Raw genomic sequence first — 57671 nt, forward strand, 5'->3', positions numbered from 1 at the left:
CACCACCAGGGCCGCGGCGAGATATCCGACCGCGAGAACTCCGAGCACCAGCAGCACCGACGGCGCGTCGACACCGTACGACGCTCGCCACGGAGGGGCCATCATCGACCGATTGTATCCAGGGGCAACGGCATTCGCGGCCCGGTTCGCGCTCGTCAGCCGACCAGTGGAGCAAGGGTGCGCCCGGCGAGTTCGACCGCGCCCGGCTCGTGCCCGTTGAACACCATGTTGATGACGAGCCCGTCGACGCCTCGGTCGAGAACGCGGGTCCGCAGCTGTTCGGCGACCTCGTCCGGCGTCCCGACGAACTGGCGGTCGGCCGGGCTCTGCGCGCGCTCGGACTCCGACAGCGCCGCCAGGTCGATCCCCATGCGGCCGAGGTAATCCCGCTGCTGCTTGCGCACCAGGTCGCCGTCCTCGTCCATCATCACGAAGCACAGGTAGCTGGTCTCCAACGTCTGCGGATCGCGGCCGACCTCGGCGCAACGTTCGCGCAGCGCATCGATCTTGCGCGGCAGCTCGGACGCGTTGCAGATGATGTTGAGGTGGTCGGCGAAGCGCGCGGCCAGGCCGAAGGTCTTCTTCTCGCCGCTGCCGCCGAGCAGGATCGGCAGGTCGTCGCGCAGCCGCGGCTCGTTCATGGCGTTGTCCACCTGGTACCGCTCGCCGTGGAAGGTGGGGCGTTCGCCGCGCAGCATCGGCCGCACGATCTGCAGCGCCTCCCCGAGGCGCTCGAACCGGTCGGTGAAGGTGCCGAACTCGAAGCCGTAGGACTGGTGCTCGAGCTCGAACCAGCCCGCGCCGATCCCGAGCACCGCGCGGCCGCCGCTGACCACGTCGAGCGTCGTGACGGTCTTGGCGAGCAGGGCGGGGTTGCGGTAGGTGTTGCCGGTCACCAAGGCGGACAGCTGGATTCGTTCCGTCGAGGCGGCCAGGCCACCGAGCGCGGTGTACGCCTCGAGCATCGGCTCGTCGGGCGTGCCGATGCCGGGCAGCTGATAGAAGTGGTCCATGACGAAGGCCGTGTCGAAACCGGCTGCTTCGGCCTCTCTGGCCTGCGCGACAACCGTGGGGAACAGCTCGCGCACCGACTTGCCGTAGCTGAAGTTGGGCATCTGATATCCGAGGCGAATTGTCACAGAACCCGACCTTACGCCGCGATCGGAAACGCGCGTGTCAGCCACGATGACGAGTCATCGATGGCCGGTGACCGGACCTCGCTCCCCGTACACGCGGCCGCGCAGGACCACGGCGTACGGCGTGCTGAGCGTCTCCGGATGGATACGCGGGTCCTGCTCATACACAACGAAATCGGCGGGCGCGCCGGGTTCGATGCCGGGCCGCCCGAGCCAGTCGCGAGCGTTCCATGAGGCCGCGCCGAACGCGTCGTGCCGGGACAGGCCCGCGGCGGCGAGGGCGGCGATCTCGTCGGCGATGCGCCCGTGGCGGATGGAGCCGCCCGCGTCGGTGCCCGCGAAGATCGGCACACCCGCCTCGTGCGCGGCGGCGACCGTGCCGCGCACCCGCCGGTGCAGATCACGCATGTGCGCGGCGTAGACCGGGAATTTGCCCGCGCCGTCGGCGATATCGGGGAAGGTGTCGATATTGACCAGGGTGGGCACCAACGCGGTGCCGTGCTCGACCATCATCTCGATGGTTTCGTCGGTGAGGCCGGTGCCGTGCTCCAGGCAGTCGATCCCGGCGTTGATCAGGCCGGGCAGCGCGTCCTCGCCGAAGACGTGGGCGGTGACCCTGGCGCCGTTGGCGTGCGCGGCGTCGATGGCCTCCTTCAGGATCGTGTCGCTCCACAGCGGCCGCAGGTCACCGACGGAACGATCGATCCAGTCGCCGACGATCTTGACCCAGCCGTCGCCGCGACGGGCCTGCTCGGCCACGATCTCCGGCAGGTCGCGTTCGTCGTCGAGCTCGATGCCCAGCTCGCGGATGTAGCGCTTCGGCCGGGCGATGTGGCGGCCCGCGCGGATGATGCGCGGGAGTTCGTCGTGATCGTCGATGAAGCGGGTGTCGATCGGCGAGCCTGCGTCGCGCAGCAGCAGCGCCCCCGCGTCGCGCTCGGTCTCGGCTTGCGCGATGGCGCCCGCACGGTCCTCGTGACCGCCCCCGTACCGGATACCGACGTGGCAGTGCGCGTCCACCAGGCCCGGCACGATCCACCCGGCCTCGCACAGCGTTTCGGTTCCGGGCACGGGCTCGAAGGACACCAGGCCATCCCGCACCCAGAGATCGCGCATCTCGTCTTCGGGAAGAACCACACCTCGCAGATGCACCGCAGCAACCTCCTGGACGTCGTCGGTCGCTTCCAACCTACTGGCCCCGTCCGGAAACGGTCGTCCGTGCGCACTCCGGACCGTTACTCGCGGAGCCGCGCACCTCCGGAAAATGACGAGCGCCGCGCACGAATCGTGTGCGCGGCGCTCGGAGCGTCTATTTCTTCGGGAACTTCAGTTTCGACAGGTCGAAACCGTCCAGACCGGGGGGCAGCTGGTCGAGACCGGCCGGCATGTTCGACAGGTCGGGCATCCCGGCGGGCATCCCCGGCATGCCGCCCATCCCCGGGAAGCCGCCGCGCACCTTCGGCGGCGTCGGGCCGCGACCACCCTTCTTGCCCTTCTTGCCCTTCTTCGCGTTGCCCCGGCGCGAGCCGGGCAGACCCATCTGGCGGCCCATCATCGCCATCATCTTCTTGGCCTCGAAGAACCGGTCGACGAGCTGGTTGACCTCGGAGACCTGCACGCCGGAACCGTTGGCGATGCGCAAGCGGCGGGAGGCGTTGATGATCTTGGGATTCTCCCGTTCGGCCGGGGTCATGCCGCGGATGATCGCCTGCACGCGGTCGAGCTGCTTGTCGTCGACCTGCGCGAGCACGTCCTTCATCTGGCCCGCGCCCGGCAGCATGCCGAGCAGGTTGCCGATCGGGCCCATCTTGCGGATGGCCAGCATCTGGTCGAGGAAGTCCTCGAGGGTGAGCTCGCCGCTGCCGATCTTGCGGGCGGCCTCCTCGGCCTGCTTGGCGTCGTAGACCTGCTCGGCCTGCTCGATCAGGGTGAGCACGTCACCCATGCCGAGAATGCGGCTGGCCATGCGGTCGGGGTGGAAGACGTCGAAGTCCTCGAGCTTCTCACCGGTCGAGGCGTACAGGATCGGGACGCCGGTGACCTCGCGGACGCTCAGCGCCGCGCCACCGCGGGCGTCGCCGTCCAGCTTGGTGAGCGCCACGCCGGTGAAGCCGACGCCGTCGCGGAACGCCTCGGCGGTGTTGACCGCGTCCTGACCGATCATCGCGTCCAGCACGAACAGGGTCTCGTCCGGCTGCACGGCGTCGCGGATGCCCGCGGCCTGCCGCATGAGCTCCTCGTCGATGCCGAGGCGGCCCGCGGTGTCCACGATGACGACGTCGTACTGCTTCTGCCGCGCTTCCTCGACACCGCCGCGCGCCACGTTCACCGGATCGGCGGCCGAGATGCCCAGCGGGTTCTCACCGCCACCGATGGAGGTGCCGGGGTGCGGCGCGTAGACGGGCACGCCCGCGCGCTCGCCGACCACCTGCAGCTGGGTGACGGCGCCGGGGCGCTGCAGGTCGCACGCCACCAGCAGCGGCTGATGGCCCTGCGCCTTCAGCAGTTTGGCGAGCTTGCCCGCGAGGGTGGTCTTACCGGAACCCTGCAGACCGGCCAGCATGACCACCGTCGGCGGGTTCTTGGCCAGGTTCAGCCGCCTGGTCTCGCCGCCGAGGATGCCGACGAGCTCCTCGTTGACGATCTTCACGACCTGCTGGGCCGGGTTCAGCGCCGCGGAGACCTCCGCACCCTTGGCGCGCTCCTTGATCCGGCCGATGAAACCGCGGACCACGGGCAGCGCGACGTCGGCCTCGAGCAGGGCGAGGCGGATCTCCCGACAGGTGGCGTCGATGTCGGCCGGTGACAGACGCCCCTTGCCGCGCAGATCCTTGAGGGCACCGGTAAGCCGGTCGGACAGGGATTCGAACACCGATCGCGCTCCTGATCTCGGGGGACGTCACATTCTCTCCCAGGGTAATGGGATCGCCCGCATGTTCGCGCAGGCGGTGCGTCCTTCAGGGGCGAACGGTGCTTGCTAGTCGAGTACGCGACGGCGTGGTTTGACGGTTTTGCGGTAGTCGTGGTTCTCCGCGGCCACCATGAAGACCGCCTCGTTGGCGGTCAGGCCCAGCACGAGGGCCAGGTCATCGAGCATTTCCCACTCCGCCGTGCTCGGGATGGGCGAGGTGGCGACCATGGACGCGATCGTCATCGCGGTCACCGCCTGCCGCCCGGTCAAGGTGCGACCCGGAAGCCAGGAGACCACCCACCGGTCGCCGCCGACGCAGCGCGCCATGTGACTGGTCTCGTCACTCGTCATCGTGGATGCCGAAACGACTTCAATTGCCACCGACCTGCTCCCCTCGTGCTCGCGATAGCCAGACGCTCTAGATCGTAGGGGCAGGCCACTAGGGCGGCGTTCAGTTGCAGCAAATTCCTCGCAACAGATTGGTCACCGGAGAAATCCGCAGCTAGTTGGCATTTTCCGACTCTTTCCCACCCTCCTCGGGGGGTTTGGGCGCAGTCCTGGGAACCACCGCGAGCACCGCCTTCTCGATCGCTTCCCGGCGCGCGGGACCGTCCTCGGGCCCCAGCTCCAGGCAGAAACTGTCGACCACCGCGGATCCCATCGTGACCACCTTGGCCCAGCGGACGTCGGCTCCGCAGCCGGCCAGTTCGGCGGCCAAGCGGCTGAGCATTCCGATCCGGTCCTCGGCGCGCAACTCCAGGATCACCTGTCCCGGCACCGAGGTGTCCGACCAGAGCACCCTCGGCGCGGCCTGCGCATACCGGCTCCGGCCGATTGTGCTCGCCTCGCGCTCGCGTTTGGCCAGTGCCGCGGACACGTCCAGATCGCCCGCCGTGGCGCGGATCAGTTCCTGGCGCAGCAGACCAGGGTCCGGCGGGTCGCCGAACTTCGGCGCGACGACGAAAGTATCCACCGCGGCGGCGCCTTCGACGCAGAGCGCGGCCGACAGCACCCGCAGCGAATGCAGCGCGAGCACACCGGCGGCGTCGGAGAGCAGGCCCGGGTTGTCCGGCGCGATCACGGTCACCGTGTACGTGTGTTTGCTCTCACCCGGCTTCAGGTCCACGTGCACCCCGCCCGCCCGGGCCTTCTCGACCAGTTCCGGTGCGATCGGTTCCGGGGTCGGCAGCTGGTCACCCGCCATCACCATCCGGCACCGGCGGACCAGCTCCCCGATCAGCGAGGCCTTCCAGTCGCCCCACACGCCGGGGCCGGTGGCCAGCGAATCCGCCTCGGCCAGGGTGTGCAGCAGTTCCAGCAGCTGCGGATCGGCGTCGAGCGCGTCGACGACGTAGCGCACCGTCTCCGGGTCGGACAGATCGCGCCGGGTGGCGGTCTCCGGCAGCAGCAGGTGATGGCGGACGATCGCGCTGAGGGTCCGCACGTCCGAGGGCCACAGACCGAGGCGGCGGCCGATGTGGGTGGCGAGTTCGGCGCCGACGACGCTGTGATCGCCCGCGCGACCCTTGCCGATGTCGTGCAGCAGCGCGCCGAGCGCGAGCAGGTCGGGGCGGGCCACCCGGGTGCTGAGTGCGGAGGCGTAGGCGACCGTCTCCATGAGATGGCGATCGACGGTCCAGGTGTGCAGGACGTCGCGCGGCGGCAGGTCCCGCACGGCTCCCCATTCCGGCAGCAGTCTGCCCCACAGGCCCGTCCGGTCCAGCGCCTCGATCGCGTCGATGGTGCCGCGGCCCGCGCCCAGCAGGATCAGCAAGTCGTTGAGGGCGTCCTTGGGCCACGGCTCGCGTAGCTCCGGCGCGTCCTCGGAGAGCCGGTTCAGCGTGGTGGCCGACATCGGCAGGCCGGTCTGCGCCGACGCCGCGGCCACGCGCAGGATCAGCCCGGGGTCACGCTGTGGCCGGGCGTCCCTGGCCAGCACGACTTCGCCGGCGTGCTCGACCACCCCTTCGTCCAGCGGCCTGCGCACCGGCATCCGGCGCAGGCGGGCCAGTCCCCGCCGCGGCAGCGCGTTGGCCGCGGTGCGCAGCCCGACGTCCACGGAGTAGCTGACCGTGCGCGCCGAATCGCTCAGGGTGCGAGCCAGATCGAACCGGTCGCCGATGCGCAGCGCCGCGCCGATCTCGTCGGCGTCCTGCGCCCGCAACTGGTCGCGGGACCGGCCCGCGACGCGATGCAGTTCGGTGCGCACGTCCAGCAGGCGCCGGTGGGCCTGCTTCAATCCGCCGCCCGGCACGTCCGGCCCGAGTCCGGGCATGGCGTCGGTCAGCTGGGCGATGGCCAGCGCGTCCAGCAGCTGGATGTCGCGCAGGCCGCCGCGCCCGTTCTTCAGATCCGGCTCGGCGCGGTGCGCGATCTCGCCGTTGCGCTCCCACCTGGCCTGGGCCTGGGCGATGAGCTCGTCGAAGCGACCGCGGATTCCGGTGCGCCACTCCCGGCGCACGCCGCCGATCAGCAGATTGCTCAGTTCCTGGTCGCCGACGATGTGCCTTGCCTCGAGCATGCCGAGCGCGGCGATGAGATCGTCCGCGGCCACCCGCAGCGCCTGCGGCACGGTCCGCACGCTGTGGTCGAGTTTGATGTGCGCGTCCCACAGCGGATACCAGAGCTGGTCGGCGACCTCGGCCACCCGGGCCGGGTCGACGTCGTCGTGCAGCAGCACCAGATCCAGATCGGAGAACGGCAGCATCTCGCCGCGGCCGAGACCGCCGACGGCCACCACGGCCAGACCGCTGTCGGGGGCGATGCCGAGTTCGGCGCCCTTGCTGGTCAGCCAGAGTTCATAGAGGTCCACCAGGGCCTGGCGCAGCGACCTGGCGTCCAGCCGGGGATTTCGCGGCAGGCCTCCGTCGAGCAGTTGGGTGCGTGCCCGGACCAGGTCGGCCGCCCCGTTGGACACCTTGCCGTTGCCTTCTTCGGTGCCCTTCGGGTCACCGTCGTTCTGACTAGCCACAACCCACCGCCCATTTCACGCGCGCGGCCCCGCCCCGACCGGGAGCTCCGGTGGGAGCGGGGCCGCCGCTCGACTCGATTTTCCGCTACAGCGCGTCGGTGCCGCGTTCGCCGGTCCGTACCCGGATGATCGACTCCACCGGGGTGACCCAGACCTTGCCGTCGCCGATCTTGCCGGTGCGGGAGGCCTCCACGATCACCTCCACCACCTTCTCGACGGACGCGTCGTCCACGACGACCTCGACGCGGACCTTCGGCACGAAATCGACCGAGTACTCGGCGCCGCGGTACACCTCGGTGTGCCCCTTCTGCCTGCCGTACCCTTGGACTTCGCTGACGGTCATGCCCAACACACCCGCCTGCTCGAGACCGGACTTGACGTCCTCGAGCGTGAACGGTTTGACGATTGCGGTGATCAGTTTCATGTTCGTCATGCCTCCTTGACGGCCGAACGTGCCGTGCTACCCAGAGCGGCGAAGTCGTAGGCGGTTTCCGCGTGCTCGGACTCGTCCAAGCCCACCGACTCTGCTTCCTCGCTCACGCGCAGCCCAATGGTGAACTTCACGATATAGGCAATGATCAGCGTGGCGATGAAGGAGAAGACAAGTACCACACCGGCACCCACCGCTTGCCGCCACAGCTGATCGAATCCACCGCCGTAGAACAGACCGGTCTTGGCCGCACCCGCCTCGGGCGCCGCGACGAAACCGACCAGCAGGGTGCCGACGATGCCGCCGACCAGGTGCACGCCGACCACGTCGAGCGAGTCGTCGAAGCCGAACTTGAACTTCAGGCCCACCGCGAGCGCGCACAGGACCCCGGCGACCGCGCCGATGACCAACGCGCCGAGCACGTTCACCGAGGAACACGACGGGGTGATGGCGACCAGACCGGCCACGATGCCCGAGGCCGCGCCCAGCGAGGTGGGCTTGCCGTCGCGGATCTTCTCCACCAGCAGCCAGGCCAGCATGGCGGCGCAGGTCGCGATGGCGGTGATGATGAAGGTCGAGCCCGCGAGGCCACCGGAGGTCACCGCGGAACCGGCGTTGAAGCCGAACCAGCCGAACCACAGCAGACCGGCGCCGAGCATGACGAACGGCAGGTTGTGCGGGCGGAACGGAGTCGTCGGCCAGCCCTTGCGCTTGCCGAGCACCAGCACCAGGGCCAGACCGGCCGCACCGGCGTTGATGTGCACCGCCGTACCGCCTGCGAAGTCGACCGCGAGCAGCTTGTTGGCGATCCAGCCGCCCTCGTGCACGACGTTGCCGTCGGCGTCCTTGACGTCGAAGTCGAACACCCAGTGCGCGACCGGGAAGTAGACCACCGTGGCCCAGATGCCCGCGAACAGCAGCCATGCGCTGAACTTCATGCGGTCGGCGACCGCGCCCGAGATGAGGGCAACCGTGATGATGGCGAACATCAGCTGGAAGGCGACGAAGACGGTCGCCGGAATCGTGCCCGCGAGCGGGATGTTCACCGCTTCGGTGGTCACGACGCCTGCCGCGTCCTTGACCTCGGCCACCGAGTTGCCACCGATCAGGCCCTTCAAGCCGAAGAACTGCGTCGGGTCACCGATCACGCCGAATTTGTTGTCGCCGAAGGCCGTCGAGTATCCGTACAGCGACCACAGAACGCCGACCAGACCCATGGCGCTGACGCTCATCATGATCATGTTGAGCACGTTCTTCGACCGGACCATGCCACCGTAGAAAAAAGCCAGGCCGGGCGTCATCAGCAACACCAGCGCCGAACTCACCAGCAGCCATGCGGTGTCACCGGTATCCGGTGCACCGGTAAGTGGAAAAGCCACCTTAATGTCCTCCTCATCTCGGGCCCCGCCGATTCCGGCAAATGGACCTGAACAGAAGGGTCCTCACTCGGTGTTTCATCCGTAGAGCTGTCGTGTTTCACCTACGTGAACGGATGGCGCAGCTGTGTTGCCACCACGTTTCGTCACGTACACCGGGGGTTTCCCGGCCCGGTGAGCACGACATTCCGGAAACCGGACATTCGTTACCGCGGAGCCGGAGTCGGCAAACATCTGGGGTGTGATCCCCCTCGCACCGCGACGGGCCCGCGATCATCGACCGCGGGCCCGCCCGCCACGTACCCGAACACCACGGGCGGCAACCGCTTTCGACAGCGCCGCCGAGTGAAAGGACTTCAGCCCAGCAGCGCGTCCACGAACGCGGCGGGCTCGAACGGGGCCAGATCGTCGGCGCCCTCGCCGAGCCCGACCAGCTTCACCGGCACACCCAGTTCGTGCTGGACCTGGAAGACGATGCCGCCCTTGGCCGTCCCGTCCAGCTTGGTCAGCACGACGCCGGTGATATCGACCACTTCGGCGAACACCCTGGCCTGGGTGAGCCCGTTCTGGCCGACGGTCGCGTCCAGCACCAGCAGGACCTCGTCGACGGCCGCCTTCTTCTCCACGACGCGCTTGACCTTGCCCAGCTCGTCCATCAGGCCCGTCTTGGTGTGCAGGCGACCGGCCGTGTCGATGAGCACCGCGTCGACGCCGCGCTCGACGCCCGCGGCCACCGCGTCGAACGCGACCGCGGCGGGGTCGGCGCCCTCGCGGCCGCGGATGGTGTCGGCGCCGACCCGCTCGCCCCAGGTCTGCAATTGGTCGGCGGCGGCGGCACGGAATGTGTCGGCCGCCCCCAGCAGCACCCGGCGGCCATCGGCGACCAGTACCCGGGCGAGCTTGCCGGTGGTGGTGGTCTTTCCGGTGCCGTTCACGCCGACCACCAGCAGGATCGACGGGTGATCCGGATGCGGCAGCGCGCGCACCGAGCGGTCCAGCTCCGGGCGCAACTGCTCGATCAGCACGTCACGCAGCACGGCGCGAGCCTGGTCGGTGGTGCGCACGCTGCGCGCGGCCATCTCGGCGCGCAACCGGGCGACGACGGCCGTGGTGCTCGCGGTGCCGAGGTCGGCGAGGACGAGGGTGTCCTCGACCTCTTCCCACGAGTCGTCGTCCAGGTCACCGCCGCCGAGCAGGCCGAGCAGGCTTTTGCCGACCGCGTTCTGCGAGCGCGACAGCCGTCCGCGCAGGCGGACCAGGCGGCCCTCGGTGGGCTCGATCTCCTCCAGCGCGGCGGGAGCCTCGACGCCTGCGGGCGTGTCGGGAGCGACGACCTCGGTGGGGGTCACGGCGGCACCGGTCTCGTCGGCGACCGGCTCGGCGGTCACGTCCGCGACGCCGGTCTCGTCGGCGGTGACCGGCGCCGTGTCGGCGGCCCGGCTCTCCCGCGATGCCGTCTCGTCGGCGGTGGGCGGTGCCGTCTCAGCCGTCGAGGAGTCCGTCTCGGGTTCGGTGGGTGCGGTGGTGGGCTCGGCGACACCGGAAGCGGGGGGCGCCTCGGCGACGTCCGCCTCCGGCAACGGAACGTTGGTGATGCCGCGCTTGGGCGCGTCGCGCGGGATCGCGGCGTCGTCGCCGACGTGTGGCTGTCCTTCGGTGTCGGTGCGCTCGACCGGTTGCGGTTCGGTCGCCGTGCCGCCCCGGCTGAAGTTGAATCCGCCGGAGGCGGTATAGCCGCCGGAACGGTCGGTCACCTCCTTCTCCTGCGTAGGCGGAGTCAGCGACACGCGGCCGCGCTTGTACCGGACGAAACCGGCGACGAGCACGACGAGCAGCAGCGCGGCGACCGCGGCGATCAGGATCCAGACTTCGGGACTCACGCGAACCATCCTTGCAGACCGACCATCACGGGATGGGCCCCGAGCCGCACCCGGTGCGCGAGTCGCACCGCCGCGCCGACGGCCGGAGCTCGGCGAACACCGTGCGTGCGGCGCCGTGGACGCGCCCGGGCGGGCACCGACACAGCCCTCCAGATTTCTTGTCCTGCGGAACTTCTCGCGAAGGGACAATAGGATCGGCGACGTGACCGATCGAAACGTGCTTGGGGGGCCGCTGGAAGAGTGCGGCACCGATCCTCTCACCGGGTTCTACCGGGACGGCTGCTGCAGTACGGGGCCGGAGGATCTGGGCAGCCACACTGTGTGCACCGTCGTCACGGCAGAGTTCCTGGAGCATCAAGCGTCCATCGGCAACGATCTGAGCACGCCGCGCCCGGAGAACAACTTCCCCGGCCTGCAGCCGGGCGATCGCTGGTGTGTGGTGGCGGTGCGCTGGCTGCACGCGCACGAGGACGGCGTCGCCGCGCCGGTGGTGCTCGCGGCCACGCACGAGAACGCCTTGGAAGTGATCTCGATGGACATCCTGCGCAAGTACGCCGTCGACGTGCCGGACGACGTCAGCGACCTGCTCTGAGCCACCTGTGACCCCCTCTTCGGCCTGCGGCACGCGCCGTCGGGACCACCGGCACGCGCCGTCGGGACCACCGGCTCGCACCGTCGGCCCGCCGGGTATCCGAGCGGCCGTGGCGCAGTAGAGAACGACATGGCGCAAATGCGCCGTTCGGCTAGGAGGCCGCCGCGACCCGCCGACGATGGGCCTTCTGCCGGCATGCCGCCGAGCAATACCTGGCTCGGCGTCCCGTTCCCGAGCGACGCACCGCCGCGTGACAGACGGGGCAGCGCGCGTCTCCGGTTTCGTTACGATCGGCCGATTCGTTACGTTTTCCGGCTTCGGCATCCGGTTTCGTCACTCCCGGATCGCCCGGCCGCGCGCGCAGCGCGTCCAGCACGATCGCCGCGGTGCGGTCCACACTCCCCTGGGACTTCCGGAGCTGTTGAATCGCAACGCATCCGGTGAAGATCGCCAGCACGTCGTCGAGTTCGATGTCGGCTCGGACCGTACCCTCGCGCTGGGCCGCGACCAGCAGGGCTTCCAGCGCGCGGTGGAAACGCGCGCCCGCGCTCCGCAGCAGCGCGCGCGGCCAGCCGTCGTCGGACTGGACCATGTCGCACAGCGCCTTGTTCCCCGGCGTCGTGGCGATCACCGCAGTACAGAAGTCGAAGAACGCGGCACCGGGATCCGGTGCGCCGAGATGATCGGCGGCCAGTTTCGCCAATCGGTCGATGCGCTGCTGCATCACCGCTTCCAGCAGATCGGCTTTCGTCGGAAAGTGGCGATAGACGGTGCCCGCGCCGACGCCCGCCCTGCGGGCGACCTCGGCGAGCGACACCGAGGCGCCCTGCTCGGCGAAGGCGCGCTGCGCGGCGGCCAGCACGAGGGCGCGATTACGCCGGGCGTCGGCGCGGGACAGCCCGTCCGGGGCGATCGAGGTGGTCATTTCGTTACGGCCTTCCGCTGAGCGACCTGGTCAATCGGGTCGGGCCACCCGTATCGTCCGAATCCGGGTTATCCGACCCGATTCTAACGAGCAAGAGAAGGCGGAGCATGTCCCCTCAGCACAACCTCATCCTGGTCACCGGAGCCACCGGCCAGCAGGGCGGCGCGACCGCCCGCAGCCTGTTGGCGGACGGCAGGGCGGTGCGCGCGCTGGTCCGCGACGCGCATGCGCCCGCAGCACAGGAGTTGGCCGCGGCGGGTGCGGAACTCGTCGTCGCCGACTTCGACGCCCCGGAGACCTTGCCCGCGGCGCTGGCCGGGGTCACCGGGTTGTTCCTGGTCCCGCCCGCCGCGTACTCCTCGCAGGGCTGGGATGTCGACCTGGAAGCGGCGCGCGGACAAGCGGTCGTGGACGCGGCGCGCGAGGCCGGCGTGCGGCAGATCGTGTTCACCGGCATCGCCTCGATGGGCGACGACGCCTCGTGGGGCGCGACGGGCAAGAAGCGCATCGAAGACGCCGTCATCGCCAGTGGCACCCGCTACACCCTGCTGCGCCCGGTGCGCTTCATGGAGAACTACCTGCTGCGCACGTCACCGGTCGACGGCATCATCGGCGGGGTACACCGGCATCTGTTCCCGGCCGAAGGGCCGATGAAGGTCATCGCCCTCGCGGACGTCGGCGACATCGCCGCTCTCGTCTTCGCCGACCCGGATCGATTCCACGGCCGCGTCCTCGAACTCGCGGGCGACGTGCTCGTCCCGCCCGCGGCCGCCGCGGCGATCAGCGCGGCGACCGGCCACCCGGTCCGGTATCACGAGGTGAGCGAAGCCGACGCGGACGCGCTCGGCCCGGAGATCGGCAATACTTGGCGCCTGATGCGCCATACCGGCGGCTGGCGCGCGGACGTCGAGCAGATCCGCGAAATCCATCCCGCCCTGCGGACGTTCGACACCTGGCTCGCCGAAAGCGGTGCGGCCCAGATCAAAGCGCTGCTGGACAGCGAAGAAGCGACTGCTGCTCGGTAATTCACCTTCGAGCAGCCTGCTCGTACCGCTGATCCGTGCGTGACCGACCGCCGTCGCACACCGCGGGCAGTGCTCACTGATCAACGCCTTCGCGCTGCTCACAGGGGTATTCCGAGGCCAGGCGTACCGCCGACACGGTGATACGCCTGCGCAGCAGATCCGATCGTGCTCGACGCCCCCCGGTGGGCGCGGAAGTCGACGAGACATTCGGCCCGTCGCGCAAGCACATCCACGAGCGCAAGGATTAGGTGGCGATCGCGAAGGGCGCTCAGCCCGCCGCGCCGACGGGAGCCAAATTCTCCCCGCGCAACCGCTGAGAGATCACCTGGGTGATGCCGTCGCCGCGCATGCTGACGCCGTAGAGCGCGTCGGCGATCTCCATCGTCGGCTTCTGGTGCGTGATGACGATCAGCTGGCTCTTCTCCCGCAGCTGTTCGAACAGGCCGATCAGGCGGCGCAGGTTGGTGTCGTCCAATGCCGCTTCGACCTCGTCCATCACGTAGAACGGCGACGGGCGGGCGCGGAAGATGGCCACCAGCAAGGCAACCGCGGTCAGCGACTTCTCCCCGCCGGACAGCAGCGACAATCGCTTGACCTTCTTGCCCGGTGGGCGGGCCTCCACCTCGATGCCGGTGGTGAGCATGTCCGAGGGGTCGGTGAGCAGCAACCTGCCCTCGCCGCCGGGGAACAGTTTCGCGAACACCTCGACGAACTCGCGCTCGACGTCGGCGTAGGCCTCGGTGAACACCTGCAGGATGCGGGCGTCGACTTCGGCGACCACCTCCAGCAGGTCCTTGCGCGCGCTCTTGACGTCCTCGAGCTGGGTGGCCAGGAAGTTGTAGCGTTCCTCCAGCGCCGCGAACTCCTCCAGCGCGAGGGGATTCACCTTGCCCAGCGTGGCGAGGTCCTTCTCCGCGCGTTTGGCCCTGCGCTCCTGGGTCTGCCGGTCGTAGGACATCGGGGCGGGTTCGCTGACCTGTTCGCCGCGCTCCTTGGCCTGCTCGTACTCCTGCATCTCCAGCGCCGAGGGCGGCAGCGGCACGTCCGGACCGTACTCGGCGATCAGATCGTCCAGCGCGATGCCGAACTGCTCGGCGATGTTCGCCTCCAGCTGTTCGATGCGCAGCGCCGCCTGCGCCTTGGCGACCTCGTCCCGGTGCACCGCGTCGGTGAGCTGGGACAGCTGCGCGGTGAGCGCGCGCACCCGCTCCTTCACCTGCTCGACCTGCGCGGCGCATTCCGAACGTTTGCGCACCAGCTCGTCTCGGCGGGCGCCCGCCTCGGCGACGACCCGCTCCAGCTCGGCGGCGATCTTCGCACCGGATTCGGCGACCGCGGCGGCCACCTCGGCCGCCTTCTTGCGCGCGGCCTGGGCGCGCTCGGCGCGAGCCCGGGTCTCCCGCTCGGCGCGCGCGGCGCGGCGCAGGGAGTCCGCCTTGCCGCGCACCGATTCCGCCCGTTCCTCGGCCGTGCGGACGGCGAGCCGGGCCTCGACCTCCATCGCCCGCGCCTCGGCCAGCGCGGCCGCCGCCTCCTCCCGCGCGCGGCCCGCGGACTCGGTGCCCGCCGCGCCCGCGCCGTCGGCGTCGACCTCGGACTGTTCGAGTTCCGCGTGCCGCAGGCGATCCTCCAGTTCGGCGAGCGAGGCCAGCGCCTCTTCCCGGCTCGCCTCGGCGTCGTCGCGCTGGCCCAGCAGTCGCTCGCTCTCCGCGTGCGCGGAGCGGGCGGTCTGGCCGAGCCTGGCGAGCCGCTCGTAGATCGCCACCAGTGCCTGATCGGATTCGTGCAGGGCGAGCAGCGCCTGGTCGACGGCGTCCTTGCGGTCGGCCTGCTCCTCCAGCGCGCCGGACAGCGCGGCCTCGAGTTCCTCGGCGCGCCGCTGCGCCGCGACCAGCTCCGCCTCGGCGGCGTCGATGTCGGCCTGGATCTCCAGCTGGCTGGGTGCGCGATCGGAACCACCCAGCAGCCAGCCGTTTCCGGCGAGGTCGCCGTCGCGGGTGACCACGCGCAGATCGGGCCGCACCGCGACCAGCGCACGGGCGGCGGGCAAATCGTCGGCCACCGCGATGCCCGCGGTCAGCGCGGCGATCGCGCCGCGCACCGGGTCGGGGCACTCCACCACGTCGACCAGCCAGCGGGCCCCGTCGGGCAACGCGCCCGGCTGCGGCCGCTCGGCGCTCTCGGCGCCGAACACCACAGCGGCGCGGCCACCGTCGGCGTCCTTGAGCGCCTGGATCGCGGCGTGCGCGGACTCGCCGGTGTCGGCGGCGACGGCATCGGCCAGCGGGCCGAGCGCGGCCGCGACCGCCGCCTCGTAGCCGCCGTGCACGCGCAGCAGGCCGGACAGCGGACCGAGCAACCCCTGTTCGCGGTGCTCCACCAACCAGGCCACACCGTCCCGGCGGGCCAGGTTCATTCCGAGCGCCTCGATCCGCGCACCCAGCGACGCGACCCGCTTGCTCGCGTCGCGGTCCTGCTCGCGCAGTTCGGTGACGCGCTGATCGGCCAGTTCGAGGGCCTGCACCGCGTGTTCGTGCTGGATGTCCAGTCCGGCCTCGCCCGCGTCGAGTTCCGCGAGTTCGCCCTGCACCGTGTCGAATTCGGCTTGGGCGGCCTCGCCGCGGTGACGGGCGTCGGCGATGGCGACGGACAGGCGCGCGATCTCCGCGTCCACCGATTGCGCCCTGGCCCGCAGGGTGTCCACCTTGCCGGACAGCCGGGCCACTCCTTCCCGCCGGTCCGCGATCGCCCGCACCGCGGCCAGGTGCGCCTGCTCGGCGGCCTTGGCGGCGTACTCGCGTTCGGCCAGCTGGTCTCTGGCCGCTTCCAGCGTCTCGGCGGCCATCTCGACCGCCTCGCGCAGCTCGGCCTCCTCGGCCTCCACCCGGTCCGCCTCGGCCTCCAACTGCTCGGGGTCGCGACCGGTGCCGACCGGGGCGGCGGCGTCCAGGTGCCGCGCCCGGTCACCCGCGATGCGGATGGTCGCGTTGACCCGCTCGGCCAGCGCGGAGAGCTGGAACCAGATCTGTGCGGCGGCCTCGGCGCTCGGGGTCAACCGGGACAGCTGGAATTCCTGCTGCGCCAGCGCCGCGTTGGCGGCGTCCAGCTCGGAGTGCACGGTGATCTGCTGCTCGCGCGCGTACGCCTCCTTGCTCTGCTGACTGGCCAGCTCCTCGCGGCGCGTGACCAGGTCGTCGGCGGCCAAGCGCAGCCTGGCGTCGCGCAGGTCGGCCTGCACGGTCTGCGCCCTGCGGGCCACCTCGGCCTGCCTGCCCAGCGGTTTGAGCTGGCGGCGCAGTTCGGTGGTGAGGTCGGTCAGGCGGGCCAGGTTGGCCTGCATGGCCTCCAGCTTGCGGACCGCCTTCTCCTTGCGCTTGCGGTGCTTGAGCACACCGGCGGCCTCTTCGACGAACGAACGGCGGTCCTCCGGGCGCGACTCCAGGATGGCCGACAGCTGCCCCTGCCCCACGATGACGTGCATCTCGCGGCCGATGCCGGAGTCGCTGAGCAGTTCCTGCACGTCCATCAGGCGGCAGGAGTTGCCGTTGATCTCGTATTCGCCCGCGCCGTCGCGGAACATGCGCCGGGTGATGGACACCTCGGCGTAGTCGATCGGCAGCGCGCCGTCGGAGTTGTCGATGGTCAGCGTGACCTCGGCGCGGCCGAGCGGGGCGCGGCCCGCGGTGCCCGCGAAGATCACGTCCTGCATCTTGCCGCCACGCAGCGCCTTCGCACCCTGCTCGCCCATCACCCAGGTGAGCGCGTCGACGACGTTCGATTTGCCCGACCCGTTCGGACCGACCACACACGTGATGCCGGGCTCCAACCGCAGCGTCGTCGCGGACGCGAAGGACTTGAAGCCCTTCAGCGTCAGACTCTTCAGGTGCAAGTTCGACGACCTTTCCGTGTTCTGCCCGGTCGGCGTTCTGCGTGGTCCAGCCAGCGCATCCGGCGACCAGTCATGGTATCCGTCGCGTGCGGGGACCTGACCGGGCCCGACGATGCATGCGGCCGAGTAGCGGTTCGGCGATATCCGTAGGTTATCCACTCCTCCCCGGTTCGCGCGCATTTCGATGTGCCCGAGGTTTGCCCGCATCGCCGAGTTCGCTGCGTGCCGCACCGGGCGTGCGCATCGGGAGCGAGCACGGCGGATCGCTCCGTCGTCGCGCAGCCGAGGCCGCGTGCTCGGCCGACCGCGCCCCCTCCTGCCGCCCCTGATCGAGGCGGTCTCGAACTGGCACTGACGCCGCGCCCTCCTGGCACATACGATCCCTCTGATTCGCCAGCGGAACGTTCGGGAGCGCACCACGATGTCTGCCCCCTCACCAGGGACAAGCACGCGGTTCCGCCTTGCCCGCATCACGGGACTGGTCCTCGGCAGCCTGGTGTTCCTGCACGCCTGTGAGCGCAGCAAGAGCACGCTGCTCGGCGATGTGCGGGTGGAGGTGGCTATCGCGGCCGCCCTCGGGGCGGCGGCTCTGGCCGCAGGGTGGTTCGAGGTCAAGCTACGGGCGCAGGAGGAGGACGCCGACCCGTCATGGGACGATTCCGAGCAGGACGAAACCCCCAGTCCTGGGAATTTTCCCGGTCGATCCCTGCGGTCCGCCCACGCGCCCTACCCCGAACGTGAACCAGCCGGGCACACCCGCCCTGCCACGCGACCGGCGCCCACGACGCGCCTGGAGGACGACAACCAGCCCGAACCCGCAGGGCCCTCGGGCCGCGCCGATCTCGTCACGGGGATTGCGCGGACATTGCGGATCACCCGCTCCGGAGCAACGGGCGAACGACCGCAGCTGCCCGCGTTCAGCGCGATGACGAAATGGATGCGCCGGGTCGAGCCCGACGAGGACACCGATCCGGACGAGGTCGACGACGACGAGGTCGAGCAGATCACCCACACCGAGACCGGCGAGCTCGTCATCGAGTCCAGCAGCCGAACGGTGCGCGCCAAGATCGCCCGTTCCGGCGACCTCGTCGTGCACGGCCGCGCGCACGGCGGTCCGCATCCGCGGTCGGAATGGAAGTGGACGTTCCGACCGGAGACCTTCCCCGCCATCCGTGCGGCACTCGGCGGCGGACCGGGCGACCTTCTCGATCTGCTCGAGGACACCATTCCGTGGCTGGACGCCGGCGCCCGCCACGACCCGGGTGCGTGGCTGCGCGCCCACGACATCCCGGCGACCTACCAGGAGAAGGGCGTCAGCGCCACGCAGGTCACTCGCGAACTTCCCGTGCTCCAGCCCGGGCGGCCGCCCCGCGCGGGCATGTCCCACCGGAAGCCGCCTCGCGACGCACCCCGCGCCCGGACCGCACGGACGTCCGCCGAAGCCGGGAACGACCGGGCCCGACCTGCGGCGGGCACACGATCCCAGGAGCCATCCCCCGCGCGCCGTGAGACCCGCTCCGCCCAGCGCAGAGCCGCCGACTCACAGCCGTCGTCCCGGCGCACCGAGGCCGAGCGGCGGACTCGCGGCGACAAGTCCCGGGCCAGCGGACAACCCCGGGCGACCGGACAGCAGAGCCGCTCGTCCGACGACTACGGTCCACCGACGCCGTCACGCCGACGGCACAACGAGCCCGCGCACAGCGATCGGTCTCCCCGCACCGGTACGGAAGATTCCTCCCCATCCGCCCGCCCGACCCCCGGCCGTCCGGATCTGCCGAGACGCAGACACCAGGGCGCCGCCGACCAGCGCGACACGCACCACGGCGCCGGACGGCCGGAGGGCTACGACGACACCCGTCGGTCACGAGCGAGCCGGCAGTCCGGGTGGAACTCCCAGCCGTCCCCGGACTTCGAGCCCGGGACCGCCCGGCGCGAGCGGCCCGATTCCCCGTACCGCGACCGACCGGCGCCGTCCGACCGAGCCGCGGAACGAACCCACGATCAACCTCCGCCCGGCCGCCGCCATCGCGGCGACGAGCGGCCGCGGCGCGATACTCCGTCCGGACAGGAGCACACCTTCCGGCGGGGGTGGTAGGACACGAAAAGGCGCTGCCACCCGGCAACCCGGGCGGCAGCGCCGGTAAACGAGGCTCAGCTCGCGCGGTGGGTGCATCGACCGTTCTCGAAGCCGGCCACCATACGGAACGCGAGGACGGCGCCCCACGGGCCGATCACCCACATCGGCCAGAAGTAGGTGAAGGCGCCGACGCCGATCGAGATCGCGGCCCAGATCACGAGCACCAGCACGCTCACGGCGAGCCAGGTGCTGCCCTCGATGCGCTGCCAGATCGGCATGCGCCGGCGGGTGGACGCGGGTGCGTCCGCCTCTTTGCCGAGCTCGGGCAGATCGGACAGCACCAAGCGCAGGTCGTCGCGGTCGGTGGTGGCGTACACCTGGGCGACGCGCTGGTCGTACTCGGGCAGATCGATCCGCCCGTCTGCCATGTGCCTGCCGAGCAGGCCCACCACGGCGTCGCGTTCGGCGTTCGAGGCGCGGGTGCCGGTGGAGATGTCCATGCCTGGTCCTATCGACGGTTCCACCCTCCATAGTGGAATACAACCCCAGCATAACCCTCCAAAGTGGAATGTCAACCCGGGGATGATTCCCGATCGAAAGCCGCGCCCCGCCGCGCTCCGGCGGTAATGTTCGAATCGTCGGGAACAGCTGTATGGACAGCTGTTCAGAATCGCGGGTCGGCCGCACGGCCGGATCCGCGTCATCAGTGAATGCGCTGAGGAGGCGAAGGTGTCGGAAACCGTCCGCGGGGTCGTGGCCCGCAGCAAGGGCGCACCGGTCGAGATCGTCGACGTGGTGATCCCCGATCCGGGACCGCACGACGTGGTGGTCCGGGTGCAGGCCTGCGGGGTCTGCCACACCGACCTGCACTATCGCGAGGGCGGGATCAACGACGAATTCCCGTTCCTGCTCGGCCACGAAGCCGCGGGTGTGGTGGAGACCGTGGGCGCCGCGGTCACCCACGTGGCGGAGGGCGACTACGTGATCCTCAACTGGCGCGCGGTGTGCGGCGAGTGCCGGGCGTGCAAGCGGGGCCGTCCCTGGTACTGCTTCGACAGTCGCAACGCGAGCCGGAAGATGACGCTCGCCGACGGGACCGAGCTGACACCCGCGCTGGGCATCGGGGCGTTCGTCGACAAGACGTTGGTGCACGAGGGCCAGTGCACCGAGGTCGATCCGGAAGCCGACCCCGCGGTGGCCGGCCTGCTCGGCTGCGGCGTGATGGCGGGCATCGGCGCGGCGATGCACACCGGCAACGTCTCCACCGGCGACGCCGTCGCGGTGATCGGCTGCGGCGGCGTGGGCGACGCGGCGATCGCCGGGGCACGGCTGGCCGGGGCCGCGACCGTCATCGCCGTGGACCGGGACGCCCGGAAACTGCGCTGGGCCACCGACTTCGGCGCCACCCACACGATCGACGCGACCACCGAGGACGTGGTCGAGAAGATCCAGGAGTACACCGGCGGCTGGGGCGCCGACGTCGTCATCGACGCGGTCGGCCGCCCGGAGACCTGGAAGCAGGCGTTCTACGGCCGCGATCTGGCGGGCACGGTGGTCCTCGTCGGCGTGCCGACTCCGGAGATGACCATCGACATGCCGCTGCTCGATCTGTTCTCGCGCGGCGGTGCGCTGAAGTCGTCCTGGTACGGCGACTGTCTGCCGGAACGCGACTTCCCCACGCTGATCGACCTCTTCCGCCAGGGACGGCTGCCGCTGGACCGGTTCGTCACCGAACGCATCGGGCTCGACCAGGTGGAGCAGGCCTTCGCCAAGATGCACACCGGCGACGTGCTGCGCTCGGTGGTGGTCTGGTGACCACCCGCATCGACCGCGTCGTCACCTCCGGCACCTTCGCCCTCGACGGCGGTAGCTGGGCCGTGGACAACAACATCTGGCTGGTCGGCGACGACGACGAGGTGGTCGTCATCGACGCCGCCCACGACGCCGACCCGATCGTCGCCGCCGTCGCCGGACGCGCCGTGCGCGCGATCGTGTGCACCCACGGACACAACGATCACGTGACGGTCGCGCCCGAACTCGCCGAGCGCCTCGGCGCACCGGTCCTCCTGCATCCCGACGACGAGCCGCTGTGGCGCATGACCCACTCGGAAGCCGCCTACCGGCCGCTCGCGGACGACGAGCGAATCGCCGTGGCGGACACCGAGATCCGGGTCCTGCATACGCCCGGCCACTCCCCCGGGTCGGTCGCACTGCACCTGCCCGCGGCCACGGCGGTGTTCACGGGGGACACGTTGTTCGCGGGCGGACCCGGCGCGACGGGCCGCTCGTTCTCCGATTTCGGCACGATCATCGAATCGATCCGCGAGCGTCTGCTGACGCTCCCCGAGGAAACCACCGTGCACACCGGCCACGGTGACTCCACCACCATCGGGGCGGAGAAACCGCACCTCGCCGAGTGGATCGCGCGCGGCCACTGAGCACCGGCACCGCGGGCGATCGGATGCGATCGCCCGCGAGCGGCCGGGGCGAAGACTCAGCCGCGGTACGGGTAGCGCTGATCCAGATCCGAATTCAAGCGCAGGACTTCGACCCGCGGCTCGCCGAGGAATCCCAGGGTTCGGCCGCGGGTGTGCTCGTCGACCAGCGCGCGCACCTGCTCCTCGGTCACGCCGCGCGCCTTCGCGACGCGCGACACCTGAATGGCCGCGTACTCCGGAGAGATATGCGGGTCGAGGCCACTGCCGCTCGCGGTGACGGCATCCGCGGGCACCACCGGGTCGGCGGGAGCGTCACCGCGAATCGGCACGATGCGGCCGACAGAATAGTCCTGCCCGGCTTCGGCGCATTCGACCGGCACGCCGTGATAGGTGGCGAGGAACGGCCGCCCGGGGCACACCTCGTTGACGCTGACGACCTGCACCGGATGTGCGACATCGCCGTCGGCTTCCCGAGGACCGATTACCGAGAGCACGGCGCCCACACCATCTTTCGTGCAGTACGGACGGCTGCCGTCGACCCCTTCACGGTCGCCGACCTCCTTGCTGCGGGCACACACGGTGGTGAGCAGACTCGGCCGTGACGCGGTGTCCACGATGTCCTCCGGTCCGAGATTGCTCGCCGCGGTGGACATCGGGTCGTAACCGTCCCCTGCGGCGGAGGGGCGGCTGTGGAAATACTGCACCAGGGCCGCGCCGTCGGCGTCGGCGAACGATTGCCCGATGAGGCCGGAGCCCACGGTCGTTCCGTCGATGACGACCAGCGAGCCGTCCGCCTTGTCGCGCAGTCCGGGCAGCTGGGCCACCGCGAATACCGCCAGCGGATAGACGATTCCGGTGATCGCCGTGAGCACGAGCAGGGCGCGCAATGCGGCCAGGTGCTGCCGGATCCAGGTTGAAAGGCGCATGTCAGGACATCCCGGGAAGGAATCGGACGACGAGGTCGATGAGTTTGATGCCGAGAAACGGCGCGAGGATGCCGCCGAGACCATAGACGGTCAGGTTGCGGCTCAATAACTTCGACGCGCTGGACGGCCGGTATCGCACGCCGCGCAACGCGAGCGGGATCAGCGCCACGATGACGACTGCGTTGAAGACGACCGCCGAAAGGATGGCCGATTGCGGGCCGGCAAGGCGCATGACGTTGAGCAGGTCCAGGCCCGGAAACAGCGGCACGAACAGGGCGGGAATGATGGCGAAGTACTTCGCGATGTCGTTGGCGATGGAGAACGTGGTCAACGCGCCCCGGGTGATGAGCAACTGCTTGCCGATCTCCACGATCTCGATCAGCTTGGTCGGATCGGAGTCCAGATCGACCATATTGCCCGCCTCTTTGGCCGCCGATGTGCCGGTGTTCATCGCCACGCCCACATCGGCCTGTGCCAGCGCGGGTGCATCGTTGGTGCCGTCACCGGTCATCGCGACCAGCCGCCCGCCCTGCTGTTCCCGCTTGATCAGCGCCAGCTTGTCCTCCGGCGTCGCCTCGGCCAGGAAGTCGTCGACCCCGGCTTCATCGGCGATCGCCTCGGCGGTCAACGGGTTGTCACCGGTGATCATCACCGTCCGGATGCCCATGCTGCGCATCTCATCGAACCGTTCCCGCATGCCCTGCTTCACCACGTCCTTGAGGTGGATCACGCCGAGCACTTCCGCCGATCCGTCGGCCACCCGGCCGACGACCAACGGAGTGCCGCCCACCGCGGAGATCCCGTCCACCGTCGCGCCGAGTTCGCTCGGTACCGAACCTCCGTGGGCGCGCACCCATTCGGTGACCGCGCTCGCCGCGCCCTTGCGCAGCAGGCGGCCATCGATGTCGACGCCGGACATCCGGGTCTGGGCGGTGAACTCGACCCAGCTCGCGTGGGTCAGCTCGCCCGGCGTCCGCTCTCGCAGCCCGTATGCCACTTCGGCGTAGACCACGATGGACCGCCCCTCAGGGGTCTCGTCGGCCAGGCTGGAAAGTTGGGCGGCGTCGGCCAGTTCGTCCTTGCTCACGCCCGGCGCCGGGACGAAGTCCGCGGCCTGCCGATTGCCCAGTGTGATGGTGCCGGTCTTGTCCAGCAGCAGGGTGTTCACGTCCCCGGCGGCCTCTACGGCGCGCCCGGACATGGCGAGCACGTTGCGCTGCACCAGCCGATCCATGCCCGCGATGCCGATGGCCGACAGCAACGCGCCGATGGTCGTCGGAATCAGGCACACCAGCAACGAGACCAGCACGATCCCGGTGACGCCGTGCACGTCCAGAGCCGAGGTGTCCGGCACCCCCGGGTTGTTCGCCTTGCTGAAGATCGCCATCGGCTGCAGCGTGACGACCGCGAAGACGAAGATGATCGTCAGTGCGGCGAGCAGGATGTTCAGCGCGATCTCGTTCGGCGTCTTCTGCCTGCTCGCGCCTTCCACCAGCGCGATCATCTTGTCGATGAAACTCTGGCCCGGCTCCTGGGTCACCCGCACGACGATCCGGTCCGACAGCACGGTGGTGCCGCCGGTCACCGCCGAACGGTCCCCGCCGGATTCCCTGATCACCGGGGCGGATTCGCCCGTGATCGCCGACTCGTCCACCGAGGCGATGCCCTCGACCACGTCGCCGTCACCGGGGACGACCTCCCCGGCTTCGACCACGACGTGATCGCCGCGCCGCAGCTGGGGCGCGGCGACCTTCTCCTCGACGGCCCGCGCGCCCGGCGACCAATCGACCAACCGGCGCGCGACGGTGTCGGTCTTGGCCTTGCGCAGCGTATCGGCCTGCGCTTTCCCCCGGCCTTCGGCGACCGCCTCGGCCAGGTTCGCGAAGATCACGGTGAGCCAGAGCCACACGACGATCGCCCAGGCGAAGAAGGACGGGTCCACCAGCGCGAGAACGGTCGACCACACCGCGCCCAGTTCGACGATCAGCATCACCGGGTTGCGCCACAGCGTGCGCGGATCGAGCTTGCGCACCGCGTCCGGCAACGAGGTGAGCAGCAGCTTCGAATCGAGCACTCCGCTCGTGACTCGTCGTGGCCGCTCGGGCCCGGCCGTCACCGAGACGTTCGCATCGAGTACCGAACCGGTCATGTCAGTGGATTCCTTCGGCGAGCGGCCCGAGCGCGAGCGCGGGCAGGAAGGTGAGCGCGACCAGGATCACCGTCACACCGACGACCATGCCGACGAACTGCGGCCGGTGCGTCGGCAGCGTGCCGATCGACGCGGGAGTGGCGCCCTGCCCGGCCAGCGAACCGGCCAGCGCGAGCACGAAGATGATCGGCAGGAAACGGCCCAGGAGCATGGCGAGACCGAGAGCGGTGTTGTACCACTCGGTATTGCCGGTCAGACCCGCGAACGCGGAGCCGTTGTTGTTGGCCGCCGAGGTGAACGCGTACAGCACTTCCGACAGTCCGTGCGGCCCGGAATTCAGCATGCCCGCGCGTTGGCCGGGCATCGCCAGCGCCGCGGCCGTGCCCACCAGCACGATCAGCGGGCTGATCAAGAAGTACGACGCGGCGAGCTTGACCTCGCGCGGCGTGATCTTCTTGCCGAGGTACTCCGGTGTGCGCCCAACCATGAGGCCCGCGACGAACACCGTGATCACCGCCAGGATCAGCATGCCGTACAGGCCCGACCCCACACCGCCCGGCGCGACCTCGCCCAGTTGCATGTCGAACAACAGCATCAGTCCGCCGAGGCTGGTGTAGGAGTCGTGGAGCGAATCGACCGCACCGGTGGAGGTCAGCGTGGTCGCAGCGGCGAAGGTGGCCGAATTCGATACGCCGAAGCGCTGTTCCACGCCTTCCATCGAAGCGCCTATCGCGGTCGGCACGGTGCCGTGGTGCTGTAGCTGGAACAGGTTGGTCAGCATCACGCTGACCAGCGCGATCGTCCCCATCACCGCGACGATGGCGTAGCCCTGCTCGCGGCCGCCCACCATCCGGCCGAAGGTGCGCGGCAACGAGAAGCTGATCACCGTCAGCAAGAAGATCTCCACCCAGTTGGTCCAGGTGGCCGGGTTCTCGAACGGGTGCGCCGAATTGGCGTTGTAGAAGCCGCCACCGTTGGTGCCGAGTTCTTTGATCACCTCTTGGCTGGCGACCGGGCCGCCGGGAATGATCTGCCGGGTGCCGCCGAGGGTTTGCGCCACTTGGTCGTGCAGGTGGAAGTTCTGGATCACACCGCCCGCCACCAGCACGAGCGCGAAGACGAACGCGATCGGCAGCAGGATGCGCAGCGTGCCGCGCACCAGGTCCACCCAGAAGTTGCCGAGATCGCCGGTGTGCCTGCGGGCGAACCCGCGCACCAGCGCCACCGCCACGGCCATGCCGACGGCCGCCGAGACGAAGTTCTGCACCGCCAGCCCGGCCATCTGCACCAGGTGTCCCTGAGTGGATTCACCGGAGTAGTTCTGCCAATTCGTGTTCGTCACGAAGCTGACCGCGGTGTTCCAGGCCAGCGCAGGCGTCATGGCGGTGCCCGGATCGTGCAGGTGCAGCGGCAATCCACTTTGCAGGAGTTGGAAGAAGAACAGGAAGAGGATGCTCACCGCGGAAAAGGCCAGCACGCTGCGTGCGTACACCGGCCACGATTGCTCGACCTCCGGTCGCGCGCCGATCACGCGGTAGACGACGCGTTCCAGGCGCGAATGCGTTCGCCCGTCGTACACCCGGTACATGTAGTCGCCCAGCGGCACGTGCACCAGAGCGAGCGCCAGGATCAGGGCCACTACGAAAGCGACCCCGGCGGTTGTCGTGCCCACTCAGAACCTCTCGGGGAACAGCAGCGCCGCGACCAGGTAGAGCGCCACGCCGACGGCGAGAACCAGACCGATCAGGTTCGCGGTCACAACTTCTCCACCCCGCGCTGGACCAGCCCCAGCAACGCGAACGCCGCCACGGTGAGCGCGGTGAACACTACGACCGACATGATTCGACAACCTCCATCCGCGCGCCTTACCTCGGCGCGACAGAGCGAGTGAAGCCGCCCATCCGGCCCTGCCGGTCACTTCCTGACGACTTCTTGATGCCCCGATGCTCGGCATTTGCGGTTCGTTGACAGTCGAGGCGACGCCCGCAAGCAACCCGTCAAGGAATGGAGGTGGACCGTCAACACACCGTAAAAATCGAGGTCGGCGCGCGTGACGAAGGTAGAAGTGGAGAGCCGGGCTCAGCGACCGGCATCGTCCGTGCGGAAGAGAGGACCGTCATGTCGGCAATGGCCGTAGTCGCCGGATTCGTCTGCTGCGCGCTGATCCTCCGCGCGCTCGCGGCCCGCGACCGTCGGCCCGTGACTATCCAGGCCGTCCGTGCGCGGCGATGACGGCCGCCCGGCACCACGCGCCGCAGCGATCCGGGCTGCTCGGCCGAGGACGCGCGGCGCGCGATGATGAACAGGTGAAACGCGGTCAGCTGCGTATCTACCTCGGCGCCGCGCCGGGAGTGGGCAAGACCTACGCCATGCTCGGTGAGGCGCACCGGCGGCTGGAGCGCGGCCGCGACGTGGTGGCGGCCGTGGTCGAGACCCACGGCAGGCGCAAGACCACGCAATTGCTGGAGGGCATCGAGCGCATCCCACCGAAGCTGATCGAGTATCGCGGCAGTACGTTCCAGGAACTCGACGTCGAGGCCGTGCTGCGGCGCGCCCCCGCGGTGGTGCTCGTCGACGAGCTGGCGCACACCAACACGCCGGGCAGCAAGCGCGAGAAGCGCTGGCAGGACGTGGCGGAACTGCTCGACGCGGGCATCGACGTGATCTCCACGGTCAACGTGCAGCACTTGGAGAGCCTCAACGACGTCGTGGAACGGATCACCGGCATCCAGCAGCGCGAGACGGTGCCCGACGCGGTGGTGCGCGAAGCCGACCAGGTGGAGCTGGTCGACATCACGCCGGAAGCGCTGCGGCGCAGGCTTTCCCACGGCAACGTGTACGCCGCGGAGCGGATCGACGCCGCACTGCGCAACTACTTCCGGGCCGGAAACCTCACCGCGCTGCGCGAATTGGCGCTGCTGTGGCTGGCCGATCAGGTCGACGCCGCGCTGGCCGCGTACCGGGCCGACCACAAGATCACCGAACCGTGGGAGGCTCGCGAACGGGTCGTGGTGGCGGTGACCGGTGGTCCGGAGTCGGAGACGATCGTGCGCCGGGCCGCCCGGATCGCGACCAAGTCCAGCGCCGATCTCGTGGTCGTGCACGTGGTGCGCGGCGACGGCCTGGCCGGTGTCTCCACCGAGCGGCTGGCCCGGCTGCGTGAGCTGGCGGCCGGCCTGGACGCCTCCCTGCACACCGTCACCGGCGATGACGTGCCCACCGCGCTGCTCGAGTTCGCCCGCGAGGTCAACGCCACCCAGCTCGTGCTCGGCACGTCCCGGCGCTCACGCTGGGCGCGGATCTTCGATGAGGGCATCGGCTCCACGGTGGTGCAGCGCTCCGGCAAGATCGACGTGCACATGGTGACGCACGAGCAGGCCCACCGCGGTTTCCGGCACTCGGCCCTGCGGCCCCGCCGCCCCGTGGCCGCCTGGCTCGCCGCTGTCGTCGTACCGGGCCTGGTCTGCGCGTTCAGCGCCGCTTACTTCGACCACGTGCTGGATCTCGGCGGCATCAGCGCCGTGTTCGTGGTCGGCGTGGTCGCGGTCGCGCTGCTCGGCGGCGTCGTGCCCGCGGCGTTCTCCGCGCTCCTGTCGGGCCTGCTGCTGAACTGGTTCTTCGCCCCGCCCCGCTACAGCCTGACCATCGCCGAGCCGAACAGCTTCCTCACCGTGGTGGTGCTGCTCATCGTCGCCGTCGCGGTCGCGGCGCTGGTCGACTTGGCGGCGAAGCGAACCGGACAGGCGCGCAAGGCTTCCCGGCAGGCCGAGCTGCTGACCACGTTCTCCGGCGCGATCCTGCACGGCGCGGATCTGCCCCGGCTGCTCGAACAGATCAGGGAGGTCTTCGCGCAGCGCGGGGTCGCCCTGGTGGCGGGTGACCAGGTGCTCGCCGAGGTCGGGACCGACCCGCCACGGCGACTGCCGGACGCCGACACCGTGGTCGAGGCGGCCGATGCCGGGCACCGGCTGCTGCTCGCGGGGCGTCCGCTCGCGGCCGCCGACCGTCCGGTGCTGAACGCGGTGACCAATCAGGCGGTGGCGCTGGTGCGGCAGGCGCGGCTGGTCGAGGAAGCCGGCGCCGCCGCCGCCCTGCTGGAGGCCGATCGTCTGCGGCGGGCGCTGCTCTCGGCGGTCAGCCACGATCTGCGCACCCCACTGGCCGGGGCCAAGGCGGCGGTTTCCAGCCTGCGCAGCGATGACATCGAGTTCTCCCCGGAGGACACCACCGAGCTGCTCGAGACGATCGAGGAATCGGTGGATCAGCTCACCGCGCTGGTCGGCAACCTGCTCGATTCCTCCCGGCTCGCGGTCGGCGTGGTCACACCGCAGGTGCGACGGGTCTATCTGGACGAGGCGGTGCACCGCGCGCTGCTCAGCGTCGGGATGGGCGCGCGCGGACTGCGGCGCGCGGCGATGGACCGGGTCCGCGTCGAGGTCGGCGACATCTCGGTGCGCGCCGACAGCGGCCTGTTGGAAAGGGTGCTGGCCAACCTGATCGACAACGCGCTGCGGCACGCGCCACGCGCGGGCACGGTCCGGGTCACCGCGGAACGGACCGGCGAGCGGGTCTCGATCGCTGTGGTGGACACCGGCCCCGGCGTGCCGCACGGCACGGAGGAGCAACTGTTCGAACCGTTCCAGCGTCTCGGCGACCGGGACAACACCAGCGGAGTGGGGCTCGGGCTGTCGGTGGTGCGCGGATTCGTCGACGCGATGGGCGGCGCCGTGCACGCGGAGCCGACCCCCGGGGGAGGATTGACCATGCTGGTCGAGCTGCCCGGCGGGGAGCCGCTGGACGCGGGCGGCGACGTCGCCCACGAGACGACGAGCGCAGGTGAGTGAGGTGTCCGTGACGACGCAGGAGGCGGCGGTGGTGACGAAGACGCCCGAGGCGGTGGCGACGAAGGTGCTCGTGGTCGACGACGAACCGCAGATCGTGCGCGCCCTGCGGATCAATCTGGCGGTCCGCGGCTACGAGGTGATCACCGCCGCGACCGGCGGCGCGGGCCTGCGCGCGGCCGCCGACCGGCATCCGGACGTGGTGATCCTCGACCTCGGCCTGCCCGACATGGATGGCATCGAGGTGCTCGGCGGGCTGCGCGGCTGGACCTCGGCTCCGGTGATCGTGCTGTCGGCGCGGACCGATTCCGCCGACAAAGTCGAAGCGTTGGACGCGGGCGCCGACGACTACGTCACCAAGCCGTTCGGCATGGACGAGCTACTGGCGCGGCTGCGCGCCGCGGTCCGCCGCGGCGCCACCGATCCCGATGCCTCCGCGCCCGTGGTGACGACCGAATCGTTCACCGTCGATCTGGCCGCCAAGAAGGTCACCAAAGGCGGCGAGACCGTGCACCTGACCCCCACCGAGTGGGGCATGCTCGAGATGCTGGTGCGCAATCGCGGCAAGCTGGTCGGGCGGCGCGAGCTGCTGCGCGAAGTCTGGGGCCCTTCCTACGCCACCGAGACGCACTACCTGCGGGTATACCTGGCGCAATTGCGCCGCAAGCTGGAGGACGATCCGTCGCGGCCCAAGCACCTGCTCACCGAAGCGGGGATGGGTTACCGGTTCCAGGAGTAGTAATCCCGGCCACGGACGGCCCGGCGGTCGGAATGGCGCGGCGGGGCACGGTGTTGCCAGCCGCGCGAGCTGATTGCGACGACAATGGCAGGATCGAACCCATGGCTGAACAGACCGTTACCACCGCAGGCGCGGCGCCGATCGCGTCCGAACCCACCACGCTGTGGGTCGAGCGCACCGGGACCAGGGCCTATACCGGCCGCAGTTCTCGCGGCGCCGAGGTGCTGATCGGTTCGCAGGGCGTCCCCGGTGTGTTCACCCCCGGCGAGCTGCTGAAGATCGCGCTCGCCGCGTGCTCGGGCCTGAGCGCGGACTTCCCGCTGTCGCGCAAGCTCGGTGACAACTTCGACGCGACCATCCGCGTCTCGGGCGACGCCGACCGGGAGAACGAGGTCTATCCGCAGCTGGACGAGGTGTTCGAACTCGACCTCAGCGAACTCGACGACGCGGCCAGGGAACGGTTGCTGGTCACCGTGCAGCGTGCGATCGACAAGGTCTGCACGGTGGGGCGGACGCTGAAGGCGGGATCGAAAGTGACGCTGTCGTTCGACATCGAGGCCTGATGGCCGAGGCCGTTCGGTTGAGCGCCTGGGTGCACGGTCTGGTCCAGGGCGTGGGTTTTCGCTGGTGGACCCGGTCGCGGGCGTTGGAACTCGGGCTGGTCGGGCACGCGACCAACGCCAGGGACGGCCGGGTGCACGTGATCGCGGAGGGGCCGCGATCGGCGTGCGAGCGGTTGCTCGCACGCCTGCGTTCCGGGGATACACCTGGTCAGGTGAGGTTGGTTGTGGAAAGCTGGGAGCCCGCGCGGGGTGATTTGACCGGTTTCGAGGAGCGGTAGTGGTGGTTCGGGCGACGAGGGGGGCACAGCGGTGAGCACACGTGATCCGGGCGACGACGAGCGCCGGGGCGAGCCCGAGCGGCCGTCCGGCCCGCGAACCCCGGCCGATGACGAGCAGGCATCCGCCCCGGTCCCGCCCGGGCCCGGCGACGAACAGGACTGGTCGACGCCCGTCTCCGCTGGAACGGACCGGTCTACGCCCGCTTCCGCGCCGAGTGGTCCCGCCGAGCAGCCCGAGATCGACTGGTCGACGCCCACTTCCGCGTCGCCCGGCAACGCGGGCGCCGGGCAACCTCCCGACGCGTCCGCGCCGCGCCCCGGCAGCATCCAGCGCCAGCAACCCGGCGTCACCCAACCCCGCCCGCAGACGGTGGCCGAGGCACGGGCACGAGACAAGGCGCGCAGGCGGGCCGAAGAGGCGCAGCGCGCCGCCGCCGCGGCCGAGGAGGCCAAGAAGCGCACCCGCAAGCGCGTCATGATCGGCGGTGTCGCCATCGTCGGCGTCGCAGCCTTGGTCGGCGGCGGCTATCTGGCCTACCGTGCCCTGACCGCGCCGGACCGGGTCACGGCTCAGTGCGTGAAGGTCGAGAACGGTCAAGAGATCGTGGTCGACGATTCCTACTGCGGCGACGGCCGTCCCGGGTTCGTCAACGACGGCGGAGTCAATCCGGGTCTGATCATCCTCGGTGGCGGCCCGCAGTACCGCTACTACTACGGCGGCACCGGCACGGTCGGCAGACCGCCGACCGGCGGCACCACGATCAAGCCGAAGAACGCCGAGATCAAGACAAAGAGCGGCACCACCATCCAGCGCGGCGGTCTGGGCAGCAAGAGCACCGGCGGAGGGTCGTAGATGCGGCGCGTACGGGATACGCCACGGCCGGGCTGGCAGCAGACCATCGAAAGCCAGGGCCTGGTCTACGGTTCCCCGGGGCGGGACGCGAGCGGTCAACCCCGGCCGTACTGGGACGAGTCGGTGCACTACGAGTTCGAGATGCCGGAGATCCTCGCGCTGGAGGCCGACGTCGAACTGCTGCACTCGATGTGCCTGAACGCGGTGGAGCACATCGTGCTCACCGAGCGGTTCGCCGATTTCGGCCTGCCCGAGTGGTGCTGGGGCCCGATCGCCGAATCCTGGCGGCGCTCCGACCCACACGTGTACGGGCGCTTCGACCTGCGCTACGACGCGCGACGCCCGGCGAAGCTGCTGGAGTACAACGCGGACACGCCGACCTCCTTGCTGGAAGCGGCGATCGTGCAGTGGCACTGGCTGACCGACCGCTACCCGGGCGGCGACCAGTGGAACTCGTTGCACGAGAAGCTCGTCGAGCGCTGGGGCGAGCTGCGCGATGTGCTGCCCGGTTCGCAACTGCACTTCACCTGGTCCGGCGCCGACGCCACCGGCGAGGACAACGTCACCACCGCCTACCTGCAGGAGACCGCGGCCGAGGCCGGATTCGACACGATCGCGCTGCCCATCGAGGAGGTCGGATTCGACTCGGAGCTCGAGCGGTTCGTCGACCTGGCGGAGGCACCGATCGAAGCCGTCTTCAAGCTCTATCCGTGGGAGTGGGTGCTCGACGACGATTTCGGCAAGCGGGTCGTGGACAGCCTGCCGGAAACCATGTGGATCGAACCGCTGTGGAAAGCTCTGCTGAGCAACAAGGCGATCCTGGCGGTGCTGTGGGAGATGTACCCGGGCCACCCGAATCTGTTGCCCGCCTACCTCGACCAGCCCAACGAGCTCACCGAGTACATCCGCAAACCGAAGCTGGGCCGCGAAGGCGCCAACATGACCATCGTCGGCGCCGGCCTGGAGACCGCGACCGGCGGTGTCTACGGCGAGGAAGGCTATGTGTACCAGTTGCTCGACCCGCTGCCGGAATTCGACGATATGCGCCCGGTGCTGGGCGCGTGGATCGTCGGCGACGCCGCGGCGGGGCTCGGCATCCGCGAGACCGCGGGGCTGATCACCGACGACGGGTCCGCGTTCGTCCCGCACCGCATCCTCCCCGACTGAGCATCGTCACCGACAAGCACCAATCCATCTCGGCGCAGGCCAACCCACTTCGGAAGGATCAAGATGACCGCAGTCGCCCTGGAATCGGGGTACTGGAACTCGCTGGGCGAGGGTGTGGGAGCCATCGTCCTCTACGCCCTCGTCGGCTTGGTGCTCATGCTCGTCGGCTTCTACGCCATCGACCTGACCACCCCGGGCAAGCTGCGCAAGCTGGTGGTGGCGGGCAAACCGAACGCCATCATCGTCACCGCCGCAGGCATGATCAGCATGGCGTTCATCGTGGTACTCGCCATCCTGGCCGTGGGCAGCGGCGGCAAGCTCTCCGAAGGCCTGATCGCCGCGTTGGTATTCGGCCTGGTCGGCATTGTCGCCCAGGTCATCTCGGTGCGCGTCATCGAGCGGGCGATCGGCATCGATATCGGCGCCGCGCTGCACGCCGAGACCTACACCACCGAGGTGCTCGTGGTGGCGGCCGCGCATTTCGCGCTCGGGCTGGTCGTCGCCTTCGCGATTCTGTAGCCCGCACGCCGTCGGCGGTCCTGGGGCGGGATGCCGGTACCCGCCCGAGGACGGCTGTGCGGGCTGCGAACCGCTCCGTCAGTGCGTGTCTCGGTGGTCGAGACAATAGGCCGCCGCAGCCAGGTACTGGCGGCATTCCGGACCGTGACCGGCGTGCACGCTGCGGATGAAAAGGGCGCGATCCAAGTCGAGATCCGTCGAGGGCTCCGCGGCACAGTCCCGATACTGTGTCCGCCACAGGTCCTGCATATCCAGCGATGTCTGCATCGTGCACCACCTTCCGTGCTGCGTATCAGTGCGAGAAGGCTTGCCAATATCCCTACGCCGGAGGCATACCCGCTCGCGCCCCTCGGCAACCGGTGTGCGTCACCGGGTCACCAATCGCCAGTCGTCGGGCAGGCGCGCCGCGGTGATCTGCGCGCCCTCGGCCTCCAGGTCGACGGTGGTCGCACCGAGCCGCAGAGCGCGCAGCGAGACCCTACCCCACCGCGCGGGCAGCTGCGGCCGGACGGTGAGCGTCCGGGTCGGCGCGTCGGGGTCGAGGCCGAAGAACGCGCGCACCAGCAACAGCGGCGCCGCGCTCGCCCACGCCTGCGGCGAGCAGGACGTCGGATACGGCACGGGAGAGGCGAAACGCGACCGGGGAAAGCCGCAGAACAACTCCGGCAGGCGCCCGTCGAACATCGCCGCCGCGTCCAGCAGGCCGGTGGCCAGCTGTGTCGCCAGCTCCACCGCACCGGGCAGGTGCCGGTAGCGCAGCAGCCCCGCCACCGCGATCGCCGTGTCGTGCGGCCAGACCGAGCCGCAGTGATAGCTCATCGGGTTGTAGGCGCCCATGTTCGAGGCCAGGGTGCGCAACCCGAACCCGGAGTCCATCTCCGGGCTCGCCATGCGCGCCACCAGTTCGGCGGCGTGCTCGTCCGTGGCGATGCCCGACCAGAGGCAGTGCGCGACATTGCTGGTCAGCGAGTCGACCTGGCGTTTGCCGCCGTCCAGCGCCACGGCATACCAGCCGCGGTCGGGCAGCCAGAACTGCTCGGCGAATTTGACCCGCAGCTCCGCCGCGCGTTCGCGCAGCCGTCCGGCCATCCGCGGGTCGTCGAAAGCGTCCGCCAGTTCGGCCCTGGCCAGCATCGCGGCGTGCACGTAACCCTGCACCTCGCACAGCGCGATCGGGGCCTCGGCGATATGGCCGGTGGCGTCGTTGATTCCGTCGAAGCTGTCCTTCCAGCCCTGATTGATCAGGCCGCGGTCGGTGGCGCGACGGTACTCGACGAATCCGTCGCCGTCCCGGTCGCCGTAGTCGGTGATCCAGTGCAGCGCTGCATCGGCGGCGGGCAGCAGTTGCCGGATCGCCTCGGTGTCCGCGCCCCAGCGATGGCATTCCGCCAGCAGCATCACGAACAGCGGTGTGGCGTCGGCTGTTCCGTAGTAGATGTTGCCGCCGAACACCTGCCCGCCCGCCGGGCCGCGGCGCATCTCGTGCATGATGCGTCCCGGCTCCTCCTCGGTGAGCGGATTCACGTCCTGCCCTTGCAGTTCCGCCAGCTGCTGCAGCGTGCCCAGCGCCAGGTCGACCTCCAGCGGCAGCGCCATCCACGCGGTGAGCAGGCTGTCGCGGCCGAACAGGGTCATGAACCACGGCGCGCCCGCGGCGACGAACGGCCGGGCGTCGCCGGATTCGTCGTGCATCTGCAGGGCGCCCAGGTCGCTTTCGGTGCGTCGCAGTACCCGGGTGAGCGCCGGATCGGACGCGGCGATGTCGGTGGCGGTGTCGCGCCACGCCTCGATCTTGCGGCCCGGCGCGCTGATCCCGTAGTGCTCACCGGGAGAGATCGCCTGGAATCGCTGATTGCCCACCGTAGGCTGGGCGATGATCTCGGTCTGCCAGGATTCGCCCACCGGCACGATCACCCGCCACACCAGCGAACCCGGCATAACCTCCGGCTCCACGGTCGCCGAGATCGAGATCCCCCGGCTGCGGTCGGCGTGGTCGTGCAGCACCAGTTCGCCGTCGGCGACCGTCACGTCGGCCCGGGCGTGTCCGGCGCGGCCTTCCTTCACCGCGAACAGGTCGACGAAGTCGGCGTCCACGTGCAGCTCCAGCAGCACCGCCGTTGGCTCGCGGCCCATGTTCTCCAACGTGATCAACTCGTGCATGCCGTCGGCGACGATCCGTTCGCGCACCACCAGCAGCGTGCTGTCGGCCAAGCCCGCCTGCGGGGGCCTGCGCAACACGAACCTGGCGGCGAACGCCTCCGGACTCAGCACCGAGAGCGGCTCGGCGGGTTTGCCGTTCACCAGCAGTTCCCAGCGCGACAGCACACGCGCGTCCCGGAAGAACAAGCCGTGCGGCTTGCCCGTCTCGACATCGCCGAGCCGATTGGACAGGCAGAACGTGCCGCCTTCGACCAGGGTGACCGAGCCGCACCCCCCGAACCCGGTCGGCTCACCGGAGTTCAGGGGGGCGGGGCTCAACGGTGCGGAACCGGTCACGCCAATCCGCTCGCCGCGATCCTGACCGGCGCGGCGCCGGACGTGCTGTCGACCGGCGCCGTGGCGGGCGCCGCGGTGTCCAGCGGCGCGGCGCCGAACCGCTTCTTGGAGCGCAACAGCCGGCGATACACCTGCTCGTACCCGAAGCCGAGCGTGTCGGACCCGAACTTGGCCTGCACGTGGGAACGGCAGGCGTACGGGTCGATCGCCCTGACCTCTTCGATGGCCGCAGGCAATTCGGCGGGATCGGAACAGATACGGCCGGTCACGCCGTCGACGATCACCTCGGACACTGCCCCGCCGCGCAGCGCGACCACCGGCGTGCCACAGACCATGGATTCGATCATCACCATGCCGAACGGTTCCTCCCAGCGGATTGGGAACAACAGGCAACGCGCATTCGCAAGCAGCTTACGCTTGGCCGCCGCGTCGGCGAGACCGAACAGGTGATCGTTGTCCGTCAACAGCGGCCGCACCTTCTCCTCGAAGTATGCCTGTTCGGGACGTTCGCTGCACTTACCGGCGAGCACCAGTGGGATGCCCGCGGCGTGCGCGGCCTCCAGCGCCAGGTGCGGCGCCTTGCACTCGTTGAACCGGCCGAGGAACAGCGCGTAGTCGTCCTTCTCGACCCGGAACGGCCAGTCGTCGACGTGCAACGCATTGTGCACGCGTCCGGACCAATTCAGGCCCGGTGCGAGTTCACGCTGACGGTCGCTGATCGCCACGAGTGCCACCTCGTCGCCCAGATCCTGGTAGTAGCGGTAGATGTCGTCCTCCACCGGCCCGTGCACGGTCAGCACCGTAGGCAGGCCCATGCTCTGGAAGACGGACGCGTTGAGCGGGCCCGCGAAGGTGTGGTCGTGCACCAGGTCGACACCCGATGTCGCCACGAGCTTCTCGATGGCGCGCCGCACCCGCAGTGCGTGCACGACCTCCGGGAACGGCTCTCCGAGGCGCTCGGGCAGCGCCCGGTCCCACACCGGTACGAACTTGGCCTTGGTCCCCGGCTCCCCCGCGCCCAACAGTGTGACGTCGTGGCCGCGGGCCACCAATGCGTCGACCAGATCGGCCACAACGGCCTCGACACCGCCGTACGCCTTGGGCGGGACGTCGAAGTACGGCGGCACGACCATCGCGATGCGAAACGGGCCGCTGGCATGATCTGTCGACAAGTAGTCGGACGACGGCATTTCCAGATCGGACGATGCCTGCGCGGAAATCGGCACGGAAAGCGCGCTCATGACCCTCCTTCCAGGGACAACCAAGTAGCACTCGCATTCACCCAGCACTCGGAGTACCGGGCGCCGAACTGAACTAAGTGGCCGCCGCGGCGGGGGTGAAGACCTAGCTGCACCGCCGTCCATGGGGCTTGGTTGGCCTGGTCAGGCTTTCGGCATGATCAGGGGGGCCGAGTGGGAGGTACCTCAGGCGGCGTCGTTCAAACCAAACAGTTCGGGAAAAATCGCGCCGCCCAGCGTTCGTTCAGCTACCGATGGGTAGTCCGGTGGCCCCGCCTTGCCGGCCCGGCCGGACGCGCCGCCTCACCCCTCGATGACGACCCGTGGATCGTGGTCCGCCGCCACGGCATTCCCGCCCGCCACGATGAACGACAGCAGAGCCTCCGCCTCCTCGCGCACCGCCGCCTCGTCGGACGCGGACAGCGGGTGCCATGGCACGATCCGCAGCGTGGCGCCGTCGAGCGACCAGCGGCCGTGCACGAAGCCGTCGACCAGGTACATCGGCACGCCCGCGGAGGCCTCCCACGCGGTGCGCTTGCGGTCTTCCTCGCTGATGATCCTGCGGCGATCCTTGTGGCCGAGCAGCGCGTTGTCGAAGGCGGGCAGAAAACGCACGGGCACGGGCAGATCCGGCTCGGCCAGCGGCGCGTCCGGCAGATCGAACAACACGCGGCGCTGATCGTCGGTGAACACTCGCAGCCGGGTGCGCAGGTCGTCGACGACCTCGGCCAGCCGGGTGATGCCCGCCCACGCCTGCATGTCGGCCACCGTGGCCGGACCGAACGCGGCCAGGTAGCGCAGGATCAGCGTCTCGGGCTGGGCCGCCTCCGCCATGGGCGCGCCCGTCCATTCCTCGGCCAACCCGACCGTGACGTATCGGTTGCGCCACCGCCCCCACGCGCCGGTCTCCGAGCCGTGCGCCAACGGGACCAGCAACTCGACGGTTTCGGCGAGTCGGCGCGTGTGCCGATCCGGGAAACGCCGGGCGAGCAGTTCGCCCAGTTCGCGGCGGCGCAACTGCTGTCCGGCCAGCAGTTCGCGTCCCGCCGTCGCGAGTTCGTCCAGGTCGACACCGACGATCTCGTCGCGGTAGTACGGCGCTTTCAGCGCGGCGGCGACCACCGGCTGCACCGTCGGCCGCAACCAGCGGAAGTCGGCGGCGTCGGCCAGGTGCACAGTCCGGCGGATCATGGTGGAGCGCACCAGGCTGCGATCACGCAGCAGCGCCGCCAGGTCGTCGTGCCGGAACCCCGCCAGGCGCGCCCACAGGCCCACATAGGGCCAGTTCGGCTCCTGGCCCTGCACCGCGACCAGATGCCGGACGAGATCGAGCGGGGGCAGCTCCACTCGTTCCACCAGCTTCTGGCGGACCAGCAGCGTCCGATTCAGTTCGCGCAGCGACAGTTCCGTCATGCGTCCATCCTCGCCGAGCCCACCGACATTCCGGCGCTCGCGGCGACGCGGCCCCGCCGTGCCGACGGTCCCGGCAGGTCACTGCTCGGGCAGGCAGCGGTCCGGGTCGGGCAGGTCGGCGCACGGCGCGTTGCCGTGCGCGCGCAGCACCTCTTTCCCGGTCTGATCGGTCAGGAAGTGCAGAAAGCTCGCGGCCAGCGAGTCACCGGGCAATTCGCCGTTGCTGTAGGCGTACTCGACTCCCCAGAAGGGGTAGCTGCGCTGCACGGCGGCGTCACGGCTCGCACCGACGCCGTCGATCACGATGGTCGGCAGACCGGCGTCGATGGCCTCGGAGAACTCCGAATAGCCGATGGCGCCGGGAATCTCGGCGACCGCCTTGCGCATGTCCGCGGTCACCTGGACCTCGCAGTGCGCGAGTGCGGTGATGACCGTGCCCTTCAACGCCGTGCAGCTCACGTGCGGGCGATCCGGCTGTGTTCCGTCGAGCAGCCTGCGCTCGAAGGTGTTGCGCGTACCCGAGCCCGGTATCCGGTTGACCAGCACGACCGGCAGGTCCGGGCCGCCCACCGCACGCCAGTTGCCGATCCTGCCCCCGTACAGATCCCGGACCTGGGCGACGGTGAGCCCGCCGACGCCGACGCCGGGATGCACCATCATGGTGAACAGCGACAATGCGAGCGGACGGTGCACCAGTGCCGGATAACCGTTGCCCTTCGCGCCGTCGGTGATCGCGAGCAACCCCGGATTGCCTTTCCCCTCCTCGGCGAGCCGGTCCAATCCGCGCTCGGTCCCCTCGAAGGCGAAGGCGAAATTGGCGTCGGTGCAACGTTTCCGATACTGCTCGGCGGCTTCCCTGACGACCGGTCCGAACGCCGACGACCCGACCACGGTCAGCTTCCCCGAGGCGCACTCCAGCGGCGTCGGCGACGGCTCCAGCGCGGAAACCACCAGCTGGACGATGATCACCAGTACCAGGAACACGGTGAGCGCGGCCATCATCCCGGAAATACCCGTGTTGCTTCGGGTCTCGATGATCCGGCCGCCCTTGATGCCGCCGCGCAGCACCGGCTGCGGATACTCTCCGTCGCCCTCGGAACGTTGCAGGATGGCCAGGATCTTGTAGTGATCACCCGGTCCGAGCGGCACCTTCGGCAGATCGATCACGCCGACGTGTCCGGTGTCCTCGGGCACCGCGATGCCGGAGTTCGCGTCGAGATTGTCGGCCAAGTCGGGATCGCTGAGTTCGTTCACCGCCATGCCGATCACGCGGCGCTGCGGGAAGCGCAGGTGCAGGCCGACCCGCGCGGCATCCGGAGCTTTGTAGTCATGGGTGTCGATCGTGGTGACGCCGCTGTTCTCGATGCGCACCAGAACGACCGAGATGTCCTTCAGGTCAGGGCTCGCGCCGTCGAGCGAGGGGCGCAACTGCGGAAGCACCCCCGGGAACACCGACTCGATCTCGCCGGTGACCGGCGTGTCCATCTGTATCCGGTAGCCGAGCCGCCTGCGGCCCGCGAAGACGAATTCCCACAGGAACGCGCAGATGGGCACAGCGATACCGATGAGCGCCAGAACGATTTCGAGCGGAAAATCGCCCACCAGTTGATCCCACCCCCAGCAATCCGTGTGGACCCCATTCTCGGCGGCGATCACACTCCGACACAGGGGAAGCCGAACTATTCGGCAACAGTTAACCCTTAGGTCATGCTCCTGCGCGAGTCCAGGCCAGCAGATCCGCCAGCGGCCAGGTGTTGATCACCCGTTCTGCCGCAACACCGTTCGCGAGGGCGCGCTCACACCCGTATCCCTGCCAGTCGAGCTGTCCCGGCGCGTGCGCGTCGGTATCGATCGAGAAGTGACACCCCATCTCGGCGGCCAGGCGCAGCAATCGCGAAGGGGGATCGAGTCTTTCGGGCCTGCTGTTGATCTCCACGGCGGTGCCGTAGACGCGGCACGCCTCGAACACCACCTCGGCGTCGAACGTCGACTCCGGCCTGGTGCCGCGTCCGCCCGCGACCAGGCGGCCGGTGCAGTGACCGAGCACGTCGACGTTGGGATCGGCGACCGCGTGCACCATGCGCTTGGTCATGGTCGCGCTGTCGTCGCGCAGATGCGAATGCACGCTGGCCACGACGATGTCCAGCCGGGCGAGCAGATCCGCCCGCTGGTCGAGGGAGCCGTCGTCGAGGATGTCCACCTCGATACCGGTGAGCACCCGGAACGGCGCCATCCGGTCGTTGAGTTCGGCCACCACGTCCAGCTGCTTGCGCAACCGGTCGGCGGACAGGCCGTTGGCCACGGTCAGGCGCGGCGAATGGTCGGTGAGGGCACAGTATTCGTGCCCCAGCGCGGCCGCGACCCGCATCATCTCCTCGATCGGGCTGCCGCCGTCGGACCAGTTCGAGTGGGTGTGCAGATCACCGCGCAGTCGTTCCCGCAACGGCTTGCCCGGCGCCCCGATGGGCTGCGCGGCAGCGCGCAACTCGGTCAGGTACCGCGGCACCTCGCCCGCGGAGGACTGCTCGATGATCGCCGCGGTCTTGGGCCCGATACCCGCGAGTTCGGTCCAGGTGCCCGCTTTCCGCCGCGCCTCGCGCTCCTCGGCGGACAGACCCGCGACGACGTCGGCCGCGCGCCGGTACGCCTTGACCCGGTGGGTTTCCGCTCGGGAGCGCTCCAACCAGAAGCCGATCTCGCGCAGCGCCGCCTCCGGACCGAGCTCCGTGGCGCGGTCCGGCATCCCGGTCGGCTCCTGGTCGGGCACCGCGCTATCGCACCCGGCTGTATTTCACGAAGGCCACGCCGTCTTCGAACACCGTGCTGGTGATCACCCGGAACTTGGCGGGTTCCGGCAGCCGCGACCCGGTACCGAACAGCGCGCGGCCGCTGCCGAGCACGAGCGGGTAGAGCTTGAGGAAGATCTGGTCGATTTCCGGCAGCAGCACCTGCGCCAGCTCACCGCCGCCGCACAGCCAGATGCCCAGCCCGTTCTCCCGCTTGAGTTCCTTGACCTTCTCGATCGGGTTCTCGGCGATCAGCTCCACGGCCGGATCGGGGCTTTCGGGCAGCGTGGTCGAGACCACGAACTGCCGCAGGTGCGCGTAGGGGCTGGAGGTGCCGGTGCGGACGCCGAAGTCGTGGGTCTTGCGTCCCATCAGCACCGTGTCGAAGTAGCGATTGCGTTCCTCCACGCCGAGCGCCTCGCGCACCTTGGCGGGCAGCGTCTCGGGGTACTGCGCATTGATCGACGGACCGTGATCGCCGCCGACGGGGAAGAAATCGACCGAGCCCTCTTCGGTGGCGATGAATCCATCGATGGTCGACGCGACGTAATAGGTGAGCTTGCGCATGCTTCCTTCCTCACGGTCGGGTGACATTCCGAACCGCCCTGAGGAAACGGTAGCTCGCGCGCGCTAGCGACGGCGAGGCTTCGGCTGGCAGCGCGGGCAGGAGTAGGACGAGCGGTTCATGAACCGCTCCCGGATGATCGGCGCACCACACCGGCGACACGGCTCGTGCTCCCGACCGTATACGGCGAGGGCCCGTTCGAAGTAGCCCGACTGGCCGTTGACGTTCACATATAGCGCGTCGAAGGATGTGCCGCCCGCGGCGAGCGCTTCGCCCATCACGGCGCTCACCTCGGCGAGCAACCCGCGCACGGCAGGTCTGGACAGTCCGGACGCGAGGCGGCCACCGTGGATCCGGGCGCGCCACAGAGCCTCGTCGGCATAGATGTTGCCGATCCCCGACACCACGGCCTGGTCGAGCAGGACGCGCTTGATCTCGCTCTGCTTGCCCCGGATGACCGAGACCACGGATTCGACGTCGAAACGCGGATCCAGCGGGTCCCTGGCGATGTGCGCGACCGGCTCCGGCACCAGGGTGCCGTCCACCTCGACCAGCGGCGCCAGCGCCCAGCCGCCGAAGGTGCGCTGGTCGACGAACCGCAGCTGAGTGCCGTCGCCGAAGGTGGCGCGGATGTGCGCGTGCTTCTCCACCGGCGCGTCGGCGGGCTGGACCAGCATCTGACCGCTCATGCCCAGATGCACCACCAGGGCCGCTTCCGGGTCGTCGAAGGTCAGCCAGAGGAATTTGCCACGCCGCTGGGCCGACTCGACCGTCAGACCGGTCAACCGCGCGGCGAGATCGGCGGCGCCTTCGAGATGGCGGCGCACCGAGCGGGGATGGGTGATCGCCACCGATTCGACGACACGGCCCACCACGTGCTCGGCGAGCCCGCGCCGCACGACCTCGACCTCGGGTAGTTCGGGCACGTCAGGTTTCGGCGGTCAGCGCCTCGTAGGCGGCCCCCGCGGCCTTCTGCTCCGCTTCCTTCTTGGACCGGCCGACGCCCTGCCCGTAGGCCCGGCCGCCGATCACCGTGGTGGCGGTGAATTCCTTGTCGTGGTCCGGCCCGGTCGAGGTGATCTCGTAACTGGGCACGCCGAGACCACGCTCGGCGGTGAGTTCCTGCAGGCTGGTCTTCCAGTCCAGGCCGGCGCCCATCCGCGGGCCGCGCTCGAGCAGCTCGGCGAACAGCCGCAACACCACCGAGCGCGCCACCTCGATGCCGTGCTGTAGATGCACGGCGCCGAGCAACGACTCCATGCCGTCGGCGAGGATGCTCTCCTTGTCCCGGCCGCCGGTGAGTTCCTCACCTTTGCCGAGCAGCAGGTGTACACCGAGGCCGCCCTCGCCGAGCCCACGGGCTACCTCCGCGAGGGCGCGCATGTTCACCACGCTCGCGCGCAGCTTGGCCAGCTCACCCTCGCTCTTCGAGGGATGCTCGTGATACAGCCGCTCGGTGATGCTCAGCCCGAGCACGGAGTCGCCGAGGAACTCGAGACGCTCGTTCGTCGGCAAGCCGCCGTTCTCGTACGCATACGACCGATGGGTCAGCGCGAGACGCAGCAGATCCGGTTGCAGGTCGACGCCCAAGGCTGCGAGCAGGCTCGCGTGTGCACCGGACGAGTCGGGTTCGTCGGTCACGTCGTTACGACAGGTCGAACGATCAGACCGCGGCGGTGACCTGGCGGCCCTTGTAGGTGCCGCAGGAGGGGCAGGCGATGTGCGGCAGGGTCTTCTCGCCGCAGGCGCGGTTCGGGCAGGTGATCAGGGCAGGCGCGACAGCCTTCCACTGGCTGCGCCGCGACCTGGTGTTGGAACGGGACATCCGGCGCTTGGGAACGGCCACGACTACTTCTCCTCTGTCCTAATTGCTTTGCCGGTTCGGCTGATCGGTCTTGCTCAGTGGTCTCGGTCGGCCGCACCCTCGTCGGGGCTGCCTGCGCCGGGCGATCCGGAGGCGAATTTAGCCAGTCCGGCCCAGCGAGGGTCAAGTATCTCATGCCGATGGTCGGATCCCGCAATCGCCATCCGCATGCCGCATTCCGGGCACAATCCCGCGCAATCCGGCGTGCACAGCGGCTGCAGCGGCAGCTCGAGGCCGACCGCGTCGATCACCACGGGCTCCAGGTCGATGAGGTCGTCGACCATGCGGTAGACCTCGTCGTCCTCGGTGGTCTGCTCGGTCGTGCTGTCCGGGTAGGCGAACAGCTCGGTCACCCGCAGCGCGACCTCGCTGGTGAACGACTCCAGGCAGCGCGAGCACTCCCCCTCGATCGGCGCGGACACCGTTCCGGTGACCAGCACACCCTCCGACACCGCCTGCAATTGCAGGTCGAGCTCCACCTGCGCGCCCACGGGAACGGCGATCAGATCCAGGCCGATCCGCTCCTCGGTGGTGACGGTGCGGCGCAGTTCGCGCATGGTCCCCGCCCTGCGGCCGAGGCTGCGGACGTCCAGCACGAAACCCGCGTCCGGCGACCGGTGCTTGGCCGAACGGGGACGCGACGTGGAACCGGAACCGGCGGACATCACGAACTCACTCACGATCGAGGGGATACGGGCAACCACTCAACAATAAGCGATCATGCGGTGCGCACCCAAACGCGCCCGACCGCCCTCGGCGCCGCTACCTGCGGAATTCGGAGGCGTAGTCGGGTGCGCCCGCTCCGCTGCGGAGCTGATGACGCCCCCGACCGACTGTGCGCAGCGTGCTGGCCAGCGTCTCCTCGAAATCGGCCAGCCGGGAGTCGACGTAGTGGTCGCATTCCTCGCGCAGCCGATCCGATTCGGCGTGCGCGGCATCGATCACCCTGGCCGATTCGGCATGGGCGGCGCGCACCACCTCGGTCTGGGTGACCAGCCGCTCCTGCTCGGCGAGGCCTTCGGCGACGGAGCGGTCGTAGGCCGCCTTGCCCGCCTCGATCATCCGCTCCGACTCCACCCGCGCCCGGCCGGTCACCGCCTCGTATTCGGCGTTGCCGTCGGCCACCACGCGATCGGCCTCCTCCTGCGCGGAGGCGACCAGGTGATCGGCGTGCGCACTGGCCTCGGCCACCATCCGGTCGGCGTGCGCCTTGGCGTCGGCCAGGATGCGATCGGCTTCCTCGCGCGCCGCGCCGATGGTGCGCTCGGCCTGTTCGTTCGCGCCGGTCACGGCGGTCTCGGCGGCGTTCCTGGCGTCGGAGACGATCTTGTCCCGGTGGTCGAGCACGTCTTGCGCGTCATCGAGTTCGCCCGGCAACGCGTCTCGCACGTCGTCGAGTAGTTCGAGCACGTCGCCACGCGGCACGATGCAGCTGCGGGTCGGCGGGATGCCGCGGGCCTCTTCGACAATGGCGACCAGTTCGTCGAGCGCTTCGAATACGCGATACATGCTCACTACCCTCCTGCGGACTCACGGCGAAACTCTCCGCCGAAGCCCAGTGTGCCCCTCGTCACCGCTCGTGCCGAGTCACTTTCCGGTGTGTCGTGCGGGTGTCTTGCACGCCACAGAAATCAAGTGGAGACCTCCTCTCCGCTTCGTGTTACATTCTTTCGGAGGGTCCATCACCCGCAGAGGGCTTGCGTTCGATCGGAAAGACGATGACTGTTCTGGAACTACCGCGACCGGCGGGAGTGAGCGCCACCAGCTTCTTCGTACCGTGGGTGAGCCCGTATCCGGTACTGCCGAAGGCACCGGACGCGGCCAGGATCGGACAGCTCACCCGGTATCTGCGCGGCGATCGCGCCTTCGCGCAGCTGATCCGTTTCGCGCTGGTCGGCGGATCCAGCAATATCGCCTACGTCCTGCTGTTCTTCGCCATGCACGGCGTCGGGCCGCTGATCGCCAACGTCGTCGGCTCCGTCGTGAGCACCGTGATCGCCAACGAGCTGCACCGCCGGCTCACCTTCCACGCCGCGGGGCGGGTCGGCTGGTTCACCGCACAGTGGGAAGGCGGCGGGCTCGCGCTGGTCGGGCTCGCCATCACGACCGCGGCGCTGGCCACGCTCGGCCTGTGGGCGCCCGGGCTCGGGGACACCGCCCAGGCCGCCGCGATCCTGGCGATCACCGCCGCGGTCGGCGGCATGCGCTTCCTGGCCCTCCGCGGCCTGGTGTTCTGAGCCGCTTCTCCGGGTATTCAGGCCATACCAGTGGGGTGGGACTTGATTTGAGGTCAGGTCTTGCGTTGGCGGGCGCTGGAGTTCTGGTCGTTCCCGGTGAGTTACCCATGTTCTCGCGAGATCAGTGGTTGCGGGCCGCGGCGTTCCGGTGAGTTACCCGCGTTCTCGCGTGATCGGTGGCTGCGGGGCGCCGGCTCGGTTTCGGATCTCCGCGGCGTTTCGCTGGAGCCGACCGGGGGCGAACAACCCGGTCAGTGTCCAGGATAGGTTTCGCGGCTCTGCCGAGTATGGGCTCGCACCGCGGGGCATCGGTGATCTCGCGGACGGCCGGATGCAATCGGCGGACCGCTTTCGCATGGGCCGGGCCGTCAGCTGTTGCGCTCGGCCAGGCGGTTCAGGAGGCGCTTGTGCACCGACGGGGGCAGCATGTCGCTGACGTCGCCGCCATACGCGGCGACCTCCTTGACCAGGGAGCTGGACAAGAAGCTGAAGGACGGGTTGGTGGCGATGAAGAAGGTGTCCACGCCGGAGAGCTTCTTGTTCATCTGCGCCATCTGCAGTTCGTAGCCGAAGTCGCCCGCATCGCGCAGGCCCTTCACGATCGCGGTGATGCCCTGCTCCCGCGCGAAGTCCACAGTCAGGCCCTGCCACGAGTCCACCCGGACGTTACCCAGGTGGGCGGTCGACTCGCGCAGCATCTCGATGCGCTCCTCGACAGTGAACATGCCCTGCTTCTTCGGATTGATCATGACGGTGATGACGACCTCGTCGAACTGGGCCGCCGCCCGGGTGAAGACGTCGAGGTGTCCGTAGGTCACAGGGTCGAACGATCCGGGGCACAGTGCTCCTGCCATGAGCCGACGCTAGCAGGGCGCCGGTGGCCCGGCACCAGTGGCCGACCCGCGCCTACTCGTCCGGCTCGAACTCCGCGAGATCGATGCGTGTTTCGCCGTACCGGCGCGACTTGGCCGGGACGAAGCCTGCGGGCCAGGCGATTTCGGGCGAGCGCGCCGAGCGCTCCAGCACGATCACCGCTCCGGGACGCAGCCACGCGTGCTCGGTCAGCGCGCGCAGGTCGTCCAGCACTGCGGCGTTGTCCACCGCGTAGGGCGGGTCCGAGAAGACCACGTCGAAGCGACCCGCCCCGCCCAGGCGCAGCACGCCGGCCACTGTCGCGATCCGCAATTCCGCGCCGGGCAGCCCGAGGTCGGCGATGTTGCCGCGCACCACCGCCGCCGCCTTGCGGTCGGACTCGACGAGCAGCGCGTGCTCGGCGCCACGCGAGAGCGCCTCCAGCCCGAGCGCGCCGGAACCCGCGTACAGGTCCAGGACGCGGGCGCCCGCGAAGTCCAGCCGGGCGTCCAACGCGCTGAACAACGCCTCCCGTACCCGGTCGGAGGTCGGCCGGGTGCCCGACGGCGGCACCCGAAGGCGCCGCCCGCCCGCCGTTCCGGCGACGATCCGCGTCATCCCGCGGACGACTCCCGCACCGCCAGCTCGATGAGCAGGTCGCCGCCTTCGACCTGCTGCACGGCGCCGATGGCAACGCGACCGACGGTGCCCGCGCGGGGCGCGGTGATCGCGGCTTCCATCTTCATGGCTTCGATGGTGCCGATGGTGTCGCCCGCCGCGACCGAATCGCCTTCGGACACCGCGAGAGTGACGACACCGGCGAACGGCGCGGCGATGTGGCCGGGGTTGGTCTTGTCGGCTTTCTCGGCGGCCGGGATCTCGCTGGCGATGGACCGGTCGCGGACCGAGACCGGCCGCAACTGGCCGTTGAGGATGCACATCACCGTGCGCATGCCGCGCTCGTCGGGTTCGGAGATCGCCTCCAGGCCGATGAGCAGGGTGACGCCCTTCTCCAGCTGCACCCGGTGTTCCTCGCCGCGGCGCAGGCCGTAGAAGAACTGGTTGGCCGACAGTCCCGAGGTGTCGCCGTACTTCTCGCGATGGGCGAGGAATTCGGCGGTCGGGCCGGGGAACAGCAGCCGGTTCAGTGTTGCCCGGCGCTCCTCGGAGCTGCCGGCCAGCCCCTTCTCGTCCGCGGGCGTCAACGGTGTCTCGGGTTTGGCCGCACCGCGTCCGGCCAACGCTTTGCTGCGGAACGGTTCGGGCCAGCCACCGGCGGGGGTGCCCAGTTCGCCGCGCAGGAACCCGATCACCGAGTCCGGGATGTCGTAGCGGCCCGGGTCGGCGGCGAAGTCCTCGACGTCGACGCCGGTACCGACCAGCGCCAACGCCAGATCACCGACGACCTTCGAGGACGGGGTGACCTTCACCAGGCGGCCGAGCAGCCGATCGGCGGCGGCGTACTTCGCCTCGACCTCTTCGAACCGGTCGCCCAGCCCGAGCGCGATCGCCTGCTGGCGCAGGTTCGACAACTGGCCGCCGGGGATCTCGTGGGTGTAGACGCGACCGGTCGGCGCGGGCAGTCCGGACTCGAACGGCGCGTACACCTTCCGCAGCGCTTCCCAGTACGGTTCCAGGTCGCACACGTTCTGCAGGTTCAACCCGGTGTCGTACTCGCTGTGCGCGGCGGCCGCGACGATCGCCGAGAGCGCGGGCTGGCTGGTGGTGCCTGCCATCGCGGCGCTCGCGCCGTCGACCGCGTCCGCACCGGCCTGCCACGCGGCCAGGTAGGTGGCCAGCTGCCCGCCCGGGGTGTCGTGCGTGTGCACGTGCACCGGCAGGTCGAAATTGCTGCGCAACGCGGTGACCAGCGTGGTCGCGGCCGGGGCGCGCAACAGTCCGGCCATGTCCTTGATCGCCAGCACGTGCGCGCCCGCGTCGACGATCTGCTCGGCCAGCTTCAGGTAGTAGTCCAGGGTGTAGAGCGACTCGTCCGGGTTCGACAGATCGCCGGTGTAGCTGATCGCGACTTCGGCGATCGCGGTGCCGGTCTCGCGGACCGCGTCGATCGCCGGACGCATCTGATCGACGTTGTTGAGCGCGTCGAAGATCCGGAAGATGTCGATGCCGGTGGCGGTCGCCTCGGAGACGAACGCGCGGGTCACCGCCTCCGGATACGGGGTGTAGCCGACGGTGTTGCGGCCGCGCAGCAGCATCTGCAAACAGATGTTCGGGACAGCTTCCCGCAACGCGGCCAACCGCTCCCACGGGTCCTCGTACAGGAACCGCAAGCCCACGTCGTAGGTCGCTCCGCCCCACGCCTCGATCGACAGCAGCTCCGGCGTCAACCGCGCCACATGCCCCGCCACTCCGAGCAGGCCGTTGGTGCGCACCCGGGTGGCCAGCAGCGACTGGTGCGCGTCACGGAACGTGGTGTCGGTGACACCGACCGCCTTCTGCTCACGCAGAGCCCGCGCGAAACCTTCCGGTCCCAGCCGCAGCAGCCGCTGGCGAGAGCCGTCCGGCGGCGGCACGCTCAGATCGATCGCGGGCAGTTTGTCGTGCGGGTACACCGTGGTCGGCCGCTCACCGTGCGGCTTGTTCACGGTGACGTCCGCCAGGTAGTCGAGGATCTTGGTGCCGCGGTCGGCGGATCGGCGCAGGGTCAGCAGCTGCGGGCGCTCGTCGATGAACGAGGTGGTCACCCGGCCCGCCTGGAAGTCGGGGTCGTCCAGCACGGCGAGCAGGAACGGAATGTTCGTGGCCACACCGCGGATGCGGAACTCCGCCAGCGCCCGGCTCGCCCGCGCCACCGCCGCGCCGAAGTCGCGACCACGGCAGGTGAGCTTGACCAGCATCGAGTCGAAATAGGCGCCGATCTCCGCGCCCAGGTTCGCGCCGCCGTCCAGGCGGATGCCCGCGCCGCCCGGTGTGCGGTAGGCGGTGATGCGCCCGGTGTCGGGACGGAACCCGTTGGCCGGGTCCTCGGTGGTGATCCGGCACTGCAGGGCGGCACCACGGATGGTCACCGCGTCCTGGCTCAGGCCCAATTGCTCGAGGGTCTCTCCCGCGGCGATCCGCAGCTGCGACTGCACCAGGTCGACGTCGGTGATCTCCTCGGTCACCGTGTGCTCCACCTGGATGCGCGGGTTCATCTCGATGAACACGTGGTTGCCGCGCTCGTCCAGCAGGAACTCCACGGTGCCCGCGCACGAGTAACCGATCTGCCGGGCGAACGCGACCGCGTCGGCGCAGATCCGTTCCCGCAGCCCGGGATCCAGGTTCGGCGCGGGCGCCAGCTCGATCACCTTCTGATGCCGCCGCTGCACCGAGCAGTCCCGCTCGAACAGGTGCATCACATTGCCGTGCTGATCGGCCAGGATCTGCACCTCGATGTGGCGTGGGTTCACCACCGCCTGCTCCAGGAACACCGTCGGGTCACCGAACGCCGACTCCGCCTCCCGCGAGGCCGCCTCGATCGACTCGCGCAGCTGCTCGGGCGCCGCGACCCGGCGCATACCGCGCCCGCCGCCGCCCGCGACCGCCTTGACGAAGATCGGGTATTCCAGCTGCTGCGACGCGGCCACCAGCTCGTCCACGTCCGACGACGGCGCGCTCGAGCGCAGCACCGGCAGTCCGGCGGCTTTGGCCGCCTCGATGGCGCGCGCTTTGTTACCGGCCAGTTCGAGCACTTCGGCCGACGGGCCGATGAAGGTGATGCCCTCGCGGGCGCACGCCGCCGCCAGATCCGGGTTCTCCGACAAGAACCCGTACCCCGGGTAGATCGCGTCGGCTCCGGCCGACTTGGCCGCCTCGATGATCGCCTCGATCGACAGGTAGGCCCGCACCGGATGGCCGGGTTCGCCGATCTGGTACGACTCCGCCGCCTTCAACCGATGAACCGAATTGCGGTCCTCGTAGGGGAACACGGCGACCGTCCCGATGCCGAGTTCGTACGCCGCGCGGAAGGCTCGGATGGCGATCTCGCCACGGTTGGCAACCAAGACTTTCGAGAACATTGACCTAAGGTACCCGGCCGCGTGAACCGCACCGACACGGAATCCCCCTTCGCAAACCTCTTCACAACGCCGACTAGCACCGTTGCGAAGTTGCGTTCACCGGGCCGATACATGGGCGACGCGGCAGCAACCCGTGTGCTGCCCGGAAGCCGGGGCCTGCGCCGGGCCGGTCGCCCGGGCCCGCCACTGCGCGTCCTATGCTGAACGGGCAGCTGGTTCACCGCGGCACGACGAGATGGAGCCCCGACGTCGTGCGACGGAGCCGAGCCCGCCCGTGCGGCGACGTCACGGCGGGCGAGAGGGAACCCGGTGGGAATCCGGGACTGTCCCGCAGCGGTATGCAGGAACGACCGCCGTCACCAGGCACTGGGTCGACCGAGCCGGAAAGCTCCGCGACCTGGGAAGCGACGGCCAGTAGGTCGGCCATGGGGACCAACCCCGGCTCATGCCGGTCCCCCGGGCCGGTGCCCGCGAGTCCGAAGACCTGCCAGCCGTGCCGGGTACGCCGTACCCGGCGGCCACCGCCTCGTGGATTGGGCGTGCGGATCACCGGATGACGTGTCGGGCTCCTCGGCCGGGAATACCCCCGGCATGTCAAAAGGTTCTCCGCTGCCCGTACGGCGATGGCTTTTCATCCTCAGCAATGGAGAAACATCGTGACTGTTGCACAGCAAAAGCCGTTCACCGCAACGGTTCTCGGGCTACCACGAGTGGGGCCCAGGCGCGAGCTCAAGCGGGCCACCGAATCCTACTGGGCAGGCAAGATCGACGCCGACCGGTTGCACGCCGTGGCGCGCGACCTGCGGCACGCCCAGCTCACCGAGTCGCGGGCCGCGGGTCTGGACTCGATCCCGGTCGGCACGTTTTCCTACTACGACCAGATGCTCGACACCGCCGTCCTGCTCGGCGCGCTGCCGCCGCGGGTCGCCGGGATCACGGACCCGCTGGAGCGGTATTTCGCCGCCGCGCGCGGCACCGACACGGTCGAGCCCTTGGAGATGACCAAGTGGTTCGACACCAACTACCACTACCTGGTCCCGGAAATCGGCCCGGACACCGCCTTCTCGCTGCACCCCGAGAAGCTGCTGGCCGAATTGCGGGAGGCACTCGAACTGGGTGTGCCCGCGCGGCCGGTGGTGATCGGCCCGATCACCTTCCTGAAGCTGGCGAAGGCGAGCGGCGGCGCGCCGCTCGCCCGGCTGATCGAGTTGCTGCCGCTGTATCGGGAGCTGCTGCGCAGGCTGGCCGTCGCCGGGGCCGAGTGGGTGCAGATCGACGAGCCCGTGCTGGTCACCGACCTCACGGCGGAGGAGATCGACCTCGTGCAGGTCACCTACGACGAGCTCGCCGACGCCACCGATCGTCCGGCGATCCTCGTCGCGACCTACTTCGGCCAGCCGGGCGCCGCGCTCGCCGCCCTGGCGCGCACCGGCGTGGAGGGAGTCGCCCTCGATTTCACCTCCGGGGCCGACGTCGCCGCGGTGGCGGCCCTGCCCGCGCTGGCGGGCAAGCTGGTCGTCGCGGGAGTGGTGGACGGGCGCAATGTGTGGCGCACCGATCTCGACCGCGCCATGGCCGCCCTCGGCACATTGCTGGGATCCGCTGCGCACGTGGCGGTTTCGAGCTCCTGCTCGCTGCTGCACGTGCCCTACACCCTGGCCGTGGAGACGCGATTGGATGAGCGGCTGCGGTCCTGGCTGGCGTTCGGCGCGGAGAAGGTGGCCGAGGTCCGCCTGCTCGCGACCGGGCTGAGCGAGGGCACGGAGGCCATCGAGGCGGACTTGGCCGCGGTGCGCGCGGCACTGGCGTCGCGGAGGTCGGACCCGCGGCTGAACGACGCGCGGGTGCGGGCCAGGCTGGCCGAACTCGGGCCGGACGCCGACCGCCGCGCCCCCGCCGACCAGCGCCGGGAACTGCAACAGGAGCGGCTGCGGTTGCCCGCGCTGCCGACTACGACGATCGGTTCCTACCCACAGACCGCGAGCATCCGGCTGGCGCGAGCGGCGCTGCGCAAGGGCGAGATCGATCAGGCGGAGTACGTGCGCCGGATGCGCGCCGAAATCGCGGACGTCATCGCGCTGCAGGAGGAACTGGGGCTGGACGTGCTGGTGCACGGCGAGCCGGAGCGCAACGACATGGTGCAGTACTTCGCCGAGCAGCTCGACGGGTTCGCGGCGACCGAGCACGGGTGGGTGCAGTCCTACGGGACGCGCTGCGTGCGTCCGCCGATCCTGTTCGGCGACGTGGCGCGGCGGGAGCCGATGACCGTGGAGTGGATCGGCTACGCGCAGTCGCTCACCGACAAGCCGGTGAAAGGCATGCTGACCGGCCCGGTGACCATTCTGGCGTGGTCGTTCGTGCGCGACGATCAGCCGCTGGGCGAGTCCGCCCGCCAGGTGGCGCTGGCGATCCGGGACGAGACCGTCGACTTGGAGTCGGCGGGCGTGCGGATCATCCAGGTCGACGAGCCCGCCCTGCGGGAACTGCTTCCGTTGCGCGCGGCCGATCAGCCCGGATACCTGGAGTGGTCGGTGCGCTCGTTCCGGCTCGCGACCTCCGGGGTGTCGGATGCGACGCAGATCCACACGCACCTGTGCTACTCGGAGTTCGGTGAGGTGATCGATGCGATCGCCGGGCTGGACGCCGACGTCACGTCGATCGAGGCGGCACGCTCGCGGATGGAGGTGCTCGACGACCTCAACGCGGCGGGTTTCGACCTCGGCGTCGGGCCGGGCGTCTACGACATCCACTCGCCTCGGGTTCCCGGTGTGGACGAGATCACCACGTCGCTGCGCGCGGCGCTGAAAGCCGTTCCGGCCGAACGGCTCTGGGTGAATCCGGACTGCGGGCTGAAGACCAGGGGACGCGTCGAGGTGGAGGCATCGCTGCGCAACATGGTCGCCGCGGCGGCGGCCGTGCGGTGACCCAGCCCGCCTGACCGATGCCCGGTGCCCCCTTCGCCCAGCGAGGGGGGCACCGAATCCTGCACGGCCTCAGCCGGATTCCGGCTCCGGCCGGGGCGGCTGCCGCCGCCGCAAGGTGTACCGATCACAGGGCTCTTCCCGCCGCGTCACGGGCAACTCCCGCGCCCGCGCCCGCATCCCCCGCCGCCACGCCGTATGACAACCAGAACAACGCTCCACCGGCCACCCCTCCTCGAACCTCGACTTATGTCTTTCCCCTCTTGCCTACTTCGACGCACCCATGCCGGATTCGGTTCCCCGCGATTCCGGAACTCGTGTGACAGACGATCGCCGAGCCCTCCGCTCTACAGGCCGAAGGCTCGGTTGATGGCGGCCATGTCGAAATAGTCGCGCCAGGCGGTGATGGCGCCGTCGGCGACTTCGAAGAAGCCCATGACGGGGAGCGGGGTCTCGCGGCCGGCGGAGCGCAGGGTGTCGGTGCGCTCGTTCATGACCACGTTGCCGGATGCGATCTGATGGTGGATGTCGAAGTCGATCGCCTCGAAGGTGGTCAGGAAGCCTGCGATGAAGTCACGGATCGCGGTGCGGCCGACGATGGGTTCCATCGGGATGTTGTGGTAAACGGCGTCCTCGGAGAAGTACGCGCTGATTCGATCCGGGTCGGGGTCGGACCAGCTTCGGCACATCGCACGCACGAGCTCGTCGGGATCGGGCATTCGCTTGGCTCACTTCCTGCTGCCGGAGGACGGGGGGCCGGACCTCTCGATTGAACCAAGCAATTGCTCGGTTGGGAAGAGTGGGACCACGGCCTCCCCGGCTCCGTCGGCGGCAGACCCGCCCCGGTCAGCGGCTGACGACCAGCTCCCGCTGCGGGACCCCGGTGTACTCCGACAGCGGCCGGATCAGCGCGTTCGAGGCCACCTGCTCGATGATGTGCGCGGTCCACCCGGTGATCCGGCTCATCACGAAGATCGGCGTGAACATCCCGATGTCGAAACCCATCAGGTAGTAGGCCGGTCCGGCGGGGAAATCCAGATTCGGCTCGATCCCGGTGGCCTCGCCCATCGCGCGTTCCAGCGCGGCGGACACGCGCAGCCAGCGTTCGCCTCCGGTCACCGCCGCCACCTGCGCCAGTTCCGCGCGCATGGTCGGCACCCGGGAATCGCCGTTCTTGTAGACCCGATGCCCGAAGCCCATCACCTTCTGCTTGTCGGCGAGCTTCGCGCGCACCCATTCGCCGGCCATCTCCGGTTCGCCGATCTCCAGCAGCGCGCGCATGACGGCCTCGTTGGCGCCGCCGTGCAGTGGCCCTTTCAGCGCCCCGATCGCGGCCGTGACCGCGCTGTAGATGTCCGACCGCGTGGAGGTGACCACCCGTGCGGCGAAGGTGGAGGCGTTGAAACCGTGCTCCGCGTAGAGGATCAGCGACGTCTCGAACGCCCGGACGATCCGCGGATCGGGCAGCGCGCCGAAGCACATGTTCAGGAAGTTCGCCGCGAAGCCCAGGTGCGGATGCGGCGCGACGGGATCCAGCCCACGCCGCCGCCGCATGTCGGCGGCGATGACGGTCGGCAGCACGGCGGTCAGGCGCAATGCCTTGGCGGGCAGCGCCCGCTGTGCGGTGGCACCGGAAAGGTCCTCCTCCGGGTCCTCGGCCCCCAGATAACTCACCACCGTCCGCACCACGTCCATCGGATGACAGGAGTCGGGCATCTTCTCGATCAGCGAGAGGATCGATCGGTCGATCCGACGCTGGGCGCGCTCGCGCCGGCACAGCAACTCGAGCTGTGCCGCATCGGGTAGCTCGCCGTACCAGAGCAGGTACGCGACCTCCTCGAATCCGCAGTGCCGCGCCAGATCCGGCACGGCGTAGCCGCGATAGGTCAGGGAGTTGGTCTCCGGCACCACCTTCGAGATGGCGGTGGTGTCGACCACCACTCCGGCCAGGCCCTTCTTGATCTCGGTCATGTCGCTCACTCGCTCACGGTGAAGGTGAATATGTCCGCGTCGAACGCGTTGTACTGCTCGTAGCGCAGCAGTTCGTAGAGCCGGGACCGGTGCTGCATGGTCCCGAGCAGGGCGGCCTGCGTCCCGGTGCGGTCGATCTCGCGCAGCCCCTGCTCCACGGCGTACATGGCCAGCCGCAGCGTCGTCACGGGATAGATCACCGCGTTGTAACCGAGTTCTTCGAGCGCCTGTGCGGAGAGCAGCTCGGACTTGCCGAACTCGGTCATGTTCGCCAGCAGCGGGATGCGCAACGCGGCACGGAATTTCGCGAACTCCGCCGCGTCGGCCAGCGCTTCGGTGAAGATCAGGTCCGCGCCCGCGTCCGCGTAGGCTTTGGCCCGGTCGATCGCGGCGGCGAGTCCGTCGGTGCCGCGCGCGTCGGTGCGGGCGCAGATGACGAAATCCGGGTCGCGGCGGGCCGAGACAGCGGCGCGCAGACGCCGCACCATGTCCTCGACCGGCACGACGGCCTTGCCGTCGAGGTGACCGCAGCGCTTCGGATTTACCTGATCCTCGATGTGACAGCCCGCCAGTCCGGCGTCCTCCAGGAGGGTGACGGTGCGCGCGGCGTTCATCGGCTCCCCGAAGCCGGTGTCGGCGTCGACGAGCACCGGAAGGTCGGTGACCCTGGCGATCTGCTGCCCCCGCGCGGCCACCTCGCTGAGCGTGGTCAGGCCGATGTCGGGCAAGGCCAGTTCGGCCGAGAGCACCGCGCCCGAAACGTACACGCCTTCGAACCCGATCTCCTCGATCAGCCGGGCCACCAGCGGATCGAACGCGCCGGGAAACCGCTGGATCCGGCCCGAGGCCAGACCGGCACGCAACGCCGCGCGCTTCTGCTGTGGGGTCGTCGCCGACGACAACAGGCCGGTCACCGCGCCCACCGCCCTACGCTCATCGCATGACCGAAGCCGAACCGCTGCGCTACCGACTGATCACCGGCGTCGACGACGCTCGATTCTGCGCCCGCGTCAGCGACCTGCTCGCGCAGGGCTATCGGCTGCACGGATCGCCCGCGCTCACCTTCGACGGCGAGAACGTGATCGCCGCGCAGGCGGTGATTTTGGACGAGGACTGACGCTCGCATCAGAAGATCCCTTCGGCAATCCGCGGCGCCCGGGTGAGCACCTCGTCGGACACGGTGAAATTCAGTTGATCCAGCTCACCGGCGGCCAGTTCCGGCGTCCGCTGGGCCGCGTCGAGGAAGCGCTCCTGCTCCGCCTCGTCGAGCACCTCTTCGGCCAGGGTGCGGAACTTGGCGATGTACTGAGCCCGGCCGAACGGACGCGCTCCCAGCGGATGGGCGTCGGCGACGGCCAATTCGTCGATGATCGTCTCCCCGCTCGCCAGCGTGACCACGGCGCGCGCGCCGAATGCCTTCTCCCCGGGGTCGGTGGCGTGGTAGCGCCGGGTCCACTCCGGGTCCTCGGTCGTGCGGATCTTGCGCCACAGCGCGACGGTGTCGGGCCGCCGCGCCCGCTCGGGCGCGTACGACCGCTCGTGGTGCCAGGTCCCGTCCTGCAGTGCCACCGCGAAGATGTAGGGCACCGAATGATCGAGTGTTTCGCGGCTGGCATGCGGATCG

The 57671-nt window shown here is 69.6% G+C and carries 50 protein-coding genes and 1 riboswitch (2 of these 51 cut by a window edge); of the genes, 15 read left to right on the plus strand and 35 right to left on the minus strand.

Going from position 1 to position 57671, the window contains the following annotated elements:
* The 9 genes from IU450_RS09165 to ftsY form a co-directional block, all read right to left on the minus strand.
* Positions 1 to 105 carry the 5' portion of a class I SAM-dependent methyltransferase gene (locus IU450_RS09165; RefSeq protein WP_228834193.1) on the minus strand. 633 nt of this gene lie to the left of the window's left edge, so only the first 105 of its 738 coding nucleotides appear in the window; the start codon lies at positions 103 to 105; its stop codon lies off the left edge, out of view.
* A gap of 50 nt (positions 106 to 155) precedes the next feature.
* The gene (locus IU450_RS09170) at positions 156 to 1139 is read right to left on the minus strand and encodes an LLM class F420-dependent oxidoreductase (RefSeq protein WP_195149297.1); all 984 of its coding nucleotides are present in this window, start codon (positions 1137 to 1139) and stop codon (positions 156 to 158) included.
* 54 nt (positions 1140 to 1193) lie between these two features.
* The gene (locus tag IU450_RS09175) at positions 1194 to 2252 is read right to left on the minus strand and encodes an amidohydrolase family protein (protein WP_195149607.1); all 1059 of its coding nucleotides are present in this window, start codon (positions 2250 to 2252) and stop codon (positions 1194 to 1196) included.
* Positions 2253 to 2445: 193 nt separating this feature from the next.
* A complete protein-coding gene (gene ffh, locus IU450_RS09180; protein WP_195149298.1) occupies positions 2446 to 4008 on the minus strand; it encodes a signal recognition particle protein in 1563 nt (520 codons plus the stop codon).
* A 105-nt stretch (positions 4009 to 4113) separates the two neighbouring features.
* Entirely contained in the window at positions 4114 to 4428 is a 315-nt protein-coding gene (locus IU450_RS09185; RefSeq protein ID WP_324197598.1) for a hypothetical protein, read from the minus strand.
* Between the two features lie 121 nt (positions 4429 to 4549).
* The gene (locus IU450_RS09190; RefSeq protein ID WP_195149299.1) at positions 4550 to 7018 is read right to left on the minus strand and encodes a [protein-PII] uridylyltransferase; all 2469 of its coding nucleotides are present in this window, start codon (positions 7016 to 7018) and stop codon (positions 4550 to 4552) included.
* A gap of 85 nt (positions 7019 to 7103) precedes the next feature.
* Positions 7104 to 7442 carry a P-II family nitrogen regulator gene (locus tag IU450_RS09195; RefSeq protein ID WP_159838907.1) on the minus strand — a complete coding sequence of 113 codons (339 nt, stop codon included), beginning with the start codon at positions 7440 to 7442 and terminating at the stop codon, positions 7104 to 7106.
* A 5-nt stretch (positions 7443 to 7447) separates the two neighbouring features.
* A complete protein-coding gene (locus IU450_RS09200) occupies positions 7448 to 8827 on the minus strand; it encodes an ammonium transporter (protein WP_195149300.1) in 1380 nt (459 codons plus the stop codon).
* A 353-nt stretch (positions 8828 to 9180) separates the two neighbouring features.
* Positions 9181 to 10713: a signal recognition particle-docking protein FtsY gene (gene ftsY, locus IU450_RS09205; protein WP_228834194.1), complete on the minus strand. Its 1533-nt coding sequence runs from the start codon at positions 10711 to 10713 to the stop codon at positions 9181 to 9183.
* A 193-nt stretch (positions 10714 to 10906) separates the two neighbouring features.
* Between ftsY and IU450_RS09210 the strand changes: the two genes are divergently transcribed.
* Positions 10907 to 11296 carry a DUF2237 family protein gene (locus IU450_RS09210; protein WP_019048221.1) on the plus strand — a complete coding sequence of 130 codons (390 nt, stop codon included), beginning with the start codon at positions 10907 to 10909 and terminating at the stop codon, positions 11294 to 11296.
* 151 nt (positions 11297 to 11447) lie between these two features.
* On the opposite strand, the gene IU450_RS09215 is transcribed toward IU450_RS09210, so the two are convergent.
* Positions 11448 to 12221 (minus strand): TetR/AcrR family transcriptional regulator, encoded by a 774-nt coding sequence (locus tag IU450_RS09215; protein ID WP_195149302.1) that lies wholly within the window; start codon positions 12219 to 12221, stop codon positions 11448 to 11450.
* A 107-nt stretch (positions 12222 to 12328) separates the two neighbouring features.
* Between IU450_RS09215 and IU450_RS09220 the strand changes: the two genes are divergently transcribed.
* The gene (locus IU450_RS09220; protein ID WP_195149303.1) at positions 12329 to 13246 is read left to right on the plus strand and encodes an NmrA family NAD(P)-binding protein; all 918 of its coding nucleotides are present in this window, start codon (positions 12329 to 12331) and stop codon (positions 13244 to 13246) included.
* A 268-nt stretch (positions 13247 to 13514) separates the two neighbouring features.
* On the opposite strand, the gene smc is transcribed toward IU450_RS09220, so the two are convergent.
* Entirely contained in the window at positions 13515 to 17135 is a 3621-nt protein-coding gene (smc, locus tag IU450_RS09225; RefSeq protein WP_195149304.1) for a chromosome segregation protein SMC, read from the minus strand.
* Between the two features lie 421 nt (positions 17136 to 17556).
* On the opposite strand from smc, the gene IU450_RS09230 reads away from it, so the two are divergent.
* On the plus strand, positions 17557 to 19230 hold the full coding sequence (locus IU450_RS09230; protein WP_195149305.1) for a hypothetical protein: 1674 nt from the start codon (positions 17557 to 17559) through the stop codon (positions 19228 to 19230).
* Positions 19231 to 19286: 56 nt separating this feature from the next.
* Here the strand turns inward: IU450_RS09230 and IU450_RS09235 are convergent, their stop codons facing one another.
* Entirely contained in the window at positions 19287 to 19712 is a 426-nt protein-coding gene (locus tag IU450_RS09235; RefSeq protein ID WP_195149306.1) for a DUF1707 SHOCT-like domain-containing protein, read from the minus strand.
* A 229-nt stretch (positions 19713 to 19941) separates the two neighbouring features.
* Here IU450_RS09235 and IU450_RS09240 point away from each other — a divergent pair, with 229 nt between their 5' ends.
* Together IU450_RS09240 and IU450_RS09245 are read left to right on the plus strand one after the other, a co-directional pair.
* The gene (locus IU450_RS09240) at positions 19942 to 21027 is read left to right on the plus strand and encodes an S-(hydroxymethyl)mycothiol dehydrogenase (RefSeq protein WP_195149307.1); all 1086 of its coding nucleotides are present in this window, start codon (positions 19942 to 19944) and stop codon (positions 21025 to 21027) included.
* Positions 21021 to 21650, plus strand: a complete 630-nt coding sequence (locus IU450_RS09245; protein WP_228834379.1) for an MBL fold metallo-hydrolase — start codon at positions 21021 to 21023, stop codon at positions 21648 to 21650. The genes IU450_RS09240 and IU450_RS09245 overlap by 7 nt, the downstream gene beginning before the upstream one ends.
* A gap of 56 nt (positions 21651 to 21706) precedes the next feature.
* Here the strand turns inward: IU450_RS09245 and IU450_RS09250 are convergent, their stop codons facing one another.
* The 4 genes from IU450_RS09250 to IU450_RS41285 are packed head-to-tail and all read right to left on the minus strand — an operon-like array spanning position 21707 to position 26679.
* A complete protein-coding gene (locus IU450_RS09250) occupies positions 21707 to 22576 on the minus strand; it encodes a potassium-transporting ATPase subunit C (RefSeq protein ID WP_195149309.1) in 870 nt (289 codons plus the stop codon).
* Position 22577: 1 nt separating this feature from the next.
* Complete coding sequence (gene kdpB / locus IU450_RS09255; RefSeq protein ID WP_195149310.1) at positions 22578 to 24725, minus strand: potassium-transporting ATPase subunit KdpB; 2148 nt, start codon at positions 24723 to 24725, stop codon at positions 22578 to 22580.
* Between the two features lies 1 nt (position 24726).
* Positions 24727 to 26397: a potassium-transporting ATPase subunit KdpA gene (gene kdpA / locus IU450_RS09260; RefSeq protein ID WP_195149311.1), complete on the minus strand. Its 1671-nt coding sequence runs from the start codon at positions 26395 to 26397 to the stop codon at positions 24727 to 24729.
* Entirely contained in the window at positions 26398 to 26679 is a 282-nt protein-coding gene (locus tag IU450_RS41285) for a potassium-transporting ATPase subunit F (RefSeq protein WP_416382856.1), read from the minus strand.
* A gap of 352 nt (positions 26680 to 27031) precedes the next feature.
* On the opposite strand from IU450_RS41285, the gene IU450_RS09270 reads away from it, so the two are divergent.
* From IU450_RS09270 to IU450_RS09300, 7 genes are all read left to right on the plus strand, one after another.
* Positions 27032 to 29569, plus strand: coding sequence for a sensor histidine kinase KdpD (locus IU450_RS09270; protein WP_324197599.1), 2538 nt, complete (start codon positions 27032 to 27034; stop codon positions 29567 to 29569).
* A 52-nt stretch (positions 29570 to 29621) separates the two neighbouring features.
* A complete protein-coding gene (locus IU450_RS09275) occupies positions 29622 to 30305 on the plus strand; it encodes a response regulator (protein ID WP_195149609.1) in 684 nt (227 codons plus the stop codon).
* A 101-nt stretch (positions 30306 to 30406) separates the two neighbouring features.
* A complete protein-coding gene (locus tag IU450_RS09280) occupies positions 30407 to 30868 on the plus strand; it encodes an OsmC family protein (protein ID WP_195149314.1) in 462 nt (153 codons plus the stop codon).
* Positions 30868 to 31146: an acylphosphatase gene (locus IU450_RS09285; RefSeq protein ID WP_195149315.1), complete on the plus strand. Its 279-nt coding sequence runs from the start codon at positions 30868 to 30870 to the stop codon at positions 31144 to 31146. The genes IU450_RS09280 and IU450_RS09285 overlap by 1 nt, the downstream gene beginning before the upstream one ends.
* 31 nt (positions 31147 to 31177) lie before the next feature.
* Positions 31178 to 31999: a hypothetical protein gene (locus IU450_RS39570; protein WP_228834195.1), complete on the plus strand. Its 822-nt coding sequence runs from the start codon at positions 31178 to 31180 to the stop codon at positions 31997 to 31999.
* Positions 32000 to 33166, plus strand: coding sequence for a glutathionylspermidine synthase family protein (locus IU450_RS09295; protein WP_195149316.1), 1167 nt, complete (start codon positions 32000 to 32002; stop codon positions 33164 to 33166).
* Between the two features lie 63 nt (positions 33167 to 33229).
* Positions 33230 to 33685 (plus strand): DUF350 domain-containing protein, encoded by a 456-nt coding sequence (locus IU450_RS09300; protein WP_043695410.1) that lies wholly within the window; start codon positions 33230 to 33232, stop codon positions 33683 to 33685.
* A gap of 78 nt (positions 33686 to 33763) precedes the next feature.
* Here the strand turns inward: IU450_RS09300 and IU450_RS09305 are convergent, their stop codons facing one another.
* From IU450_RS09305 to IU450_RS09360, 12 genes are all read right to left on the minus strand, one after another.
* The gene (locus IU450_RS09305) at positions 33764 to 33952 is read right to left on the minus strand and encodes a hypothetical protein (RefSeq protein ID WP_195149643.1); all 189 of its coding nucleotides are present in this window, start codon (positions 33950 to 33952) and stop codon (positions 33764 to 33766) included.
* 99 nt (positions 33953 to 34051) lie between these two features.
* Positions 34052 to 36181 carry a glycogen debranching N-terminal domain-containing protein gene (locus IU450_RS09310; protein WP_416382850.1) on the minus strand — a complete coding sequence of 710 codons (2130 nt, stop codon included), beginning with the start codon at positions 36179 to 36181 and terminating at the stop codon, positions 34052 to 34054.
* Entirely contained in the window at positions 36178 to 37371 is a 1194-nt protein-coding gene (locus IU450_RS09315; RefSeq protein ID WP_195149612.1) for a glycosyltransferase family 4 protein, read from the minus strand. Before IU450_RS09315 ends, IU450_RS09310 begins: the two co-directional genes overlap by 4 nt.
* A 351-nt stretch (positions 37372 to 37722) precedes the next feature.
* Entirely contained in the window at positions 37723 to 38832 is a 1110-nt protein-coding gene (locus IU450_RS09320) for a winged helix DNA-binding domain-containing protein (RefSeq protein WP_195149317.1), read from the minus strand.
* 78 nt (positions 38833 to 38910) lie between these two features.
* Positions 38911 to 40434, minus strand: a complete 1524-nt coding sequence (locus IU450_RS09325) for a PstS family phosphate ABC transporter substrate-binding protein (RefSeq protein ID WP_195149318.1) — start codon at positions 40432 to 40434, stop codon at positions 38911 to 38913.
* A 103-nt stretch (positions 40435 to 40537) separates the two neighbouring features.
* Positions 40538 to 41575, minus strand: coding sequence for a PHP domain-containing protein (locus tag IU450_RS09330; protein WP_195149613.1), 1038 nt, complete (start codon positions 41573 to 41575; stop codon positions 40538 to 40540).
* A gap of 28 nt (positions 41576 to 41603) precedes the next feature.
* A complete protein-coding gene (locus IU450_RS09335; protein ID WP_043695418.1) occupies positions 41604 to 42185 on the minus strand; it encodes a dihydrofolate reductase family protein in 582 nt (193 codons plus the stop codon).
* 63 nt (positions 42186 to 42248) lie between these two features.
* The gene (gene mutM / locus IU450_RS09340; RefSeq protein ID WP_195149319.1) at positions 42249 to 43109 is read right to left on the minus strand and encodes a bifunctional DNA-formamidopyrimidine glycosylase/DNA-(apurinic or apyrimidinic site) lyase; all 861 of its coding nucleotides are present in this window, start codon (positions 43107 to 43109) and stop codon (positions 42249 to 42251) included.
* 1 nt (position 43110) lies between these two features.
* The gene (gene rnc / locus IU450_RS09345) at positions 43111 to 43824 is read right to left on the minus strand and encodes a ribonuclease III (protein WP_195149320.1); all 714 of its coding nucleotides are present in this window, start codon (positions 43822 to 43824) and stop codon (positions 43111 to 43113) included.
* A 22-nt stretch (positions 43825 to 43846) separates the two neighbouring features.
* A complete protein-coding gene (gene rpmF / locus IU450_RS09350) occupies positions 43847 to 44029 on the minus strand; it encodes a 50S ribosomal protein L32 (protein ID WP_043695426.1) in 183 nt (60 codons plus the stop codon).
* Between the two features lie 53 nt (positions 44030 to 44082).
* Positions 44083 to 44712 carry a YceD family protein gene (locus IU450_RS09355; protein WP_195149614.1) on the minus strand — a complete coding sequence of 210 codons (630 nt, stop codon included), beginning with the start codon at positions 44710 to 44712 and terminating at the stop codon, positions 44083 to 44085.
* A 97-nt stretch (positions 44713 to 44809) separates the two neighbouring features.
* A complete protein-coding gene (locus IU450_RS09360; protein ID WP_195149321.1) occupies positions 44810 to 45556 on the minus strand; it encodes a DivIVA domain-containing protein in 747 nt (248 codons plus the stop codon).
* A gap of 209 nt (positions 45557 to 45765) precedes the next feature.
* Between IU450_RS09360 and IU450_RS09365 the strand changes: the two genes are divergently transcribed.
* Positions 45766 to 46284: a GtrA family protein gene (locus IU450_RS09365; RefSeq protein WP_195149322.1), complete on the plus strand. Its 519-nt coding sequence runs from the start codon at positions 45766 to 45768 to the stop codon at positions 46282 to 46284.
* Positions 46285 to 46652: 368 nt separating this feature from the next.
* Here the strand turns inward: IU450_RS09365 and coaD are convergent, their stop codons facing one another.
* From coaD to IU450_RS09380, 3 genes are read right to left on the minus strand one after another with little or no spacing between them, the layout of a single operon-like run.
* Positions 46653 to 47138, minus strand: coding sequence for a pantetheine-phosphate adenylyltransferase (coaD, locus tag IU450_RS09370; protein WP_195149323.1), 486 nt, complete (start codon positions 47136 to 47138; stop codon positions 46653 to 46655).
* 52 nt (positions 47139 to 47190) lie between these two features.
* Positions 47191 to 47754, minus strand: a complete 564-nt coding sequence (rsmD, locus tag IU450_RS09375; RefSeq protein WP_195149324.1) for a 16S rRNA (guanine(966)-N(2))-methyltransferase RsmD — start codon at positions 47752 to 47754, stop codon at positions 47191 to 47193.
* Positions 47751 to 51155, minus strand: a complete 3405-nt coding sequence (locus tag IU450_RS09380) for a pyruvate carboxylase (RefSeq protein WP_195149325.1) — start codon at positions 51153 to 51155, stop codon at positions 47751 to 47753. The genes rsmD and IU450_RS09380 overlap by 4 nt, the downstream gene beginning before the upstream one ends.
* Before the next feature lie 297 nt (positions 51156 to 51452).
* Positions 51453 to 51641: riboswitch (cobalamin riboswitch) on the plus strand.
* Positions 51642 to 51778: 137 nt separating this feature from the next.
* On the opposite strand from IU450_RS09380, the gene metE reads away from it, so the two are divergent.
* Positions 51779 to 54079 (plus strand): 5-methyltetrahydropteroyltriglutamate--homocysteine S-methyltransferase, encoded by a 2301-nt coding sequence (gene metE / locus IU450_RS09385; RefSeq protein ID WP_195149326.1) that lies wholly within the window; start codon positions 51779 to 51781, stop codon positions 54077 to 54079.
* 344 nt (positions 54080 to 54423) lie between these two features.
* Here metE and IU450_RS09390 read toward each other — a convergent pair whose 3' ends face one another.
* The 3 genes from IU450_RS09390 to prpB form a co-directional block, all read right to left on the minus strand.
* On the minus strand, positions 54424 to 54795 hold the full coding sequence (locus tag IU450_RS09390) for a nuclear transport factor 2 family protein (protein ID WP_195149327.1): 372 nt from the start codon (positions 54793 to 54795) through the stop codon (positions 54424 to 54426).
* Between the two features lie 127 nt (positions 54796 to 54922).
* On the minus strand, positions 54923 to 56047 hold the full coding sequence (locus IU450_RS09395; RefSeq protein ID WP_195149615.1) for a bifunctional 2-methylcitrate synthase/citrate synthase: 1125 nt from the start codon (positions 56045 to 56047) through the stop codon (positions 54923 to 54925).
* Between the two features lie 5 nt (positions 56048 to 56052).
* Positions 56053 to 56961 carry a methylisocitrate lyase gene (gene prpB, locus IU450_RS09400; protein ID WP_195149616.1) on the minus strand — a complete coding sequence of 303 codons (909 nt, stop codon included), beginning with the start codon at positions 56959 to 56961 and terminating at the stop codon, positions 56053 to 56055.
* Between the two features lie 26 nt (positions 56962 to 56987).
* Between prpB and IU450_RS09405 the strand changes: the two genes are divergently transcribed.
* Positions 56988 to 57164 carry a DUF1737 domain-containing protein gene (locus IU450_RS09405; RefSeq protein WP_195149328.1) on the plus strand — a complete coding sequence of 59 codons (177 nt, stop codon included), beginning with the start codon at positions 56988 to 56990 and terminating at the stop codon, positions 57162 to 57164.
* Between the two features lie 8 nt (positions 57165 to 57172).
* Here IU450_RS09405 and IU450_RS09410 read toward each other — a convergent pair whose 3' ends face one another.
* On the minus strand, positions 57173 to 57671 hold the end of the coding sequence (locus IU450_RS09410; protein WP_195149329.1) for an MmgE/PrpD family protein. The gene runs 1025 nt beyond the window's last position; only the last 499 of its 1524 coding nucleotides appear in the window; its start codon lies off the right edge, out of view; it ends in the stop codon at positions 57173 to 57175.

The sequence above is a fragment of the Nocardia abscessus genome (assembly GCF_015477775.1).
Classification (GTDB): domain Bacteria; phylum Actinomycetota; class Actinomycetes; order Mycobacteriales; family Mycobacteriaceae; genus Nocardia; species Nocardia abscessus_A.

Coding starts and splice junctions, on each gene's coding strand:
- IU450_RS09175 (WP_195149607.1), bottom strand. CDS start 2,252: ATGCGCGATCTCTGGGTGCGGGATGGCCTGGTGTCCTTCGAGCCCGTG.
- IU450_RS09195 (WP_159838907.1), bottom strand. CDS start 7,442: ATGAAACTGATCACCGCAATCGTCAAACCGTTCACGCTCGAGGACGTC.
- ftsY (WP_228834194.1), bottom strand. CDS start 10,713: ATGGTTCGCGTGAGTCCCGAAGTCTGGATCCTGATCGCCGCGGTCGCC.
- IU450_RS09215 (WP_195149302.1), bottom strand. CDS start 12,221: ATGACCACCTCGATCGCCCCGGACGGGCTGTCCCGCGCCGACGCCCGG.
- IU450_RS09220 (WP_195149303.1), top strand. CDS start 12,329: ATGTCCCCTCAGCACAACCTCATCCTGGTCACCGGAGCCACCGGCCAG.
- IU450_RS09230 (WP_195149305.1), top strand. CDS start 17,557: ATGTCTGCCCCCTCACCAGGGACAAGCACGCGGTTCCGCCTTGCCCGC.
- IU450_RS09235 (WP_195149306.1), bottom strand. CDS start 19,712: ATGGACATCTCCACCGGCACCCGCGCCTCGAACGCCGAACGCGACGCC.
- IU450_RS09250 (WP_195149309.1), bottom strand. CDS start 22,576: ATGCGCCTTTCAACCTGGATCCGGCAGCACCTGGCCGCATTGCGCGCC.
- kdpB (WP_195149310.1), bottom strand. CDS start 24,725: ATGACCGGTTCGGTACTCGATGCGAACGTCTCGGTGACGGCCGGGCCC.
- IU450_RS41285 (WP_416382856.1), bottom strand. CDS start 26,679: ATGCCGAGCATCGGGGCATCAAGAAGTCGTCAGGAAGTGACCGGCAGG.
- IU450_RS09280 (WP_195149314.1), top strand. CDS start 30,407: ATGGCTGAACAGACCGTTACCACCGCAGGCGCGGCGCCGATCGCGTCC.
- IU450_RS09285 (WP_195149315.1), top strand. CDS start 30,868: ATGGCCGAGGCCGTTCGGTTGAGCGCCTGGGTGCACGGTCTGGTCCAG.
- IU450_RS09295 (WP_195149316.1), top strand. CDS start 32,000: ATGCGGCGCGTACGGGATACGCCACGGCCGGGCTGGCAGCAGACCATC.
- IU450_RS09300 (WP_043695410.1), top strand. CDS start 33,230: ATGACCGCAGTCGCCCTGGAATCGGGGTACTGGAACTCGCTGGGCGAG.
- IU450_RS09305 (WP_195149643.1), bottom strand. CDS start 33,952: ATGCAGACATCGCTGGATATGCAGGACCTGTGGCGGACACAGTATCGG.
- IU450_RS09315 (WP_195149612.1), bottom strand. CDS start 37,371: ATGCCGTCGTCCGACTACTTGTCGACAGATCATGCCAGCGGCCCGTTT.
- IU450_RS09320 (WP_195149317.1), bottom strand. CDS start 38,832: ATGACGGAACTGTCGCTGCGCGAACTGAATCGGACGCTGCTGGTCCGC.
- IU450_RS09330 (WP_195149613.1), bottom strand. CDS start 41,575: ATGCCGGACCGCGCCACGGAGCTCGGTCCGGAGGCGGCGCTGCGCGAG.
- IU450_RS09335 (WP_043695418.1), bottom strand. CDS start 42,185: ATGCGCAAGCTCACCTATTACGTCGCGTCGACCATCGATGGATTCATC.
- IU450_RS09355 (WP_195149614.1), bottom strand. CDS start 44,712: ATGTCCGCCGGTTCCGGTTCCACGTCGCGTCCCCGTTCGGCCAAGCAC.
- IU450_RS09360 (WP_195149321.1), bottom strand. CDS start 45,556: ATGTATCGCGTATTCGAAGCGCTCGACGAACTGGTCGCCATTGTCGAA.
- IU450_RS09365 (WP_195149322.1), top strand. CDS start 45,766: ATGACTGTTCTGGAACTACCGCGACCGGCGGGAGTGAGCGCCACCAGC.
- coaD (WP_195149323.1), bottom strand. CDS start 47,138: ATGGCAGGAGCACTGTGCCCCGGATCGTTCGACCCTGTGACCTACGGA.
- rsmD (WP_195149324.1), bottom strand. CDS start 47,754: ATGACGCGGATCGTCGCCGGAACGGCGGGCGGGCGGCGCCTTCGGGTG.
- IU450_RS09380 (WP_195149325.1), bottom strand. CDS start 51,155: ATGTTCTCGAAAGTCTTGGTTGCCAACCGTGGCGAGATCGCCATCCGA.
- metE (WP_195149326.1), top strand. CDS start 51,779: ATGGCTTTTCATCCTCAGCAATGGAGAAACATCGTGACTGTTGCACAG.
- IU450_RS09390 (WP_195149327.1), bottom strand. CDS start 54,795: ATGCCCGATCCCGACGAGCTCGTGCGTGCGATGTGCCGAAGCTGGTCC.
- IU450_RS09395 (WP_195149615.1), bottom strand. CDS start 56,047: ATGACCGAGATCAAGAAGGGCCTGGCCGGAGTGGTGGTCGACACCACC.
- IU450_RS09405 (WP_195149328.1), top strand. CDS start 56,988: ATGACCGAAGCCGAACCGCTGCGCTACCGACTGATCACCGGCGTCGAC.